General features: G+C 67.0%; 49 protein-coding genes and 2 tRNA genes (2 of these 51 only partly in view). 22 read left to right on the forward strand and 29 right to left on the reverse strand.

Annotated elements, in window-relative coordinates; all coding sequences use genetic code 11:
- The 3 genes in view from OOB33_RS18445 to acnB are tightly spaced (at most 45 nt apart) and all read left to right on the forward strand, a layout consistent with a single transcriptional unit that may run on beyond the window.
- Positions 1–187, forward strand: partial view of an AbrB/MazE/SpoVT family DNA-binding domain-containing protein gene (locus OOB33_RS18445; protein ID WP_102767035.1) — the 3' portion only. Its footprint begins 59 nt before the window's first position; 187 of the gene's 246 nt are visible here — the last part of the coding sequence; its start codon lies beyond the left edge, outside the window; its stop codon occupies positions 185–187.
- A 42-nt stretch (positions 188–229) separates the two neighbouring features.
- Complete coding sequence (locus OOB33_RS18450) at positions 230–634, forward strand: type II toxin-antitoxin system VapC family toxin (protein ID WP_102767036.1); 405 nt, start codon at positions 230–232, stop codon at positions 632–634.
- A 45-nt stretch (positions 635–679) separates the two neighbouring features.
- Positions 680–3,283: a bifunctional aconitate hydratase 2/2-methylisocitrate dehydratase gene (gene acnB, locus OOB33_RS18455; RefSeq protein WP_271009721.1), complete on the forward strand. Its 2,604-nt coding sequence runs from the start codon at positions 680–682 to the stop codon at positions 3,281–3,283.
- A gap of 73 nt (positions 3,284–3,356) precedes the next feature.
- Here acnB and pdxR read toward each other — a convergent pair whose 3' ends face one another.
- Positions 3,357–4,940, reverse strand: coding sequence for a MocR-like pyridoxine biosynthesis transcription factor PdxR (gene pdxR / locus OOB33_RS18460; protein ID WP_271009722.1), 1,584 nt, complete (start codon positions 4,938–4,940; stop codon positions 3,357–3,359).
- 144 nt (positions 4,941–5,084) lie between these two features.
- On the opposite strand from pdxR, the gene OOB33_RS18465 reads away from it, so the two are divergent.
- From OOB33_RS18465 to OOB33_RS18490, 6 genes are all read left to right on the forward strand, one after another.
- Complete coding sequence (locus OOB33_RS18465; protein WP_442953051.1) at positions 5,085–5,756, forward strand: pyridoxamine 5'-phosphate oxidase family protein; 672 nt, start codon at positions 5,085–5,087, stop codon at positions 5,754–5,756.
- 76 nt (positions 5,757–5,832) lie between these two features.
- Complete coding sequence (locus OOB33_RS18470) at positions 5,833–6,369, forward strand: GbsR/MarR family transcriptional regulator (protein WP_058719891.1); 537 nt, start codon at positions 5,833–5,835, stop codon at positions 6,367–6,369.
- Between the two features lie 83 nt (positions 6,370–6,452).
- Positions 6,453–6,917, forward strand: coding sequence for a thiol-disulfide oxidoreductase DCC family protein (locus OOB33_RS18475; RefSeq protein WP_271009724.1), 465 nt, complete (start codon positions 6,453–6,455; stop codon positions 6,915–6,917).
- A gap of 31 nt (positions 6,918–6,948) precedes the next feature.
- Complete coding sequence (locus OOB33_RS18480) at positions 6,949–7,845, forward strand: NAD-dependent epimerase/dehydratase family protein (RefSeq protein ID WP_271009725.1); 897 nt, start codon at positions 6,949–6,951, stop codon at positions 7,843–7,845.
- The gene (locus OOB33_RS18485; protein WP_271009726.1) at positions 7,842–8,234 is read left to right on the forward strand and encodes a DoxX-like family protein; all 393 of its coding nucleotides are present in this window, start codon (positions 7,842–7,844) and stop codon (positions 8,232–8,234) included. Before OOB33_RS18480 ends, OOB33_RS18485 begins: the two co-directional genes overlap by 4 nt.
- Positions 8,231–8,743: a DUF2269 family protein gene (locus tag OOB33_RS18490; protein ID WP_271009727.1), complete on the forward strand. Its 513-nt coding sequence runs from the start codon at positions 8,231–8,233 to the stop codon at positions 8,741–8,743. The genes OOB33_RS18485 and OOB33_RS18490 overlap by 4 nt, the downstream gene beginning before the upstream one ends.
- On the opposite strand, the gene OOB33_RS18495 is transcribed toward OOB33_RS18490, so the two are convergent.
- Genes OOB33_RS18495 through OOB33_RS18505 form a run of 3 tightly spaced genes read right to left on the reverse strand, consistent with a single transcriptional unit; the run spans position 8,733 to position 12,492 of the window.
- Entirely contained in the window at positions 8,733–10,082 is a 1,350-nt protein-coding gene (locus OOB33_RS18495; RefSeq protein WP_271009728.1) for a dihydrolipoamide acetyltransferase family protein, read from the reverse strand. The two genes, OOB33_RS18490 and OOB33_RS18495, sit on opposite strands and share 11 nt — an antisense overlap.
- Positions 10,083–10,084: 2 nt before the next feature.
- Positions 10,085–11,149, reverse strand: a complete 1,065-nt coding sequence (locus OOB33_RS18500) for an alpha-ketoacid dehydrogenase subunit beta (protein ID WP_271010082.1) — start codon at positions 11,147–11,149, stop codon at positions 10,085–10,087.
- A 20-nt stretch (positions 11,150–11,169) separates the two neighbouring features.
- Positions 11,170–12,492, reverse strand: a complete 1,323-nt coding sequence (locus tag OOB33_RS18505) for a 3-methyl-2-oxobutanoate dehydrogenase (2-methylpropanoyl-transferring) subunit alpha (protein WP_271009729.1) — start codon at positions 12,490–12,492, stop codon at positions 11,170–11,172.
- A gap of 243 nt (positions 12,493–12,735) precedes the next feature.
- Between OOB33_RS18505 and OOB33_RS18510 the strand changes: the two genes are divergently transcribed.
- Both OOB33_RS18510 and OOB33_RS18515 read left to right on the forward strand, forming a co-directional pair.
- Positions 12,736–14,736: a bifunctional 2',3'-cyclic-nucleotide 2'-phosphodiesterase/3'-nucleotidase gene (locus OOB33_RS18510; protein ID WP_271009730.1), complete on the forward strand. Its 2,001-nt coding sequence runs from the start codon at positions 12,736–12,738 to the stop codon at positions 14,734–14,736.
- A gap of 282 nt (positions 14,737–15,018) precedes the next feature.
- Positions 15,019–17,010 (forward strand): sensor histidine kinase, encoded by a 1,992-nt coding sequence (locus OOB33_RS18515; RefSeq protein ID WP_102767044.1) that lies wholly within the window; start codon positions 15,019–15,021, stop codon positions 17,008–17,010.
- Positions 17,011–17,061: 51 nt separating this feature from the next.
- Here OOB33_RS18515 and OOB33_RS18520 read toward each other — a convergent pair whose 3' ends face one another.
- From OOB33_RS18520 to coaBC, 4 genes are all read right to left on the reverse strand, one after another.
- Positions 17,062–17,370, reverse strand: a complete 309-nt coding sequence (locus OOB33_RS18520; protein ID WP_102767045.1) for a flagellar basal body rod protein — start codon at positions 17,368–17,370, stop codon at positions 17,062–17,064.
- Between the two features lie 194 nt (positions 17,371–17,564).
- Entirely contained in the window at positions 17,565–18,506 is a 942-nt protein-coding gene (locus OOB33_RS18525) for a sensor domain-containing diguanylate cyclase (RefSeq protein ID WP_171828017.1), read from the reverse strand.
- Positions 18,507–18,695: 189 nt separating this feature from the next.
- The gene (dut, locus tag OOB33_RS18530; protein ID WP_102767047.1) at positions 18,696–19,154 is read right to left on the reverse strand and encodes a dUTP diphosphatase; all 459 of its coding nucleotides are present in this window, start codon (positions 19,152–19,154) and stop codon (positions 18,696–18,698) included.
- A gap of 30 nt (positions 19,155–19,184) precedes the next feature.
- Positions 19,185–20,405 (reverse strand): bifunctional phosphopantothenoylcysteine decarboxylase/phosphopantothenate--cysteine ligase CoaBC, encoded by a 1,221-nt coding sequence (gene coaBC, locus OOB33_RS18535; protein ID WP_271009731.1) that lies wholly within the window; start codon positions 20,403–20,405, stop codon positions 19,185–19,187.
- A gap of 61 nt (positions 20,406–20,466) precedes the next feature.
- On the opposite strand from coaBC, the gene OOB33_RS18540 reads away from it, so the two are divergent.
- A complete protein-coding gene (locus tag OOB33_RS18540) occupies positions 20,467–21,243 on the forward strand; it encodes a YoaK family protein (RefSeq protein ID WP_271009732.1) in 777 nt (258 codons plus the stop codon).
- Here the strand turns inward: OOB33_RS18540 and trmB are convergent.
- Genes trmB through OOB33_RS18585 form a run of 9 tightly spaced genes read right to left on the reverse strand, consistent with a single transcriptional unit; the run spans position 21,188 to position 30,182 of the window.
- Positions 21,188–21,928, reverse strand: a complete 741-nt coding sequence (gene trmB / locus OOB33_RS18545; RefSeq protein WP_442953024.1) for a tRNA (guanosine(46)-N7)-methyltransferase TrmB — start codon at positions 21,926–21,928, stop codon at positions 21,188–21,190. The two genes, OOB33_RS18540 and trmB, sit on opposite strands and share 56 nt — an antisense overlap.
- A gap of 55 nt (positions 21,929–21,983) precedes the next feature.
- Positions 21,984–23,300, reverse strand: a complete 1,317-nt coding sequence (gene deoA / locus OOB33_RS18550; RefSeq protein WP_271009733.1) for a thymidine phosphorylase — start codon at positions 23,298–23,300, stop codon at positions 21,984–21,986.
- 11 nt (positions 23,301–23,311) lie between these two features.
- Positions 23,312–24,079, reverse strand: coding sequence for a deoxyribose-phosphate aldolase (gene deoC, locus OOB33_RS18555; RefSeq protein WP_271009734.1), 768 nt, complete (start codon positions 24,077–24,079; stop codon positions 23,312–23,314).
- A gap of 10 nt (positions 24,080–24,089) precedes the next feature.
- The gene (locus OOB33_RS18560; RefSeq protein WP_271009735.1) at positions 24,090–24,941 is read right to left on the reverse strand and encodes a purine-nucleoside phosphorylase; all 852 of its coding nucleotides are present in this window, start codon (positions 24,939–24,941) and stop codon (positions 24,090–24,092) included.
- A 33-nt stretch (positions 24,942–24,974) separates the two neighbouring features.
- Positions 24,975–25,403 carry a cytidine deaminase gene (gene cdd / locus OOB33_RS18565; RefSeq protein WP_171828024.1) on the reverse strand — a complete coding sequence of 143 codons (429 nt, stop codon included), beginning with the start codon at positions 25,401–25,403 and terminating at the stop codon, positions 24,975–24,977.
- Positions 25,404–25,411: 8 nt separating this feature from the next.
- Positions 25,412–26,392: an ABC transporter permease gene (locus tag OOB33_RS18570; protein ID WP_271009736.1), complete on the reverse strand. Its 981-nt coding sequence runs from the start codon at positions 26,390–26,392 to the stop codon at positions 25,412–25,414.
- Complete coding sequence (locus tag OOB33_RS18575; RefSeq protein WP_102767055.1) at positions 26,385–27,533, reverse strand: ABC transporter permease; 1,149 nt, start codon at positions 27,531–27,533, stop codon at positions 26,385–26,387. Before OOB33_RS18575 ends, OOB33_RS18570 begins: the two co-directional genes overlap by 8 nt.
- The gene (locus OOB33_RS18580) at positions 27,530–29,143 is read right to left on the reverse strand and encodes an ABC transporter ATP-binding protein (protein ID WP_271009737.1); all 1,614 of its coding nucleotides are present in this window, start codon (positions 29,141–29,143) and stop codon (positions 27,530–27,532) included. The genes OOB33_RS18575 and OOB33_RS18580 overlap by 4 nt, the downstream gene beginning before the upstream one ends.
- Positions 29,144–29,189: 46 nt before the next feature.
- Positions 29,190–30,182 (reverse strand): BMP family lipoprotein, encoded by a 993-nt coding sequence (locus tag OOB33_RS18585; protein ID WP_271009738.1) that lies wholly within the window; start codon positions 30,180–30,182, stop codon positions 29,190–29,192.
- Positions 30,183–30,768: 586 nt separating this feature from the next.
- Between OOB33_RS18585 and OOB33_RS18590 the strand changes: the two genes are divergently transcribed.
- The 6 genes from OOB33_RS18590 to OOB33_RS18615 all read left to right on the forward strand — a co-directional run bounded on the left by OOB33_RS18590 (position 30,769) and on the right by OOB33_RS18615 (position 40,522).
- Positions 30,769–31,131 carry a FeoA family protein gene (locus OOB33_RS18590; protein WP_271009739.1) on the forward strand — a complete coding sequence of 121 codons (363 nt, stop codon included), beginning with the start codon at positions 30,769–30,771 and terminating at the stop codon, positions 31,129–31,131.
- On the forward strand, positions 31,124–32,992 hold the full coding sequence (gene feoB, locus OOB33_RS18595; RefSeq protein ID WP_271009740.1) for a ferrous iron transporter B: 1,869 nt from the start codon (positions 31,124–31,126) through the stop codon (positions 32,990–32,992). The genes OOB33_RS18590 and feoB overlap by 8 nt, the downstream gene beginning before the upstream one ends.
- Positions 32,993–33,152: 160 nt before the next feature.
- Positions 33,153–33,578 (forward strand): hypothetical protein, encoded by a 426-nt coding sequence (locus OOB33_RS18600; protein ID WP_171828030.1) that lies wholly within the window; start codon positions 33,153–33,155, stop codon positions 33,576–33,578.
- 142 nt (positions 33,579–33,720) lie between these two features.
- Positions 33,721–35,634, forward strand: coding sequence for a patatin-like phospholipase family protein (locus OOB33_RS18605; RefSeq protein WP_271009741.1), 1,914 nt, complete (start codon positions 33,721–33,723; stop codon positions 35,632–35,634).
- A complete protein-coding gene (locus OOB33_RS18610; protein WP_271009742.1) occupies positions 35,592–39,779 on the forward strand; it encodes a non-ribosomal peptide synthetase in 4,188 nt (1,395 codons plus the stop codon). Before OOB33_RS18605 ends, OOB33_RS18610 begins: the two co-directional genes overlap by 43 nt.
- Entirely contained in the window at positions 39,776–40,522 is a 747-nt protein-coding gene (locus OOB33_RS18615) for a TVP38/TMEM64 family protein (protein ID WP_102767060.1), read from the forward strand. The genes OOB33_RS18610 and OOB33_RS18615 overlap by 4 nt, the downstream gene beginning before the upstream one ends.
- A 117-nt stretch (positions 40,523–40,639) precedes the next feature.
- Here OOB33_RS18615 and OOB33_RS18620 read toward each other — a convergent pair.
- The 7 genes from OOB33_RS18620 to uvrC form a co-directional block, all read right to left on the reverse strand.
- Positions 40,640–40,715, reverse strand: a tRNA-His gene (locus OOB33_RS18620).
- A 186-nt stretch (positions 40,716–40,901) separates the two neighbouring features.
- Positions 40,902–42,815 carry a peptidylprolyl isomerase gene (locus OOB33_RS18625; RefSeq protein WP_271009743.1) on the reverse strand — a complete coding sequence of 638 codons (1,914 nt, stop codon included), beginning with the start codon at positions 42,813–42,815 and terminating at the stop codon, positions 40,902–40,904.
- Between the two features lie 114 nt (positions 42,816–42,929).
- Positions 42,930–43,005 (reverse strand) — tRNA-Val (locus OOB33_RS18630).
- A gap of 65 nt (positions 43,006–43,070) precedes the next feature.
- Entirely contained in the window at positions 43,071–43,343 is a 273-nt protein-coding gene (locus OOB33_RS18635; protein WP_102767062.1) for an HU family DNA-binding protein, read from the reverse strand.
- 254 nt (positions 43,344–43,597) lie between these two features.
- Complete coding sequence (gene pgsA, locus OOB33_RS18640) at positions 43,598–44,164, reverse strand: CDP-diacylglycerol--glycerol-3-phosphate 3-phosphatidyltransferase (protein ID WP_102767063.1); 567 nt, start codon at positions 44,162–44,164, stop codon at positions 43,598–43,600.
- Positions 44,165–44,320: 156 nt separating this feature from the next.
- A complete protein-coding gene (locus OOB33_RS18645) occupies positions 44,321–44,911 on the reverse strand; it encodes a hypothetical protein (protein ID WP_243392719.1) in 591 nt (196 codons plus the stop codon).
- Positions 44,898–46,958 (reverse strand): excinuclease ABC subunit UvrC, encoded by a 2,061-nt coding sequence (uvrC, locus tag OOB33_RS18650; protein ID WP_271009744.1) that lies wholly within the window; start codon positions 46,956–46,958, stop codon positions 44,898–44,900. Before uvrC ends, OOB33_RS18645 begins: the two co-directional genes overlap by 14 nt.
- 34 nt (positions 46,959–46,992) lie before the next feature.
- Between uvrC and earP the strand changes: the two genes are divergently transcribed.
- From earP to OOB33_RS18665, 3 genes are all read left to right on the forward strand, one after another.
- Positions 46,993–48,069 (forward strand): elongation factor P maturation arginine rhamnosyltransferase EarP, encoded by a 1,077-nt coding sequence (gene earP, locus OOB33_RS18655; RefSeq protein WP_271009745.1) that lies wholly within the window; start codon positions 46,993–46,995, stop codon positions 48,067–48,069.
- Between the two features lie 219 nt (positions 48,070–48,288).
- Positions 48,289–48,843, forward strand: coding sequence for an elongation factor P (efp, locus tag OOB33_RS18660; protein WP_102767065.1), 555 nt, complete (start codon positions 48,289–48,291; stop codon positions 48,841–48,843).
- A 406-nt stretch (positions 48,844–49,249) separates the two neighbouring features.
- On the forward strand, positions 49,250–51,487 hold the full coding sequence (locus OOB33_RS18665) for a CocE/NonD family hydrolase (RefSeq protein ID WP_271009746.1): 2,238 nt from the start codon (positions 49,250–49,252) through the stop codon (positions 51,485–51,487).
- Here OOB33_RS18665 and ilvB read toward each other — a convergent pair.
- Entirely contained in the window at positions 51,448–53,268 is a 1,821-nt protein-coding gene (gene ilvB, locus OOB33_RS18670) for a biosynthetic-type acetolactate synthase large subunit (RefSeq protein ID WP_271009747.1), read from the reverse strand. The genes OOB33_RS18665 and ilvB overlap by 40 nt on opposite strands.
- A 100-nt stretch (positions 53,269–53,368) precedes the next feature.
- Between ilvB and OOB33_RS18675 the strand changes: the two genes are divergently transcribed.
- Positions 53,369–53,830, forward strand: a complete 462-nt coding sequence (locus tag OOB33_RS18675) for an Lrp/AsnC family transcriptional regulator (RefSeq protein WP_102767068.1) — start codon at positions 53,369–53,371, stop codon at positions 53,828–53,830.
- Between the two features lie 69 nt (positions 53,831–53,899).
- On the opposite strand, the gene OOB33_RS18680 is transcribed toward OOB33_RS18675, so the two are convergent.
- From OOB33_RS18680 to OOB33_RS18695, 4 genes are all read right to left on the reverse strand, one after another.
- Positions 53,900–54,328, reverse strand: a complete 429-nt coding sequence (locus OOB33_RS18680) for a hypothetical protein (protein WP_271009748.1) — start codon at positions 54,326–54,328, stop codon at positions 53,900–53,902.
- A 40-nt stretch (positions 54,329–54,368) separates the two neighbouring features.
- On the reverse strand, positions 54,369–55,247 hold the full coding sequence (locus tag OOB33_RS18685) for a 2OG-Fe(II) oxygenase (protein WP_271009749.1): 879 nt from the start codon (positions 55,245–55,247) through the stop codon (positions 54,369–54,371).
- A gap of 39 nt (positions 55,248–55,286) precedes the next feature.
- Positions 55,287–56,072: a peroxide stress protein YaaA gene (gene yaaA / locus OOB33_RS18690; RefSeq protein ID WP_271009750.1), complete on the reverse strand. Its 786-nt coding sequence runs from the start codon at positions 56,070–56,072 to the stop codon at positions 55,287–55,289.
- A gap of 117 nt (positions 56,073–56,189) precedes the next feature.
- Positions 56,190–56,697: the final stretch of a TolC family outer membrane protein gene (locus OOB33_RS18695; protein WP_243392720.1), read on the reverse strand. Its footprint extends 848 nt past the window's final position; the window shows 508 of its 1,356 coding nt (coding positions 849–1,356); its start codon lies beyond the right edge, outside the window; the stop codon is at positions 56,190–56,192.

Raw genomic sequence — 56,697 nt, forward strand, 5'->3', positions numbered from 1 at the left:
ACTGGGCCTGACCAAGGGCACCATCCTCAAGGTCGAGCTCGAAGGCGGCCGCATCATCCTGCGCAAAAACGTGGACGACGCCATTTCACGCGCCCGCGGCAAGTTCAAGCTCGACGGTTTTGCTTCGGTCGATGAAGCCATGCGCGCCGTGCGCGGCCGCGCCCCCGGCGACCCGCTCGATCAATAAGCCCCGCGATCTTCCCGCCGCCCAGCCAAGCGCCAGCACCCCATGATCGCCATCGACTCCTCCGTCCTCGTCGACCTGCTCAGCGACAGCGAGCGCGCCGACTTGGCCGAGGCTGCGCTGCGCGACGCCCTGTCCCTGGGCCCGGTGGTGGTCTGCGATGTGGTGGTGTCGGAAATCTGCTCTTCGCTGCAAGACGGCGACCAGGCCATGCAGGCCCTGGAAGACATGGGCATCAGCTTTCACGCCGTCGAGCAAAAAGCCGCCATCCGCGCCGGCGAGATGCAGCGCCGCTACCGCAGCCGCGGCGGCCTGCGCCAACGCACCGTTCCCGATTTCATCGTGGGCGCTCATGCCTTGCTGCAATGCAATGCCTTGATCACCCACGACGAGACCTTCTTCCGTGACTACTTCAAGGGCCTCAAGGTCATCACGCCCAAGGCCACCTGACGCGGTCGCACCCTCACACCCCTCGCAACACCTGGAGAGCTCATCATGCTGCAAGCCTATCGCCAACACACCGCCGAGCGCGCCGCGCTGGGCATCCCGCCCCTGCCCCTGGATGCCAAGCAGACGGCCGAGCTGATCGAGCTGATCAAGAACCCACCCGCCGGCGAAGGCGAGTTCCTGCTGGACCTGCTGACCCACCGCGTGCCCCCGGGCGTGGACGATGCCGCCAAGGTCAAGGCCAGCTTCCTGGCCGCCGTGGCCCACGGTGACCTGGCAGTCGACCTGATCTCCAAGACCAAGGCCACCGAACTGCTCGGCACCATGGTCGGCGGCTACAACGTCAAGCCCCTGATCGACCTGCTGGACGACGCCAGCGTGGCCGCCACCGCCGCCGCCGCGCTGAAGAAGACGCTGCTGATGTTCGACTTCTTCCACGACGTGGCCGAAAAGGCCAAGTCCGGCAATGCGCATGCCAAGGACGTGATCCAGAGCTGGGCCGAGGGCGAGTGGTTCACCAGCCGCCCCGAGGTCGAGAAGAAGATCACCGTCACCGTCTTCAAGGTGCCCGGCGAGACCAACACCGACGACCTGTCTCCCGCCCCCGACGCCTGGAGCCGCCCGGACATCCCGCTGCACTACCTGGCCATGCTGAAGAACACCCGCCCCGACGCGGCCTTCAAGCCCGAGGAAGACGGCAAGCGCGGCCCGATGCAGTTCATCGAGGACCTGAAGAAGAAGGGCCATCTGGTCGCCTACGTCGGCGATGTGGTCGGCACCGGTTCCAGCCGCAAGTCCGCCACCAACAGCGTGATCTGGGCCACCGGCCAGGACATCCCCTTTGTGCCGAACAAGCGCTTCGGCGGCGTGACCCTGGGCGGCAAGATCGCCCCCATCTTCTTCAACACCCAGGAAGACTCGGGCTCCCTGCCAATCGAAGTGGACGTGTCCAAGCTGGAGATGGGCGATGTTATCGACATCCTCCCGTACGAAGGCAAGATCGTGAAGGACGGCGCCACCGTGGTGGAGTTCAAGCTCAAGAGCGATGTGCTGTTCGACGAAGTGCGCGCCGGCGGCCGCATCAACCTGATCATCGGCCGCTCGCTGACCGCCAAGGCGCGTGAGTTCCTGGGCCTGCCCGCCGCCACCCTGTTCCGCCTGCCGGCCGCACCGGCTGCCACGAACGCCGGCTTCACCCTGGCGCAGAAGATGGTCGGCCGCGCTGTCGGCCTGCCGGAAGGCCAGGGCGTGCGCCCCGGTACCTACTGCGAACCCAAGATGACCACGGTCGGCTCGCAAGACACCACCGGCCCGATGACTCGCGACGAGCTGAAGGACCTGGCCTGCCTGGGCTTCAGCGCCGATCTGGTGATGCAATCGTTCTGCCACACCGCGGCCTATCCGAAGCCGGTGGACGTGAAGACCCACCGCGAGCTGCCCGCCTTCATCTCCAACCGCGGCGGCGTGGCCCTGCGTCCCGGCGACGGCGTGATCCACAGCTGGCTGAACCGCCTGCTGCTGCCCGACACCGTCGGCACCGGCGGCGACTCGCACACCCGCTTCCCCATCGGCATCTCCTTCCCGGCCGGCTCGGGCCTGGTGGCCTTCGGCGCCGCCACCGGCGTGATGCCGCTGGACATGCCCGAATCGGTGCTGGTGCGCTTCAAGGGCCAGATGCAGCCCGGCATCACCCTGCGCGATCTGGTGCATGCGATCCCGCTGTACGCCATCAAGGCTGGTCTGCTGACCGTGGCCAAGGCCGGCAAGAAGAACGTGTTCTCGGGCCGCATCCTGGAAATCGAAGGCCTGCCCGATCTGAAGGTCGAACAAGCCTTTGAGCTGAGCGACGCCTCGGCCGAGCGCAGCGCCGCCGGTTGCACGGTCAAGCTGAACCCCGAGCCGATCAAGGAATACCTCACCAGCAATATCGTGCTGATGAAGAACATGATCAACGATGGCTATGCCGACGCCCGCACCCTTCAGCGCCGCATCGAGAAGGTCGAAGCCTGGTTGGCCAATCCGAATCTGCTGGAAGCCGACAAGGACGCCGAATATGCGGCCGTCATCGAGATCGACCTGGCCGACATCAAGGAACCTATCCTCTGCTGCCCCAACGATCCGGACGATGCCAAGACCCTGTCCGACGTGGCCGGCACCAAGATCGATGAAGCCTTTATCGGTTCCTGCATGACCAATATCGGCCACTTCCGTGCCGCGGCCAAGCTGCTGGGCGGCCAGCGCGACATCCCGGTCAAGCTGTGGGTCGCCCCGCCGACCAAGATGGACCAGAGCGAGCTGATCAAGGAAGGCCATTACGCGGCCTTCGGCTCCGCCGGTGCGCGCACCGAAATGCCGGGCTGCTCGCTGTGCATGGGCAACCAGGCGCAGGTGCGTGAAGGCGCGACCGTGGTCTCGACCTCGACCCGCAACTTCCCCAACCGCCTGGGCAAGAACACCAATGTGTTCCTGGCCTCGGCCGAGCTGGCAGCGATTGCCTCCAAGCTGGGCAAGATCCCGACCGTGGCCGAATATCACGAGGCCATGGGCGTGGTGAACAAGGACGGTGCTTCGATCTACAAGTACATGAACTTCGACCAGATCGAAGAGTATGCAGAGAACGCCAAAGCTGTGAACGCCGCCAGCTGCTCCTGAGACGCACCGCATTGATACGCGGGCTGGATCACTCCAGCCCGCTGCATCAAACCCAGGCCTGCCGCCCCCAGCGTCAGGCCTTTTTTTTCATGCCCTGACTTTCACCTTCGGTACCGCCAAGGCGTGCACGGATCAGCGCTGCCAAACGCCCCACTCGTTCGCTCATCTGTTCGGCAGGCACCTGGGCATAACCGAGCATCAAACCGGACCAGGCGCTGGCGCGGCGGCCGACGCGGTGCTGGCTCAAGGCCGGGGCGACGATGCCGGCCTGCAGGGCGGCGGCGCTGAGAGCCAAGTCATCCAGGCCCAGCTCGGGCTCAAAGCACAGCGCCAGGTGCATGCCGGCCGAGGCGCCACGCACCTGGGCGATGTCGCCGAGCTGCTGTTCCAAGGCCGCGACCAAAGCATCGCGCCGCTGATGGTAGAGCCGGCGCATGCGCCGAAGATGCAGGCCGAAATGCCCCTCGCGCATGAACTCGGCCAGAGCCAGTTGCTCGGCCGCACGCCCGCGCGGCGCCGAGCGGGCCAGCAGATGCTGCAATGCTTGCACCCGCTCGGGCGGCACGACCATGAAGCCGATGCGCAGGCCCGGGAACAAGGTCTTGCTGAAGGTTCCCAGGTAGAGCACGGGGGCGTCGCTGGCCGGCTGTGCTGCATCCAGGGTGTCGATGTCGGCGCCCAAGCCCTGCAGTGCTGCCAGCGGCGGGCCGTCGTAGCGGAACTCGCTGTCGTAGTCGTCCTCGATGATCAGCGACCCATGCTGCCGGGCCTGGGCGATCAGGGCCAGGCGGCGTTCCAGGCTCATCACGGCGCCGCTGGGGTACTGGTGGGAGGGCGTCACGTAAATCAGCTGCGGCCGGTGCTGCAGCCAGTCCTGCGGACGCGGTGCCATGCCTTGCGCGTCCACCGTGATGCCGATCGGTCGCAGCTGGGCGGCGCGGAAGGCGGTCAAGGCGCCGCCATAACCGGGGCTTTCCATCCAGACCTTGTCGCCGGCGTCGGCAAAGGCGCGCGCGCACAGGTCCAGGCTGGCCTGCGTGCCATCGGTGATGAAGACCTGTTCGGCGCTGCAACGCACCGCCCGCGAGGCACGCAGATGCGCGGCAATCGCTTCGCGCAAGGCCAGTTCGCCGGCCGGCGGTCCGTAGTTGAGCTGGCTGCCGGCCAGCGAACGCCAGGCCCGCATCATCAGGCGCCGCCACAGATCAAGCGGAAACGCATCCAGCGCGGGCACACCAGGTGCAAAGGCCGCGGCCAGGTCCGCAGCGACAGGCAAGCAAGCCAGGCCCGCGCTGCGCCGGGACAAAGCAGCGCGCTCAGGCACCGACGGTGAAATTTCTCGCGCGGCCATCGCCCCAGTCCCCGCGGCCCTGCTCACCCCCGCCAGCACCGAACCCGGCCGCGCATTCACCACCGTGCCGCGCCGGCCGGCGCTGATCCAACCCTCGCTGGCCAGTTGCTCGTAGGCATAGATCACCGTGTTGCGCGCCCAGCCCAGCTCGGCCGCCAGGGCGCGGCTGGCCAGCAAGCGGCTGCCGGGCGGCAGGCTGCCGCTGCGAATTGTGTGGCGCAAGGCCTCGTGCAGCAGGCGCTGGCGCGACCAGCCGGGCTGGCCTTGCTCGGCCGCAAAGCGGTTGATCAGGAGCGCGTGATCCATGGCAGTTTTGTGGTTCCAAAGAATTGATAACTTGTGGATCTTCTCCTAGAACCACTGCCTCACTACATTGCGCACTGAAATTTCTGCGCGCGCCGGCTTTCCCTCATCCTTAGAACCGCATTTCTCGAAACCTCCATGAACCCCATCCCTGCCAGCCCCGCCACCGCCCCCAGCGAGCGCACGCGCGTGCGCCGCGTGGCCGAGAACGCCCGCTACGAGCGCGAGACTGTGCACGCCATCGTCGACGCCGCCTATCTGTGTCACATCGCCTTTGCCGACGAACGCGGCAGCCATTGCATCCCCATGGCCTGCTGGCGCGAGGGCGAACACCTCTACATCCACGGCTCCAACGGCGGCCGCATGGTCAAGACCCTGCTGCGCCCCGAGACGCAAGCCTGCGTCACCCTCACCCTGCTGGACGGCCTGGTGCTGGCCCGCTCGGCCTTCAACCATTCGATGAACTACCGCGCCTGCATGATCTACGGTCAGTTCGAAGCGGTCCGCGACGAAGCCCAAAAGCGCGCGAGCCTGGACCACTTCATGCACAAGATCGCCCCCGGCCGCGAGCACGAGGCCCGGCGCGGCAGTGACAAGGAATTCGCCGCCACCACCGTGTTGCGCATCCCACTGGATGAAGCCGCTTGCAAGGTCCGCAGCGGCCCGCCGCAGGACGACGAGGAGGACTTGCATCTGCCCGTGTGGACCGGCGTGTTGCCGCTGCGCCTGGTGCAAGCAGCGCCACAGGCAGCGGCCGACAACCGGGAGCCGGCGCCCGCCTATGTGAGGCAGTGGGGAGAGAAGTCTGTGGCGTCCTGACCGCCGAGCTGCAGGGCGTTCATTCTGCGCAAATTTCTGTATTGACAGAAATTACAGACGGACTATGCTCCGCTCCATGGAACTCAGCGAAGTCGCACGCAAATTTGTCGTCCACTGGGGCGAGATGGGCAATGCCTGGGGCGTGAACCGCACCGTGGCCCAGATCCACGCCCTGCTCTTCTTTCACGGCCGGCCGCTGCATGCGGAAGAGATTGCCGACACCCTGACGGTGGCGCGCTCCAATGTCAGCACCAGCTTGAAAGAGTTGCAGAACTGGAACCTGATCCGGGTGGCCCATGTGCTGGGCGACCGACGCGACTACTTCGAGACCTCGGTCGACGTCTGGGAGTTGTTCCGCACCATCGTGCGCGAGCGCAAGGAGCGGGAATTCGATCCGACCGTTCGCGTGCTGAGCTCCTTGGTCGCCGACCCCGGCTTTGCCGGTGAAAGCGCCGACACCCAGGACCGTGTGCGCGAAGCCCTGCGCTTCATGGACACCCTGGGTGCCTGGTCCGAAGAAATGCTCAGGCTCTCGCCCACCACCCTGGAAAAGGTCTTGAAACTTGGCGCCAGTGTGCAGAAGTTTGTGCGCGGCTCGGACGGCAAGGACTGAAGCGCAAGGCAGCGCCTGTCGTCAAAGTCAGGCGCCCTTTTTTGACTCCAAATTTCTGTCATTACTGAAATATCGGATGAATCATGAATATCACCCTCATGCACCCCGGCGCCTTCCCTTTGACCCTGTTCTACGAATCGGCCTGCCCCTTGTGCGACAGCGAGATGCGCAATCTGATGCTGCGCAGTCGCGAGGGCCTGCTGCGCTTTGTGGACGTCTCGGCCCCCGATTTCGCCGGCCCGCCGCCGGGCTGCAGCCATGAAGATCTGCTGAGCCTGATGCATGGCCTGCGGGCCGATGGCCAGGTGATCCGCAGCGTCGAGGTTTTCCGGCTGGCTTACGCAGCCGTGGGCCTGCCCGGTGTCAGCCGCGCCCTGTCCCTGCCCGTGCTGCGGCCCTTGGCCGAGACCCTCTACCCCTGGATTGCCCGCCACCGTCACCATGTGCCGGCCTGGATCAGCGGTCTGGTCTTCGGCCGCGCCCTGCGGCGCGCCGCCGAACACGCCGCCCGCCAACCGCGCTGCACAGCCGAGCGCTGCACGCGCTGAATACGCCTCCACTACGGCACAGCGCATCACCATGAACATCCTGCTCTGCGGCGCTCAAGGCTTCATCGGCCGCCATGTGCTGGGCCGATTGCTCAGCCAGGGTCACTCGGTTCGGGCTACAAGCCGGACAGCACGCCCCAGCTCTGAAAAGCCGGGCCTGGAATGGATCCAGGCCGATTTCAGCCGCGACCTTTCGGCCAAGGACTGGCTGCCGCGCCTGCAAGGCATAGCCGCCGTGATCAACGCCGTGGGCGTCCTTCGCAACCGGCCGGGGCAGCCCATGGACGCCATCCATCACCGGGGCCCGGTGGCTTTGTTCGAAGCTTGCGCCGAAGCCGGTGTGCGACGCGTGCTGCAGATCTCTGCCCTGGGCATTGCCGAGAGCGACACGCAGTACGCGCGCAGCAAGCGGGCTGCGGAAACGAAGTTGCTGGCGCTGCAGCAAGCTGGGCGCCTGGACGCCACAGTCTTGCAACCCAGCATCGTCTTCGGCCCGGGCGGCGCCAGCAGCGAGTTGTTCCTGAATCTGGCTCGGCTGCCCTTGCTGATCCTGCCCGGCGCGGCCCTGAACACCCGTGTCCAACCTGTAGCCGTGCAAGACCTGGCTGAGGCTTGCCTGCGCCTGCTGCCAAGAACTGGACCGCCGCAGCTCGCCGTGGTCGGGCCCCAAGCCTTGTGTCTCAGCGATTTCATCGCCGGCCTGCGCCGGCAACAAGGCCGGCCGCCGGCTCGAGTGCTACGCCTGCCCGATGCGCTGAGCCGGCTCAGTGCCCGCATCGGCGACCAGCTGCCCTTCCAACCCTGGGGTCGAGAAACGCTGGCCCTGCTGCGGCAAGACAACACGGCCGACCCGGCGCCGTTGCGCCAACTGCTGGATCGAGACGCACGCTCACCGAACGAGTTCTTGAGCACCTGGGAGCACGCATGAGCCACACACTCCATCCCGCCGGACGCCGCGCCGCGCGCCTCAGTCTGATCGGCCTCTGGCTCTGGACCGGCGTGGTCAGCCTATGGGAGCTGCATGGCCAATCGGCGGCCCTGCTGCACGCAGCCGGCCTGGATGCAGCGCTGGCCCAAACCCTGATCCTCAGCGGCGCCGGCCTGGACCTGCTGATCGGTACGGCGCTGTGGCGCTGGCATGCGCCGCGACTCTATTTGGCGGCAGGCCTGGCCATGCTGGTGATGACCCTGGTGGGCAGCCTGCTGCTGCCCACGCTCTGGCTGCACCCCTTGGGCCCGCTGAGCAAGAACCTGCCCATCGCCGCCCTGCTCTATCTGCTCTTTCTCGACGCCCGCGAGGGCGGCAGCTCATCATGAACACCTATCTGCTCATCAAGACCGTGCATGTGGTCTCCAGCGTGCTGCTGGCCGGCACCGGCTTCGGCTCGGCCTTCTATCTCTTCTTTGCCAATCGCAGTGGATCGCTGGCCGCGCAAGTCGTGGTCTGCCGCCTGGTCAAGCGGGCCGACCTCTGGTTCACCACGCCGGCGGTGATCGTCCAGCCGCTCAGCGGCCTATGGCTGGCCCAGCAGGCCGGCTGGCCGGTGCTGGGCACGCCCTGGCTGACCCTGGGGCTGGCGCTCTACCTGTTTGCCGGGGCCTGCTGGCTGCCGGTGGTCTGGCTGCAGCTGCGCATGTCCGACATGGCCGAGGCAGCGCTGAAGAGCGAACAAGCCCTGCCCGCACGCTACTGGCGTTATGCCCGCTGGTGGGAAGGGCTGGGCTACGCCGCCTTCGTGGCCATGCCCCTCATCTTCTACCTGATGGTGGCCAAGCCCGACTTGCCTGCGGGCCTGGCCAACCTGCTCCTGCCGCTCAGTCAATGAAGAGCAAGGCCGGCGATTCCATCAGGCCGCGCAGGGCCTGGATGAACTCGGCCGCATCCTGACCATCAACCACGCGGTGGTCGAAGGAGGAGGACAGGTTCATCATCTGCCGCGCCACCACCTGGCCGTTGCGGATCATGGGCCGCTCGACGATGCGGTTGACGCCGACGATGGCGACCTCGGGGCTGTTGATCACCGGGGTGGTGACGATGCCGCCGAGTGCGCCCAGGCTGGAGATGGTGATGGTGGAGCCGCTGAGCTCGTCGCGGGTGGCACGGCCGCTGCGGGCGGCTTCGGCCAAACGCCGAATCTCGGCGGCACAGCTCCACAAATCATGGCTCTCGGCATGGCGCAGCACCGGCACCATCAGCCCAGCCTGCGTTTGCGCGGCCACGCCCAGATGGACCGCGTCGAAGCGGTTGATCACGCCCGCCTCGTCGTCCAGGCGCGCATTGATCTGCGGGAAATCCGGCAGCGTGCGCACAATCGCCCGGGCCAGCAGGGGCAACAAGGTCAGCTTGCCGCGGCTGGCGCCGTACTGGGTATTGAGCTTGAGGCGCAGCGCTTCCAGCTCGGTGACATCGACCTCTTCGACATAGCTGAAATGCGGGATGCGGCGTTTCGCGTCCTGCATCTTCTCGGCGATCTTGCGGCGCAGGCCGACGATGCGGATGGCTTCGACGCCATCGCCGCGCGAGCCCGAGCGGGGCAGGCGCGGAGCACTGGCCGGTGCAGCTGCAATTGCAGCCGCAACCGAAGCAGGCGCGGCAGCAGGCGCAGGCGGACGCAGCTGGCTGCCATGGCTGGCAACAAACGCATCCAGGTCGGCCTGCATGATGCGGCCACCGAGACCGGTGCCGCGCACCTGGGCCAGATCCACGCCCAGCTCCCAGGCGCGGCGGCGCAGCGAGGGCGAGGCGATGGGCTTGTCGGCCAGGCTCAGGCCCAGGTCCTGCGGGGCATGGGCAGCCACAGCAGGCGGCGCGACGGGAGTTGGCGAAGGTGCCGGGGCTGGCACGGGAGCCGGCGCCACCGCGACAGAAACGGGTGCCGGTGCAGCAACAGGAGCCGCAGGTGCGGAAACACCAGCCTCGCCCTCCACCTCGATGCGGATCAGGGCCGAGCCCACCCGCATCAACTCGCCCACCTCGCCGCCCAGCGCCAGCACACGGCCTTTCACCGGCGAGGGGATTTCCACCGTGGCCTTGTCGGTCATCACATCGGCCAGGATCTGGTCTTCGCTGACCTGGTCACCGGCCTGCACGCGCCAGGCCACCACTTCCACTTCGACGATGCCTTCGCCGATATCGGGCATCTTGATCACATGTTCGCTACTCATCTTCATTTCTCCATGGCGCGCTGCAGGGCCGCAGCGACGCGGGCCGGGCCCGGAAAGTAATCCCATTCCTGGGCATGCGGATACGGCGTGTCCCAGCCGCTGACGCGCTCCACCGGCACCTCGAGGTGGTAGAAGCAATGCTCTTGCACCAGGGCCACCAGCTCGGCGCCAAAGCCGCTGGTGCGTGTGGCCTCATGCAGGACCACGCAGCGGCCGGTCTTCTTGACCGAGGCAATGATGGTGTCCAGATCCAGCGGCCAGATGCAGCGCAGGTCGATGATCTCGGCATCGATGCCGGTCTCGCGCGCCGCCGCTTCGGCCACCCAGACCATGGTGCCGTAGGTCAGCACCGTGATGTCGGCCCCGGGGCGGAACACCGCGGCCTGGTCCAGCGGCAGGCTGTAGTGGCCTTGCGGCACCAGGCCCAGCGGGTGGGCCGACCAGGGGGTCGAGGGCCGGTCGTGGTGGCCGTCGAAGGGGCCGTTGTAGAGGCGCTTGGGCTCCAGAAAGATAACGGGGTCGTCGCACTCGATGGCCGCGATCAGCAAGCCCTTGGCGTCATAAGGGTTGGACGGCATGACCGTGCGCAGGCCGCAGACATGGGTGAACAACGCCTCGGGGCTCTGGCTGTGCGTCTGGCCGCCGTAGATGCCGCCGCCGCAGGGCATGCGGATGGTCAGCGGCGCGGTGAAGTCACCGGCCGAGCGGTAGCGCAGGCGCGCCGCTTCCGAGACGATCTGGTCCGAGGCCGGGTAGAAGTAGTCGGCGAACTGGATCTCGGCCACGGGGCGCAAGCCATACGCCCCCATGCCCACGGCCACGCCGACGATGCCGCCTTCGGAGATGGGCGCATCGAAGACGCGCTGCTTGCCGTACTTGGCCTGCAGGCCGTCGGTGCAACGGAACACGCCGCCAAAATAGCCCACGTCCTGGCCGAAGATGACCACATCGGGGTCGCGCTCCAGCATCACGTCCATGGCCGAGCGCAGGGCCTGGATCATGGTCATGGGCAGGCGTGCTGGGCTGGCCTCGCTCGCTTCGCCTGCCAGCGCCAGCTGCGCTTCCATCTGTGCTTCCGGTTTGCCGCTCATGGCCGACCTCCGTAGTGGCGCGCCTGCGCCAGTTGATCTTTCAAATGCGCGGGCATGTCTTTGTAGACATCAGTGAACATGGACTCGATGCTGGGGATGTGGCCATCGGCCAGGGTGCCGAAACGCTCAGCCTCTTTCTGCGCGGCGATGACCTCGGCTTCCAGCTCTTTCTGCAATGCTTCGTGCTGGGCCTCGCTCCAGAGGCCGCGGTCGACCAGATGGCGCTTCAGGCGCGCGATCGGGTCACCCAGAGGGAAGCGCTGCCATTCGTCGGCCGGGCGGTATTTGCTCGGGTCGTCCGAGGTCGAGTGCGGGCCGGCGCGGTAGGTGACCCATTCGATCAGGGTCGGGCCCAGATTGCGCCGCGCGCGCTCGGCCGCCCACTGCGAAACCGCGTAGACCGCCAGGAAGTCATTGCCGTCCACCCGCAGCGAGGCGATGCCGCAGCCGCTGCCGCGCGCGGCAAAGGTCGTGCCCTCGCCGCCGGCAATCGCCTGGAAGGTCGAAATCGCCCACTGGTTGTTGACCACGTTCAGGATCACCGGCGCGCGGTAGACGTGGGCGAAGGTCAGCGCGGTGTGGAAATCGGACTCGGCGGTGGCGCCATCACCAATCCAGCCCGAGGCGATCTTGGTGTCGCCCTTGATGGCCGAGGCCATGCCCCAGCCCACGGCCTGGATGAACTGCGTGGCCAGATTGCCGCTGATGGTGAAGAAGCCGGCCTTCTTGATCGAATACATCACCGGCAGTTGCCGGCCCTTGAGCGGGTCGCGCTCGTTGGACAGGAGCTGGCAGATCAGCTCCACCATGGGCACATCGTCGCGCCCCAGCAGCAGGCTTTGCTGGCGGTAGGTGGGGAAGCACATATCCCCATCGCGCAGCGCCATGGCGTGCGCGCTGCCGATGGCCTCTTCGCCCAGGCTCTGCATGTAGAAGCTGAGTTTTTTCTGGCGCTGGGCGATCAGCATGCGGCTGTCGAACACCCGGGTCTTGAGCATGGTGCGCAGGCCATGCAGCAGTTGCTCGGGGCCCAGCTCGGGCGCCCAGGGGCCACGGGCCACGCCGTCTTCGTCGAGAACGCGGATCAGGCTGTAGGCCAGGTCTGCCGTGTCCACCGCCGCCACATCAAGCTCGGGCTTGCGCACGGCGCCGGCCGGCGAGAGGTGGAGGTAGGAGAAATCGGTGTGGCAACCGGGGCGACCGGTGGGCTCGGGCACATGCAGGCGCAGGCCCTCGTAGGCGGGGGTTGGCGCAGCAGCTGCTGCGTCAGACGCGGGCGGCAGCGGATCCAGCTGGCCCGGCGGGGGGATAGGACTCATACGGCACTCCTGCGCGGATCACGCGCCAAGGCTTTGTTGTCGACAGGGTCAGGCGCTCTGGCCCTGCCAAGGGTGGCGGCAGGTCTCAAGCTCCTCTCAAGAGCCACACCGTTCAGGCAGCAGCTCCGGGCTCCAGCGTAGCGGATTGCCGGGTCGGCCCCGGGCAGTTAACCCTAGAACTAACCCTGGATCGCGGTCCGGAGGGGCTAGCATGCGCCCTGCCCTCTCGCCCTCCTTCAGCCCATGCGCCGCATCGCCTCCCTCGCCCTGTCCTCATTCTTTGCCCTCGGCCTGGCCTGGAGTGGCCCTCTGCAAGCCGCGCCAGCCACGCCATCCAAGCCAGCCACGCTCAAGCTGCGCCTGCTGCAGACCAGCGATCTGCACATGAATCTGCTGAACTACGACTACTACCAGGACCGCGAGACCGATGACTACGGCCTGGCCAAGACCATCACCCTGATTCAGCGCGCCCGGTCTGAAGCGCCCAACCACCTGCTGTTTGACAACGGCGATCTGCTGCAGGGCAACCCGCTCGGCGATCTGGTGGCCCGCATCCAGCCCCTGCGCGAGGGCGACACCCACCCGGCCTACAAGGTGCTGAACCTGCTGGGCGTGGATGCCGCCAATGTCGGCAACCACGAGTTCAACTACGGCCTGCCCTTCTTGCGCCAGGCCCTGGCCGGCGCCAGCTTCCCCTACGTCAGCGCCAACGTCATGGAGCGCGGCGTGCAAGGCCGTTTGCAACATGCCTTCACGCCCTATGTGCTTCTGCAGCGCCAGTTCAAGGATGAGGCCGGCCGGACGCAGACGCTGAAGATCGGCGTGATCGGCTTTGTGCCGCCGCAAATCATGCAATGGGATCGCCGACATCTGCAGGGCCGGGTCGAGGCGCGCGACATCGTCGAAACCGCCCGCGCCCTGGTGCCGCGCATGCGCGCGCAAGGCGCCGATCTGGTGGTGGCCCTGGCCCACTCGGGCTTTGAGAAAACCGAGCAAGGGCATCTGGCCGAGAACACCGTGGCCGAGCTGGCCCGCGTGCCCGGCATCGACGCCCTGCTCTTCGGCCATGCCCATGCCGAGTTCCCCAGCGCCCAATTCGCCGGCTACCCCGGCGTGGACCTGGTGCAAGGCCGCATCCACGGCGTGCCGGCCGCCATGCCCGGCCGCTGGGGCGACCACCTGGCCGTGGTGGACCTGGAACTGCAACGCCAGGGCCGCCGCTGGACGGTGCAGCACAGCCGGGCCGAGCTGCGGCCCATCCTCGACCGCGCCAGCCGCCGCGCCCTGGTGAAGGCCGATCCCATGGTGGCCCATGTGATCGCCCGCGAACATGCCGACACGCTGCAGGCCCTGCGCGCGCCCGTGGCCCACAGCGAGGTCGCCATCCACAGCTACTTCTCGCAGGTGCAGCCCAGCCTGGCCGTGGACCTTGTGGCCCGCGCCCAGCTGTCCTATCTGGAGCGTGCGGTGCAGGGCACGGCACTGGAAGGCCTGCCCCTGCTCTCGGCGGCAGCGCCCTTCAAAGCTGGCGGCCGCCAGGGCTGGAACTTTTACACCGACATCCCGCCCGGCCCGCTCGCCGCCAAGCATGTGGCCGACCTCTACCTCTATCCCAACCAGATCAAGGTGCTCAAGCTCACCGGCGCCGAGCTGCGCGAATGGCTGGAAATGTCGGCCGGCCAGTTCCGCCGGATCGACCCGGCTGGCCCGGCCGAGCAGGAGTTGCTGGACGACGACTTCCGCGCCTACAACTTCGACAGCCTCTACGCCGCGCCCCTGGCCGATGGCCGCCCCGGCCTGAGCTACACCATCGATGTGCGCCAGCCGGCTCGCTACAGCGCCGAGGGCAAGCTGCTCCAGCCCCAGGCGCGGCGCATCGGCGATCTGCGCTACCAGGGCCGGCCGATCGAGGACCAGGCGGACTTCCTGGTGATCACCAACCACTACCGCGCCAGCGGCGGCGGCGGCTTCCCGGGCCTGAACGCCAGCAAGGTCGTCATCGACGCCCCCGATGAGAACCGCGAGGCCGTGGCCGCCTACCTCAGCGGCTTGGGTCGGCTGCCAGCGGATACGGCGGGCGCCCAAGCGCTGCCAGCCTGGCGCCTGCTGCCCGTGCCCGGCGTGCAACTGAAGTTCCGCAGCGGCGCCGCCGGGGCCGAGCATCTGAAGCGCGCGGACACGGCCGGCATCGTGCTGATCGAGCGTCTGCCCGATGGCTCGGCCTGGTATCGCCTGCAACCCTGAGCCCACACAACCCAGATGCGGGGCTGACAAAGCCGGTCCGGCGGCCCCACAATCCACTCCAACCTGTCTCCGCCTGACGGACGAGAGGCCTCCAGCCTGGCACAGACCAGCGGATTCAGCTGACCCCGGTCGGGAGGCCGGTCCCCGCCGGAGTTCGCCCTCGTGCAGTCAAAGTCGCCGTCGCCGTCAAGACCTGACCCTGAAGCCCCTGAATCCTCCGCGGCGCCGAAGGGTTCGCTACCAGGCCCGGTCCGGGAGCAGCTGCTGCAAGCCCAGACCTGGATGAGCGAGATGGATCTGGACCGGGCCGCCCCGCTGCTGGAGTCCTTGTTGCCCCAGATCAGCGAGCCAGGCGACCAGCTGCTGGCCCGCGCCCTGCATCTGAGCCTGCATCTGCAATCCGAAGCCAGCCGCGGTGACGCACTCTTGCTGCAGGAGGCCTACGAGCTGTGCCAGCAGGCCGCCGCGCTCGTGGACGATCCACTGGTCGAGGTGCTGACCCTCTTTCCCCTGGCCGAACTGCAAACCCGGCTGCGCCTGCACCATGCGGCACTGTCGAGCCTGGAACGCGCCCTGCAGCTGAGTCAACGCGCACAGTCGCAGAACCTCAGCGATCAGCTACAGGCGGTGCGAGGCCGCATCATGGCCCAGGCGGGCATGTATGAGGAGCTGATCAAGAACAGCGACGCCCTGCTGGCCCGCCGCGCGCAGATGCGGCCTGGCACGGTGCATCGCATCCTCAACTACTGCGCCACCGCCTGCTTTGTGCTGGCCGATGAGCAGCTCGCGCCGCCAGGGCACCCGCTCTGGCTGCGCTGCCGCGCCCATCACCTGGATGCACTGCAACTGGCCCAGCAGCATGGCCTGCAGGAAGATGTTCATCTGTCCTCGCTCAATCTGGCCTACATCGAGCTGCTGGCGGGCGACACCGCCGATGCGCGGCCCCATATCGAGCGCCTGCTGCGCACAGGCGCCGGCAGCGTCTGGCGCCAGATCGCCGGGGCGCGCCAGGCCCTGCAGCTGAGCCAGACCCTGCTGGCCTGGCGCGAGCATCCAGATGCGCCCCGCTGGCAGGCCTTGCTGGACCTCGAGGCCGAGCTGGCCGAGGCCGGCGATGGGCTGCGCTTTGTTCACGAATACCTGCTGCGCACCATCGTTCGCTTCGGCGAAGCAGCCGGTGACAGCAGCTCCGCCCTGCGCTGCAGCCAGCGCCTGCTGAGCTTTCAGCGCCTGCGTCTGCAAGCCGTGGCCGGCACCCTGTCGCGTGCGGTCGACGATGTGTTCCAGCTGCAGCGCGTGCGCCTGGAAAACGAGCAGCTGGCGCGCCACGGCGGCCAGCTGGAACAGTCGCTGGCCGCTCGCAATGCCGAGCTCCAGCAGACCCTCAGCCGGCTGCAAGCCGAGGCCAGCATTCGCCGTGCGGCCGAAGCCGCCCTGCAGCAGGCCAATGAGGAGCTGGAGGCGCGTGTGCTGGCCCGCACCGCCTCGCTGGAGGAGGCCTTGCGCACCGTCATGCAGCAGGAAAAACAGCTGGCTCTAGGCCGCATGGTGGTGGGCATGGCGCATGAGCTGAACACGCCGCTGGGCAATGCGCGCATGGGCGCCTCGGTGATCCGCGACCGTGCGCAGGAGCTGGAGCAATGGCTGCAGGCGGGCCAGCTGCGCCGTCAGGCGCTCAGCGAGACCGCCAGCTCGCTGCAGCAATGCTCCTCCCTGGTGGACCGCTCGCTGGAAAGCGCCAGTCAGCTGATCCAGCGCCTGAAAGCCCTGTCGCTGGACAGCGAGCAGGAGATGGCACAGGACTTCGACGCCAGCGCCCTGATGCATCGCCTGATCGAGCTGAACCAGGCACGTTGCCAGGCGGCGGGCATTGATCTGGCGGCCGATCTGCCCGCGGCCATGCCCATGTTCGGGCCCATGCAGTCTTTGCACAATGTGGTGCAGGAGCTGCTGGACAACGCCGTCGACCATGGGCTGAAGGACCGCAGTGTTGCGGCGGCTCCCGCTCGGATTCAGCTGCGGCTGCGTCGGGACGACAGCGCCGATGGGGAGGCGCTGAGCCTCAGCCTGGAAGACAACGGCTGCGGCATCCCGGCCGAAGCCTTGCCGCGCATCTTTGACCCGTTCTTCAGCGGCCGCCTGGGCAGCGAGGGCGCAGGGCTCGGCTTGAGCGTGGTGCGCACCGTGGTCGAAGAGTTGATGCAAGGCCAGATCCGCATCGACAGCGAGCTCGGCCGCGGCACCTGGGTGCGCCTGAGGCTGCCGCTGCGCTGAGTGCAGCCGTGTGGCACGGGCGCCTGGAATCAGGCCTGAACCTGGTGTGAATCAGGCATGGATGTCCAGCATCGTGCCGCTGGCACGCAGCTGGGTCTGCAGCACGCGCAGATTGGCGACAAAGGCGTAGGTCGCCGATTTCTGCGTGATCAGGTCGGCCTCGGCCGAAGGGCCGGTCGCCGGCACCTGGCGCAACGCCTGATTGCCCTGCTGGGCCTGTTGCGCATCCGCCTGCTGTGCCTGCAGCTGCTGTCGGCGGAAATCGGCCGACGCATTGCTGACCGTGCTCTGGGCCGACGCGCGCAAGCGCTCGTTGGCGGCCGAGATGCCGGACAAGGCGGTGGACAGACCGATGGACATGGCAGCAACGCTCCGAAACTACTGGTGCAGGCCAGGATTGTCCCGACGAGATCGGCAGCCGCGCGCTGAACTTTAGAAAAGAATGCGTTTTTCTGGCTATTTCCTCACGCCAGCCCTGAGGCTCTCAGCGAATGGGCACAAAAAAGCCCGTCGGCCGGGCCGGCGGGCTGTCGGAACGGGGTCCCAGGTCGGGCTCAGCCGGCCAGTTCCTCAAACGCCCCAGCAGAGATGAAGACCCGCACGCTGTCACCGCCGGCGGCCTTGGCTTCGGTGCAGGCCAGGGCGGCGGCGCCGAGGACGGCGTCCACGGATTCGAGCGAGGCTTGCAGCTGCACCACGCCCAGGCAGGCCTTGACGCGGGTGCGGTGCAGGCCCCAGCGCAGGCGGTAGGCGGCGATGCCGGCGCGCATCTTCTCGGCCACGATCTCGGCATAGTGCTGATCACAATTGGGCAGCAGCACGGCAAAGTGGTCATCTTCCAGACGAGCCACCAGGTCGGACGCACGCACCTTGGTGATCAGGAGCTGGCCCAGGCCGTAGAGGAAATGGTCGCCCACCTCGGCGCCCATGCCGGCCACGACCTCGCCGAACTTGTCGATGTCGATCCACAGCACCGAGACCGGCTCATGGCGGCGGCTGCCCACATGCTCGGTCAGGCGGCGCTCAAACTCGCGGCGATTGGCCAGCTCGGTCAGCACATCGTGCTTGGCCGTCCAGGTCGGCTGCATGCGCTGCTGACGCGCGACGGTGACGTCATCCACGATCCAGAGCGACTCGCCGCCCGGCTGGTCCCAATGCACCGGCGTCGCCTGCAGGCGGCCCCAGAAACGGCTGCCGTCGCGGCGCACGAACTCGATCTCGTCGTCCAGGGGCTTGCCACTGACGAAGGCGGCATGCGTGCGTTCCTGCAGCGACTGATGGGAGGCATCGGACACCTGCACGCTGCGCGTGCCCTGACCGGCGAGATCGGTTTCGTCGCCATGTCCGAAGAGGTGGTTGAACTGCTCACTGACCACCTCGAACTGACCGTTCTTGACGAAGCCCGCGGCCACGGGGGCACGCACCATCAGGGCGCGCATGCGGGCCGCGATCACATCGCTGGCGCCCTCGGCTGCGGCTTGCGGCTGTGTTGCCATCTGCATCTCCTTTGTGTCGGCTGTCCCACCGATGTTTCGACTATCGCAGGTGTAAGGCTTTTCAGCCATCCGCAATGCGCCGAACAGGGCAGAGAAGCCGCTCCATTTGATGCAAGCCCAAGATTCACACCGGATGAGATGCCGCGCTGCAGCGTGGTGCAGCGTCGACAGTGCGGCTCTCAGCGCCGCTCAGTGCTTGCCGGTGGAGCCGAAACCGCCCTCGCCCCGGCTGCTGGCGTCGCCAAACTCCTCGACGCGGCGGAAGGCCGCCTGCACCACGGGCACCAAGACCAGCTGGGCGATGCGCTCGAAAGGCTGGATGACAAACTCACTCTGACCCCGGTTCCAGCAGCTGACCATGAGCTGGCCCTGGTAGTCGGAATCGATCAGGCCGACCAGATTGCCGAGCACGATGCCGTGTTTGTGTCCCAGGCCCGAACGCGGCAGGATGATGGCGGCGAGACCCGGGTCGCCGATGTGGATGGCCAGGCCGGTGGGGATCAGGGTGGTCTGGCCCGGCGCCAGCGTGATGGGCGCATCGAGGCAGGCGCGCAGGTCCAGGCCGGCACTGCCAGGCGTGGCATAGCTGGGCACCTGCTCGGCCATGCGAGGGTCCAGGACTTTGAGATCGACGGTGGTGGTGGTCATGAGAATCAGAAAAGAAAACGAAGAAGGCGGTCAGACGCGGCGGGCGATCTCGCCCACCAGCTGACGGGCCAGGCTGAGCTTGTCGGCCCGGGGCAGCTCGCGCTCGCCTTCGGCATCGATCAAGAGCAAGGCGTTGTCATCGCGGCCGAAGGTGGCCGGGCCGATATTGCCGACGATGAGCTCGACCTTTTTGCGCAGCAGCTTGTCGCGGCCATGCCGGGCCAGATCCTGGCTCTCGGCCGCAAAGCCCACACACAGGCGCGGGCGCTGCCCGGCCGGCAGGGCCGCGACCGACGCCAGGATGTCGGGGTTCTCGGTCATCTCGAAGGCCGGCGGGCGATTGCCCTGGCTCGGGTCTTTCTTGATCTTGTGCGCGCTCGCCGCCAGCGGCCGCCAATCGGCCACGGCTGCAGTGGCGACAAAGAGCTCATGCTGCGCCGCCAAGGGCAGCACAGCATCGAACATCTGCTGCGCGCTTTGCACATCGATGCGGCGCACATGGCGCGGCGTAGGCAGGTGCACCGGGCCGGCCACCAGGGTCACCTCGGCGCCCGCCTCGGCGGCAGCGCGTGCGATCGCAAAACCCATCTTGCCGCTGGAGAGATTGGTGATGCCGCGCACCGGGTCCAGGGCTTCGAAAGTCGGGCCGGCGGTGATCAGGAGCTTGCGGCCCGACAACAGCTTGGGCTGGAAAAAAGCAATCAGCTCGTCCAGCAACTCTGCCGCTTCCAGCATGCGGCCATCGCCGGTTTCGCCGCAGGCCTGCTCGCCGTTGCCAGGGCCGAGCACGATGCCGCCGTCGGCGCGCAGTTGGGCGATATTGCGCTGCGTGGCCGGGTGGGCCCACATCTCGCGGTTCATGGCCGGCGCCACCAGCAGCGGGCAGCGATCGCTGGGCCGCGCCAGGGCGGTGAGGCTCAGCAAATCATCGGCCCGGCCTTGCACCAGCTTGGCGATGCAGTCGGCGCTGGCTGGGGCGACCAGCATCAGATCGGCCTCGCGGCTCAGATTGATGTGGGCCATATTGTTGGGCTCGCGCGCGTCCCATTGGCTGGTGGCCACCGTGCGGCCCGACAGGGCCTGCATGGTGACGGCGGTGATGAAGTGCTCGGCCGCTTCGCTCATCAGCACCTGCACCGTGGCACCGGCCTTGGTCAGGAGCCGGGTCAGCTCGGCGCTCTTGTAACAGGCGATGCCGCCGGACAGGGCCAGCAAGATGTGGCGGCCGGCCAGAGATGTGGATTCAGACATGAGCGGCACTCTAGCAGCTGTGCCGCAGGCTTCGGCGTGCCAGCCCTTATGCTCAGGGCCTATGCCCGTGGACTACCTCGCTCAGCTGACCGCGCCGGAACGCAGCGCGCGCAGCAATCTGCACTTGGGCGCCGGCCTGGCCTTTGTGGCCGGTGCGCTCAATGCCGGCGGTTTTCTGGCCGTGGGCCAGTACACCTCGCACATGACCGGCCTGGTCTCGGCCAGCACCGACCACATCGCCCTGGGCCAGTTCGGCCTGGCCTTCAGTGCCTTGCTGGCGGTGGCGGCCTTTGTGATGGGCGCGGCCAGTACGGCGCTGCTGGTCAACTACGGCCTGCGCCACCGGCCGCGCTGGGCCTATGTGCCGACGCTCTTGCTGGAGGCGGCATTGCTGCTGGTCTTCGGCCTGATCGGCAGCCAGCTGCTGCCGCACCAGATCCTGCGGGTCTCGCTGACCGCCGTGCTGCTGTGCTTTGTGATGGGCTTGCAGAACGCCCTGATCACCAAGATCTCGCATGCCGAGATCCGCACCACCCATGTCACCGGCCTGCTGACCGATCTGGGCCTGGAGCTTGGGCGTTTGCTCTACTGGAACCGGGCGCCGGCCGGGCTCATTCAAGCACGCGTGATGGCCAACCGGCAGCGCCTGCGCATCCACCTGAGCCTGGTGCTGGCCTTCTTTGTCGGTGGCTTGATCGGCGCCTTGGGCTTCAAGCATGCCGGCTTCATCGCCACCCTGCCCTTGGCCCTGGGCCTGGTGCTGCTGGCCGGGGCCAGCCTGCTCAGGCCAGCGGGCGGCGGCGGAACACCAGATCCCACACCCCGTGGCCCAGCTTGAGGCCGCGGTTCTCGAACTTGGTCAGCGGGCGATAACTGGGCTTTTCCGCGTAGCCGGCGGCCGTGTTTTCCAGGAGCGGCTCGGCGCCCAGCACCTCCAGCATCTGCTGGGCATAGGGCTCCCAGTCGGTGGCGCAGTGCAGATATCCGCCAGGGCGGATGTGCTGGACGAGCTTGGCCACGAACTCAGGCTGGATCAGGCGGCGCTTGTTGTGGCGCTTCTTGTGCCAGGGGTCGGGGAAGTAGATGTGCACGCCAGCCAGCGAGGCCGGGGCAATCATCTGTTCCAGCACTTCGACGGCGTCGTGCTGAAAGATGCGGATATTGCCGAGCTGCCTTTCCTCGATGTGCTTGAGCAGCGCACCGACGCCGGGCTCGTGCACCTCGCAGCCGATGAAGTCATGGTCGGCCAGGGTCTGGGCGATCTTGGCGGTGGCATCACCCATGCCGAAACCGATCTCGAACACCACCGGTGCTTCGCGGCCGAACACAGCCGCGGTGTCCAGGCGCTGGCCCGCCTGGAAGGGCAGGACGAACTTGGGGCCCAGCTCGGCCAGGGCCTTGACCTGGCCCGAGCCCATGCGGCCAGCGCGCACCACAAAGCTCTTGATGCCGCGGCGGGGCGAGCCGCCATCCGGGCTGTCGGGCGTGGCGGGAGCGGGCGTGGCGTCGTCGATATCAGGCATGGCAGAGGTACAGCAGTGGTCAGGTGGATGCAGGCGGATCCACGGGGCGTGAAGTCTAGCCGACACGGGCCTGAATCAGGTCTGCGGGGCCCCAAGGCGCCTCAGGCTCGCTGAAATCGCAGGCCGCCAGCACGGCAGCCGCGGCGCGCTCGGCTGCAGGATCGTCAGCCGCATGGACCATCGCGAAAGGCTGGCCGACCTCGAACACGGTGCCCAAGGGCAAGACATCCGAGAGGCCCACGCGCACATCGATTCGGTCGCCCGCCTGGCGCCGCCCTCCCCCCAGTTCAACCACGGCCAGGCCGATCTCGCGCGTCTGCATCGCGCTCAAACGGCCCGCGCGCGGCGCACAGACCGGGCGCTGCACCGGCGCGGCAGCCAGGTAGCGATCGGGCCGCTCCAGCAGATCGGCCGGCCCACCCTGGGCCGCCACCATCTGTACAAACTTTTCGGCCGCGGCGCCGCTGTCCAGGGCGGCTTGCAGCTTGGCTTCCGCCTCCACCGCATGGGCCGCCAAGCCGCCCAGCTGCAGCATCTCGCCGGCCAGGGCCAGGGTCAGGGCATGCAGGCGCGGTTCGCGCGCCTCGCCACGCAGGTACTTCATGGCCTCCAGCAACTCGAGGCTGTTGCCCACGGTCTGGCCCAGCACCTCGTTCATGTCGGTGATCAGTGCACGGGTCGGCAGACCGGCACCGGCGGCCACGCCAACGATGCTGTGGGCCAGCTCCTGGGCCATCCCGGGCGAGTCGGCAAAGGCGCCGTTTCCACATTTCACGTCCATGACCAGGCCCTGCAGACCGGCGGCCAGCTTCTTGGACAGGATGCTGGCGGTGATCAGGGGCACGCTCTCCACCGTGGCGCTGATGTCGCGCACGGCATAGAAGCGACCATCGGCCGGGGCCAGGTCGGCCGTCTGGCCGATGATGGCGCAGCCGACCTCGCGCACGATGCACTCGAAGCGCGCGGCCTCGGGCGTGGCGCAAAAACCGGGGATGGCCTCCAGCTTGTCCAGCGTGCCTCCCGTGTGGCCGAGGCCACGGCCCGAGATCATGGGCACAAAGCCGCCACAGGCGGCCACCAGAGGCGCCAGCATCAGGCTGATCTTGTCGCCCACGCCGCCACTGGAATGCTTGTCCAACACCGGGCCAGGCAGATCGCGCCAGTGCATCTGGCGGCCCGAGTCCCGCATGGCCCGAGTCAGGGCCACGCACTCAGCCCGGCTCATGCCGCGCCAGAGGACGGCCATGGCCAGGGCCGCGATCTGGCCCTCGCTCCAGCTGCCATCGACCAGGCCGCGCACCATGCTCTGGATCTGCGCTTCGGACAACGCAGCACCATCGCGCTTGGCGCGAATGATCTCCTGGGCCCGCACGGCCGCTGCGCTCAGTAGCTGGCGGTGCTGGCGGGCGCGGCCGTGCCGGACAGCACGGCTTCGATATCGCCCAGCAGGCCGCTGGCACCAAAGCGCAGGCGGCGCGGGTTCAGCGCTGCGGCGCCGAGCTTGTCGGCCGCCAACTCCAGATAAACCTGGGCGTCAGTCACGGTGCGGATGCCACCCGAGGCCTTGAAACCGGCCGAGACCAGGCCGCTGCCGGCGATCTCGCTGAGGATGTGGCGGGCGGCCAGCGGCGTGGCCGAGACCGCGGTCTTGCCGGTGCTGGTCTTGACGAAGTCGGCGCCGGCCATCAAGGCCAGGCGGGCCGCATCCGCGATCAGCTCGGGGGTCTTGAGCTCACCGCTCTCGATGATGACTTTGAGCGTCAGCGGCCGGCTGGCATGGCGCACCTCGGCCAGGAACTCGGCGCACTCGCTGCGTTGACCGGCCATCAGGGCGCGATACGGCAGGACCACATCGACTTCATCGCCGCCGGCCGTGGCAATCGCCTGCACATCGGCCAGGGCGCGTGACAGATCGAGGGCGCCGTCCGGGAAGTTGGCCACGGCCGCCACCTTGATCTCGGCCGGCAAGGCCGCGCGCGCTTGCGCCACGAAACGCGGCCAGACGCAGACGGCCGCCACCGGGCCGTAGGGCGTCTGAGCGCGCCGGCACAGGGCCGCGATGTCCTCGGCCGTGTCGGCGTCGTTGAGGCTGGTCAGGTCCAGGCATTGCAGCGCGAGGCGCGCTGCATCTTTCAGATCCAAAGAGGCCATGGGAGAGCGCTCAGTCTTTCAGCGAGGCCAGATCGGCCATGCCGGCCACCACGGCGCCCAGGAACTGCGCCGCGCGCTCGCCGGACTGCTGGGCCTGCTGGAGGGTCAGGGCATGGGTCAGGGCTTCATCGGACAAGCCGGCCGCCATATTGGTCATCAGGGCCAGGCCCATGACGCGCAGGCCGGCGTGGCGGGCCAGGATGGTTTCCGGCACGGTGCTCATGCCCACGGCGTCGGCACCCCAGGCGGCAAACATGCGGATCTCGGCCGGGGTCTCGAACTGCGGGCCCAGTGCCCAGCAATAGACGCCCTCGCCCAGTGCCAGGTTCTGGGCCGCGGCCACACCCTTGGCATGCTGACGCAGTTCCAGGTCGTAAGCGGTGCTCATGTCGACAAAGCGCTCGCTGCCGGGCTCGCCGACCAGGGGCGAGCGCTGCGGTGCGTTGATGTGATCGCTGATCAGCATCAGGCTGCCGGCCGGCATGTGGCTGCGGATGGACCCCGAGGCATTGGTCTGCAGCAGCACCTTGACACCCCAGGCCTTGAGGCTGCGCAGGGCACCGGCCATGCCGGTGCAATCGCCGCTCTCGTAGGTGTGGGCGCGGCCACGCAGCATCACCACGGTCTGCGCGCCGATGGTGCCGACCACGATCTCGTTGACATGGCCTTCCACCTTGGGCTGCGGGAAAGCCGGCAGCTCGGTATAGGGCAGATGCTTGGCGTTCTGCACCAGGCTGACCGCGCCGGCCCAGCCCGAGCCCAGCACCACGGCCACGGCCGGGGCCGGGGCCGCGCCGAACAAGGTCTTGAGCTTTTCGGCGGTCTGGGCGATGGCGGGATTGAGGGTCTTGTGGTCGATCATGATGAGGTTCCTCCTGGAAATTGTTGCGAAGGCTCAGAGCTTCAGATGCTCGGGGCCGAAACTGAAAGGCAGCAGCTGTTCCAGCGTCCACTGCTGGCGGATGCCGCCCGGATCGGCGGCGATGATGATCAGCTCCGGGTCGGCGAACTCGCGCAGCTTCTGACGGCAGCCGCCGCAGGGCGTGATGATGTCCGGACCGGGGCCGGTGACCAGCACCGCGCTGACACGGCGACCGCCGGCCATGATCATGGCGGTCAAGGCCGAGGCCTCGGCGCACCAGCCTTGCGGGTAGGCGGCGTTTTCGATATTGCAGCCGGCATGGATGCGGCCCTGCTCATCGAGCACGGCGGCACCCACGGCATAGCCGGAGTACGGCGAATGCGAATGCTGGCGCGCGCCCAGCGAGGCGGCCAGCAGGCGCTGCACGAGATCCGGTGTGAGAGCGTTCTTCAGAGCGTTCACGCGTGTGCTCAACGTTCTTTGAGGTAAGGCCGGCCCAGCGCCTTGGGTGCCAGGGCCTGACCGATGAAGCCAGCCAGCAGGATCACGGTCAGCAAATAGGGCAAGGCCTGGATCAGCTGCACCGGCACTTCGCCGACACCGGGGATCACCGCGCCCTGCATGCGGATGGCCAGGGCGTCGAGGAAGCCGAAGAGCAGGCAGGCGGCCAGCGTGGGCAGGGGCTTCCACTTGCCGAAGATCATGGCGGCCAGGGCGATGTAGCCGCGGCCGGCCGTCATGTTCGGCGAGAAGGAGGCGTTCTGCGCCAGGGTCAGGTAGGCACCGGCCAGGCCGCAGAGCAGGCCGTTGAGCATCAGCGCGGCATAACGCAGCCGCGGCACGGACACGCCGGCCGCATCCACCATGGCCGGGTTCTCGCCGACCGCGCGCAGGCGCAGGCCCGGCTTGGTGCGCTCGAGGAAGAACCAGACCCCGGCCACCAGGAAGAAAGCAAGGTAGACCAGCAGGTTGTGGCTGAGCAGGCCGTGGCCGACGATGGCGCCCAGCCAGGGGCCTAGGGCCGCCACGGCCGCCTCGGGCTCGCTCCAGCCGGGGATCAGGCCGGTCAGGCGCACATCGGCCGTGATCGGCGGGGTCTGGCCACCCTGGGCGAACCAGGCGATGCCCAGCACCACGGTCAGGCCCGCCGCCATCATATTGAGCGCCACACCCGACACCACCTGATCACCGCGGTGGGTGACGCAGGCAAAGCCGTGGATCAGCGACATGGCGCAGGCCACGGCGATGGCCGCCGCCAGGCCCATGCCGGCGGAATGGCTGGCACTGGCGGCCGCCGCAGCAGCAAAGGCCGCGAACAACATCTTGCCTTCCAGGCCGATGTCGATCACGCCCGAGCGCTCGCTGATCAAGCCCGCCAGGGCGCAGAGCAGCAGCGGCGTGGTGACCCGCAGGGTCGAGGCCAGCATCGAGCCGATCAGGATCTCATCCATGAGCCAGCTCCTTCGCAACGCCCTTGTTTTTTCCAGACAGCCAGCCGTGCAGCTTGACGAACAGCGGCAGGCTCACGGTCGCCATGGCGCCAGCGAACAGCACGATCAGGCCCTGGGCCGTGACCACCATCTCGCGGCTGAAGCCCGGCAGCTCGAAAGACACTTCCACGCCGCCCTGATACAGCACGCCAAACAGCAGCGAGGCCAGCACGATGCCGACCGGATGGTTGCGGCCCATCAGCGACACGGCGATGCCGGTGAAGCCGGCACCGGCGACGAAGTCCAGGGTCAGCTTGCCCTGCACGCCGGAGATCTCATTGACGGCCACCAGGCCGGCCAGCGCGCCGGCCAGGCCCATGGCCACCAGCACCTGGTACTTGGGGCGGATGCCGGCGTAATGCGCGGCGCGCGGCGCGCTGCCGACGGCGCGCAAGGCATAGCCGGCCGCGCTCTTCCACAAAAACCACCAGACGAAGACGCAAGCCAGCAAGGCCAGCAGCAGGCTCAGGTTCAGCGGCGAGGATGGCATCTCGACACCGAACAGCGCCGCCAGCTGATGCAGGGCCGGCATGCGTGCCGACTCGGCAAAGTCCGCACTCTCCACCGCCATGCTGCCGGCCGGACGCAGCCAGTTGACCAGCAGATACACGTTCAGGCTGGCGGCCAGGAAGTTGAACATGATGGTGGTGATGACGATGTGGCTGCCGCGCCAGGCCTGCAGCCAGCCGGGGATCAAGGCCCAGACCATGCCGAACACCGCCGCGGCGATCACCAGCAGCGGCAGCAGCACCGCGGCCGGCAGATGCGCGCCCAGGGCCAGGGCCAGCAGGCCCACGCCCAGGCCGCCAAACGTGGCCTGCCCTTCCCCGCCGATATTGAACAAGCCGCCGTGGATGGCCACGGCCACGGCCAGGCCGGTGAATATGAAGGTGGTCGTGTAGTACAGGGTGTAGCCCAGGCCGCGCAGGCTGCCGAGCGAGCCCTGCAGCAGCACGCTCAGCGCATGCATGGGGCTCTGGCCAATCGCCAGCACCACCAGGCCGGCCACGCCCAGGGCCACGGCCAGGTTCCACAAGGGCAAGAGGCCCAGGTCGATCCAGCGCGGCAAGGCGCTGCTCGATGAAGATGAAGATGCACTCATGCTTGTTGCAACGCCGCAGCGTTTGTTTCTTCTTTCGCGGTGGCGGCCATCAGCAGGCCCAGGCGGGTTTCGGTGCACTCGGCAATGTCCAGCTCGCCGGTGATGCGGCCGCCGTTCATGACGATGACGCGGTCGGACAGGGCCAGGATCTCGTCCAGCTCGCTGCTGACGACCAGCACCGCACAGCCGGCATCGCGCAAGGCGCGCAGCTGCTGGTGGATGAACTCGATGGCGCCGATGTCGACGCCGCGCGTCGGCTGGCCGACCAGCAGCACCGTGGGCGCCTGGCCGATTTCGCGCGCCAGCACCAGCTTTTGCTGGTTGCCGCCCGAGAACTTGCTGGAGCCGATGTTCATGTCACGCGGTCGCACATCAAAGCGCTCGGCCATGGCCGCTGCCTCGGACTTCATGCGCTCGTGATTCATGGCCGCACCCAGCGGGCCGCTGCGATACAGGGGCAGGTCTTGATAGCCCAGCACCGCGGTTTCCCAGGCGGGGAAGCTCATCACCATGCCGCAGGCATGGCGGTCTTCCGGCACATGGGCCAGGCGGCACTCGCGCGCACTGCGCGGCTCCATCCATGAGCCAGCCGCGGCGTCGAAGCGGCGCCCGCCCAGCTCCAGCTGGCCGGTTTCCGGCGCGCGCATGCCGCTGAGCACTTCCAGCAGCTCGGTCTGGCCATTGCCCGACACGCCGGCCACGCCGACGATCTCGCCGGCGCGCAGCTGCAGGCCGATGTCTTGCAGCAATGGCACGGCCTGGCCGGCGGTCAGGCTCAGGCCCTGCACCCGCAGGCGCAGCGGCGCCGCGGCGTCGTGGGCGGCGGCCTGCTCGGGTCGGCCCAGATGCACCTTGCGGCCCACCATGGCCTGAGCCAGGTCTTCCGGGCTGGTTTCTGAAATAGTCTTGGTCTGCACGACCTGACCCGCACGCATCACGGTGACGGCATCGCACAGCGCCATCACTTCCTTGAGCTTGTGGGTGATCAAGAGGATGGTGGTGCCACGTTCGCGCAGGCGGCGCAGGGTCTCGAAGAGCTGCAGGGTTTCCTGCGGGGTCAGCACCGCAGTGGGCTCATCCAGGATCAGGATCTTGGCGCCGCGGTACAGGGCCTTGAGGATCTCCAGGCGCTGCAGCTCACCCACCGGCAGCTCGCCCACCAGGGCGTCCAGATGCACATGCAGGCCGGTTTCGCTCATCAAGGCCTGCAACTGGCTGCGCACCTTGCGCTTGGCAGCATTGAGGAAGAAGGCCGGCTCGGCGCCCAGCATCACGTTGTCGAGGCAGCTCAGGGTGTCGACCAGCATGAAGTGCTGGTGGACCATGCCGATGCCCAGCTCAATCGCCTGCTGCGAGTCCTTGATCTGCGCCGGGCGGCCGGCGATGGCGATGCTGCCGCTGTCGGCCTGGTAGTAGCCGTAGAGGATGGCCATCAGCGTGCTCTTGCCGGCGCCGTTCTCGCCGACCAGGCCGTGCACGGTGCCGGAGCGCACGCTCAGGCTGACCTCACGGTTGGCCTGCACGGCGCCGAAGCGCTTGGAGATGTCTCGCAGCTCGACGGCCGGCGGGGCACCGTCCGCGGGCACGGTGCCCTTGCTCTGGGTCGTCATGGATGGATGTCGCTGAATTTCGCGGAAAGTGACGCCGGGCAGGCGCTCAGTACTTGCAGGCGTTGTCCGCCATGTAGTCCGCCACCTTGATCTTGCCGACGACGATGTCGGCCTTGATAGCCTCCACCTTGGTCTTGAGCGCGGGGCTGATCAGCTTGCTGTTGTGCTGATCCAGCGCGTACTCGACGCCGCCTTCCTTCAGGCCCAGCACCGAGACGCCGGCCTTCCAGCCCTTGAGCACGTTGTACACGGCCACGTCCACGTTCTTGACCATGGAGGTCAGCATGGTGCCGGGCTGCAGATGGTTCTGATTGCTGTCCACACCGATGGCCAGCTTGCCGGCGTCCTTGGCCGCCTGGTAGACGCCCGAGCCGGTACCGCCTGCCGCAGCGAAGACGATGTCCGAGCCCTTGGCAAATTGCGACTTGGCCAGCTCACCGCCGCGCGTCGGGTCGTTCCAGGCGCTGGAGGTGGTGCCGGTCATATTGGAGAAGACCTCAGCCTTGGGGTTGGTCGCCTTCACGCCTTGCTCGAAGCCGCACTGGAACTTGCGGATCAAGGGGATGTCCATGCCGCCGACAAAGCTGACCTTGCCGGTCTTGCTGGTCAGCGCGGCCATGGCGCCGACCAGGTAGCTGCCCTCGTGTTCCTTGAACACCACCGACTGCACATTGGGCGCGTTGACCACCGAGTCGATGATGGCGAACTGAGTCTTGGGGAAGTCCTTGGCCACCTGCTGCAGGGCCGAGGCCTGGGCAAAGCCGATGCTGATGATGGGGCTGGCGCCACGCTCAGCCATGCGGCGGATGGCCTGCACGCGCTGGGTGTCGTTGCTGATCTCGAATTCGAGATAAGGCTTGCCAGTTTCCTTCTTCCAGCGCTCGACGCCGCGGTAGGCCGATTCATTGAAGCTCTTGTCGAACTTGCCACCCATGTCAAAAATGACAGCGGGTTGCCCGGCCTGGGCCAGCGCCGACAGGGACAGGGCAGACAGCGCAAGAGTCACGGCGGCACGAACAAACAAAGGTGTGGCGATCATGGCAGCAGGAATGGGCAGGCACATCGGTGAAAGAACGCCGTCGGGGCCATCTGGGCCGGCCGGCAGCGCGGGGTAGGGCTTCGGGCAGATTGCCCCCGTCTTTTTACGAACGCCAGACGGTAGTCGACATCGGGCGCTGATTGTAAGAAAACTCAGTGTATCGGCTGATAAAGGAAAACGCTAAACGTTTGCGCGCCCCATTTTATGCATTTGCGCAACTGCGGCGCTAGGCAGGGACACCCACTCGGGTGGGCGCTTTTCCAGCCCGGAAATGGCCACGGGCTTGCTGGCAACTGGCGCGCCCCTGCACAAGTCCGCAGCACCTCACGGCCCACAGCGCGCTCGGGGCTCGAAACACCCCGCGATCCACCCGGCCGGCGCCGGCCCTGGCTGCAAGCCCAGTTCACCCAAGACTGAGGCAGCGCAAACCCACGCGGCATCTGACCCGCCCATCGAAGCCTACAATGAGAATAATTCTCGATTGCAAATCGCCGGCATGATCTGAAGGGCACCGGGCCCGCCAGAACAGCAGCCGACGAAGCAACCAAGCTCCGCCACCCGTGCCCGACAACGCACCACGCCTCGCATGACCGATCTCAGTGCCTCCAGCGCCCTGCCCGCCGCGGCGAGTGCACCCCTGACTCACAACACCGCTATCGACGACGCCAAGCCCAGGGCCGGCAACACCGCCACCTTGGCGCAGCTCGACCTGGGTCAGGCCATGCAGGTGCTCGCCGTTCGGGCGCCTGCCCACGCGCCGGAATGGGCCGACTGGTTGGCCGAAATCGGTTTCCTGCCCGGCGAAGCGGTCAAGATCCTCGACCGCGGCCTGCCCGGCGGCGATCCGCTGGTCGTGCGCATCGGCCAGTCCACCTTTGCCCTGCGTCGCGCCGAGGCGGCATGCATCCAGGTGCAAGCCCCGCATGACCCGGAGCCAGCACATGGCTGAGGCGGTCATCCATGTGCACCGGGGCGGGCCGCTGCTGGCCCTGGTCGGCAACCCGAACTGCGGCAAGACCGCCCTCTTCAACCGCCTGACCGGCAGCCAGCAAAAAGTGGCCAACTACGCTGGCGTCACCGTCGAGCGCAAAGAGGGCCGCCTGCTCAGCGCCGCCGGCCGAGCCCTGCGCCTGCTCGACCTGCCCGGCACCTACAGCCTGAACCCGCGCTCGCCCGATGAGCGCGTCACCTGTGATGTGCTGGCCGGCCGTGCGCGCGGCGAGAAGCGCCCCGATCTGGTGGTCTGCGTGCTCGACGCCACCAATCTGCGCCGCACCCTGCGCCTGGTGCTGGCGGTGCAGCGACTGGGCCTGCCCTGCGTGGTGGCGCTGAATATGGCCGACCTGGCCGCCCGGCGCGGCCTGACCATCGACGCCGAGGCGCTGTCGCGTGAGTTGGGTGTACCCGTGCTGCGCACCGTGGCCACGGCGGGCGAAGGCGTGACCGAGCTGAAAGCCCTGCTCGATGACAAAGCGGTCTGGGCGCCGGGCGCCCTGCCCCACAGCGAGGCGGACGGCGACCACGAACGCATCAAACAGATCCTGCAGCGACTGCAACTGGATCAAGAGCTGCCTGAGCTGCCCAGCGATCGCCTCGACCGCGTGTTGCTGCATCCGGTGGCCGGCCCGCTGATCCTGGCGGCCGTGCTCTTCCTGCTCTTCCAGGCCGTGTTTGCCTGGGCTACCGGGCCCATGGATCTGATCAAGGACGGCATGGCCGCGCTGGGCGAGTGGGTCGGCGGCGCCCTGCCCGAAGGCTGGCTGCGCAGCCTGCTGGTGGACGGACTGATCGCCGGTGTCGGCGGCGTGCTGGTCTTCCTGCCGCAGATCCTGATCCTGTTCTTCTTCATCCTGATCCTGGAAGAAAGCGGCTATCTGCCGCGCGCGGCGTTTTTGCTGGACCGTTTGATGGGCAGCGTCGGCCTCTCGGGCCGCAGCTTCATCCCCTTGCTGTCCAGCTTTGCCTGCGCCATCCCCGGCATCATGGCCACGCGCAGCATCGCCAACCCGCGCGACCGCTGGGTCACCATCCTGATCGCGCCGCTGATGACCTGCTCGGCCCGGCTGCCGGTCTACGCCCTCTTGATCGGCGCCTTCATCCCGGCGCGGCAGTTGGCCTGGGGTTTGCAGTTGCAGGGCCTGGTGCTGTTCGGGCTCTACCTGGCCGGCATCCTCGGCGCCCTGTGCGTGGCCTGGCTGCTCAAGCGCTTCACCCAAAGCGGTGGGCAGGTGCGGCCGCTGATGATGGAGCTGCCGGCCTACCACTGGCCGCATCCGCGCAATATCGCCCTGGGTCTGTGGCAGCGCGCGGTGATCTTTGTGCGCCGGGTCGGCGGCATCATCATGGTGCTGACGCTGCTGCTCTGGCTGCTGGCCAGCTTTCCTGACGCGCCCGAAGGCGCCAGCGAGCCCGCCATCGTCTACAGCCTGGCCGGCATGCTGGGCCGCGGCCTCGCGCCGCTGTTCGAGCCTCTGGGCTTCAACTGGCAGATCTGCCTGGCCCTGGTGCCGGGCATGGCCGCGCGCGAGGTGGTGATCAGCGCCCTGGGCACGGTCTACGCCCTGTCCAGCGGCGGCACCGATGCGGCCGAGGCCTTGAGTCCGCTGATCGCACAGAGCTGGAGCCTGCCCATGGCGCTGGCCCTGCTGGCCTGGTTTGTCTTTGCGCCGCAGTGCATCGCCACCCTGGCCGCCGCCCGGCGCGAGACCGGTGGCTACAAGACACCTGCGCTGATGCTGGCCTACCTCTTCGGCCTGGCTTACCTGGCGGCCTGGCTGACCTTCAAGATCAGCAGCGCCTTGCTTGCCTGAGGCCGAAGGCGATGTTCACGAATCTCTGGCCACGATCCCGTGTAAACCCTGAGGCTCAAAGCCCAATGCAGCCCCCACACTGCCGGGCCTGCGCACGCATGGCGTGAGGTCGCCACTGCGCGCTGCCAAAGCAACAACAAGCATGTCTCGAAGGAAACCCATGAAACTGAACCAGCTGATCGCCGCCCTGATCCTGCCTTGCGCCGCTGCCGCCGCATTTGCCGCCCCGGCCAAGTACGTGATCGACGACCAATCGACCGCCAATCTGATGGATCAAGCCTCGGCCGAAGCCATCTGGTTGAAGAGCATCACCCCGGCCACGGTCAAGCTGTTCCCGGCCAAGGCCTGGGGCTTCCTGAGCCAGGTGGAGGGCGGCATCGATGTGGCGCAAAAAACCTGCGTGATCACCGCCCGCGCCGTCGTCGTGCCGCGCAAGGGCAAGGAGTTGCTGTTCAAGCCCGCCAAGAGCGCCACCACCTTCGGCGCCGCTCCCAATGCCACACCTGAACAGTGCAAGGCCCTGGGCAAGGCCAAGCTGGAAGAGGCTGTGCAAGCCCTGGCCGGCGCCATGGGCACCAGCAACTGATCCTTCCCCGGACATTCCCCGGACATTCCCCGGCGCAGCGCCTTGAACGCTGCCAAACTCAGCCCGCCGTCTCCCGACGCGCGGGCTTTTTCTTTGGCTTTTCTACCCACACGGTCGGCGGGTCGGCCGCTAGACTGGGCCGATGGAGTTCCTGCCCGAACACATCCACAGCGAGGCCAGCCTGGCCAAGGTGGTGGCCATGTTGCGGGCCAGCCCGGTGTTCGGTGCGCTCTCGCACGCCATCATCGACGAGCTGGCCGAGGCCATGCAGGAATGCCTGGTGCGCGGCGGCGAGACCCTGCTGCGCGAAGGCGAGGACTCCGACTCCATCATCTTCGTCATCAGCGGCGGCCTGCGCGTGACCCGGCGCGGCCCGAACGGGCAGCTGCTGCTCTACAACCAGATTCAGCCCGGCCAGAGCATTGGCGAGCTGGGCCTGATCCTGCAGCAGCCGCGCGCCCAGGACGTGACCGCCGTGCGCGACTCGCGCCTGGCCGTGCTCAGCCGCAGCGCCTACGAGGCTTTGTTGCTGCGCCACCCCGGCGAGCTGTGCCAGGTCTTTGTGCAGGCCGTCTACGAACGCCTGCGCCCGCAGCATGACGCCCCCAGCCACCAGCGCATGGCCCAGACCTTTGCCCTGCTGCCCCTGCAGCCGGCGCTGGAATCGGACGGCTGCGCCACCGCCCTGGCCGAGGACCTGTGCCGCTGCCTGAGCCTGCAAGGCCGCGCCGCCCATGTGCGCCAGCAGGCGGCACGCCCCGACGAGCCCGCCCAGCTGCTGCTCAACGGCCAGCCGATGGCGCGCGAAGCCCTCGCGCATCTCGAAGACGAACACGACTTCATCGTCTACCAGGCGGCCTGCGTCCCGGGCGAGCTCACACAGGATGCCGGCGCCGCCAGCGCCCTGCCCTGGACCCGCTTTGCCCTGCGCCAGGCCGATCAGCTGATCCTGCTCAGTGGCGCCCATGCCCCAGCCGCCCCCAGCGCTGCCGAACGACAACTGTTGGCCGAGGACGGCAGCGCCGCCTTGAAACGCCAGCATCTGGTGCTGCTGCACGACGCCCACGAGGCCCAGCCCGTGCTGCCCGCACCCTGGCTACAAGGCCGCGAGCTGGAGCGCATCTACCCCCTGCGCCGCGCCCGACTGGGCGACACGCAACGCCTGGCCCGCTTTCTCACCGGCAGTGCCCTGGGGCTGGTGCTGGGCGGCGGCGGCGCGCGCGGTTTTGCCCATCTGGGCGTGCTGCGCGCCCTGCAGGAGCATGCCCTGCCGGTGGACCTGATCGCCGGCAACAGCATGGGCGCCCTGATCGCCGCGCAGTACGCTTGCGGTCACAGCCTGGATCAGATCCTGGCGCAGACGCGGCGCTTCGCCGCCGGCGGCGAGCGCCTGACACTGCCGTTGGTGTCCCTGGTGGCCGGCCGAAGGGTCGAGCGCGACCTGCGCCGCCTGTTCGGCGAGCGCCTGATCGAGCAGCTCTGGCTGCCCTTCTTCGCTGCCGCCTGCAACCTCAGCGAAGGCAACACCAGCACCCTGGACCAAGGCCCGATTTGGCGCGCCGTGCTGGCCAGCAATTCGCCCGCCGGCCTGTTCCCGCCGGTGCTGCAGGGCGGCGCCCTGCTGGTGGACGGCGCCATCCTCGACAACGTGCCGGTGCAGGCCATGCGCATGCGCCTGGGCACGCCGCTCGAGCGGCGCCGCGGCAACGGCAGCATCATTGCCGTCGATGTCGATGTGCGCGAGAACCTGCGTGCCGACCAGGGCCTGCAGCGGCTGAACAACTGGCAGGTGCTGAAGCGCTGGCTGCGCCCCGGGGCTCCAGCCGCCCCCGGAATTGCCGACATCCTCTACAGCGCCGGCCACATCGGCAGCCTGGGCCAGCGTCAGCGCGCCCGGGCTCAGGCCGACCATTACCTCGAGCCACCGGTGGCGAAGTACCCGCTCATGGCCTACAGCCAGGGCGCCGAGATCGCCGAGCTGGGCTACCGCCACGCGATGGAACACATCGAACAATGGGATCGCACACAGCTGCTCAATTTGAAGCCCAGGGACTGAGCGCCGGCAACCTGGCGCCCGATGCGGCAACGCACGCCAGCGGCCGCCTGCCCCCCCCCGCAGACCTGAGCCAATCACCGCGCCTGAGCCGCCTGCTGCCACTCTCGCTGAGCCAGCGCGAAGTCTGGCTCGATCAGCGGGCCTGGCCGGGCAGCAGCCATCTCAATATCGGCGGCGGCGCCGTGCTGCGCGGCCCTCTGAACATCGCCCGCCTGCATGCCTCGCTGCAGCACCTGGTCGACCGGCACGAAGCCTTGCGCCTGGTGCCTCGCAGCGACGGCCAACAGCTGCTGCTGGCCACGCACCCGGCCCGGCTGGAGGTGATCGAGCTCCAGGAATCCAGTGACACCGAAGCCGAAGCCGCCATGGCCCGGCACTGGAATGCCCGCATGGCCGAGCCGTTTGAGCTCGGTGAACAGCCGCCCTGGCGCTTCATCCTGCTGCGCGCCCATGCCACCCTGCACGGCCTGAGCATCCAATTCCACCACCTGGTGATGGATGGCTGGGGCACCACCCAGCTCATGCAGGCCTGGAGCACGATCTACCAAGACCTGGGCTCGAGGGATGACGAGAGCACCGACTGCACGGGCAGCAATGACGATTGCAGCGTCGGCGCCAGCTACATCGCCTTCATCGAGGACTCGAAGCGCTATCGGCAATCGGCCTTGTTCGAGCGCGATGCTGGCTATTGGCAACGCGAACTGGCACCGCTGGCTGCGCCCGGCCGCAAGCCCCTGGTAGAACGACGGCGCATCGCTCACGCGCCACCAGGACCCGCCCAGTTGCCGGCTGCTCATCTGATCCAGCTGAGCCTGGACAAGGCGCCCTATGCCGCGCTGGAGCAGCGCGCTCGCGCCGAGGGCTTGAGCAGCTTCAATGTCTTGCTGGCGGCCCTGGCGCTGTACTTCGGCCGGCTCAGCGGCCAAAGCCAGGTGTTGGTCGGTGTACCCAGCTTGAACCGCAGCGGCCAGCGCTTCCGCCACACGCCCGGCATGTTCACCGGCCTGCAATGCCTGCGCCTGGACCTCGAACGCGCCGGCACTGCCGGCGGCCTGATGCAGCAAGCGAGCGCCCAGATGCAAGCCGCATTGCGCCATGCGCGCTACCCGCTGAGCGAACTCGCCCATGCCTTGCCAGGATTGCACCTGCCGGGCCAGGGCGAGATGCTGGAGTTGCTGCTGTCTTTCGAACGTCAAGACTACCGACTGCCCTTTGGCGAAGCGCGGCTGGAGGACTCGCGCCAACTCTTCAGTGGCCGCGCGCGCTTTCCCCTGGCGCTGACCCTGTGCGAGTTCGATGGAGGCGCCGCACCCGCCCTGGTGTTGGAGGCCAGCGGCGACTGCTTCGAGGCTGCAGAAGCCGCTCTGCTGGCGCCCCGAATCTGGCATGTGGCGCGGCACCTGAGCGAACATCCCGAGTGCCCGCTGGATGCTGTGAGCCTGCTGCCCGAAGAAGAGCACTGGGCCCTGATTCACGGCCTGCACAAAGACCTGGCGTCGCAGGAGGCCCCGCAGCCCTGGCTGCACCAGTTCTGCCATCAGGCCGGCTTGCAGCCCCAGGCCTGCGCCTTGGTCTGGGATGGCGCGGCTGGCACGGAGACCATGAGTTATGGCGAGCTGCTGCTGCGCGGCGAAGCGCTGGCGCGACAGCTCCGCGCCCTGGGCGTCGCGCGTGAGCAGGTGGTGGCATTGGCCATGGAGCGTTCACCCGAGCTGGTGGTGGCATTGCTGGGCATCGGCCTGGCAGGCGCCGCCTTTCTACCCCTGGACCCGCAAGCCCCGGTCGCCCGCCTGAGCGGCGTGCTGATGGACAGCGGCGCACAGGCCCTGCTGCTGGACGCCGTCAACCCATCAGGCGTCGAAGCCCTGGCCGAACTGCCGGGGCTGGGCTCGCGCTGCCTTCGTCTGCCCCTGCCTTTGCCCGAGGCGAGGGACAACGAAGCCGACGAGCTCGCTGGCGACGCCCCGAGCCACGATGTGGCCCGCCCCGAGGACCTGGCCTATGTGCTCTTCACCTCGGGCTCCACCGGGCGGCCCAAGGGCGTGATGGTTGAACACGCGGCCTTGAGCCGGCGCCTGGCCTGGCTGGCTCGTCGCTGGCAGATCACGCCGCAGGATCGTTCGATCCAGGGCACGCACCACGGCTTTGACCCGGCCCTGATCGAGCTGCTGCTGCCGCTGAGCCTGGGGGCCAGCATCGCCCTCCCCCCACCTGGGCGTTTGCATCCACGCCGACTGGCCGAGCAAATGGCCCGACATGGCGCCACCTTCGGCGCTTTTGTGCCCAGCACGCTCGCGGGCCTGGTCGAGGCCTGGGCACAGGCCCAGCGTCAAGGCCTGCCCGCACCCAGCCTGCGTGTGGCCTGCTGCGGCGGTGAGTTGCTTTCCCCCGAATTGCTGCGGCGATTCCAGTCGCTCTGCAGTGCCCAGCTCTACAACCTCTACGGCCCCACCGAGGCCTGCATCTTCAGCACTGCCTGGCCCTGCGAACCCTCGGCCCAGCCGCCCGATGGGGATGAAGCATCCTCAGGTATTCAAGCGACTGACGTGCCCCTGGGTCGCCCAGTCGATGACACGCGCATCCATGTGCTGGACACCCTACTCCAGCCCATGCCCTTCGGCGTCAGCGGTGAAATCTACATCGGCGGGTCCGCGCTGGCTCGCGGTTATCTGGGGCGCCCCGAGCTGGACGCCCAACACTTCGTGCCCGACCCCTTCCTACCCGAACAGACCGGCGCCCGCCTGTATCGAAGCGGCGACCGAGGCTGGCTCGACCCCCAGGGTCTGCTCCACTTTGGCGGCCGACTGGACCGCCAGGTCAAGCTGCGCGGGCAGCGCATCGAGCTCGGAGACGTGGAAGCCGCCTGCCTGCACTTGCCCCTGGTACAGCAAGCCGTGGTGCAACTGCTGCAAGAGCCCGGCCCTGCCCATCTGCACGCCTGGCTGGCCGGGCCCGAGCTCCGAGATGAGCACCTGCCCGCACTGTGGGCCGGCCTGCGCCTGAGGCTGCCCGAGGCCATGCGGCCCAGTGGCATCACGCTGCTGCCGGAATTGCCGGTCAATGCCCAGGGCAAGTTGCTCACCAGCGCCTTGCCTCAGCCGCAGGCCAGTGATCGAAGCCCCGCATGCCCAAGCACGGGCCAACTCCGGCCGCCGCAACCCGGCATGGAGCAGCGTCTGCTGAGCCTCTGGAGCGAAGCCCTGCCGGCCGCCGCCCAGGCAGCTGCCGCCCTAGGCCAGCATCTCGATCTGGACGCGGACTTCTTCGCGCTGGGTGGGGACTCACTGGCCGCACTCGGCATTCTGGCCAGCCTGGAGGACGAGCTGGGCCGCCGCCTTCCGCTGCAGCTGATGCAGGAGCATCCCAGCATTGCCAGCTTGGCCCGCGCCCTTCGCCGACCGCCGCGCCAACCAGGCTTGCTGCGTGCGCTGCCGGCCCGCGGACCAGGCCGCTCGGCGAGCGAACCGGTGCGGGCCCAGCTCTTTGTGGCCGCATCCGGCCACGGCGATGTGCTGCGCCTGCAGCAGCTGGCCGATGCGCTGCCAGTCGGGCTGCAACTCTTCATGCTGCAACCGCCCCTGGACCACCGCAAGCGCAGCCTCGAAGAACTGGCCCAGCTCTATGCCGAAGCGATGGCAGCAGTGCGTGAGACGCCCCTGCCTTGCTGGCTGGCTGGCTTTTCCGTGGGCGGCGTCACGGCCCTGGCCACGGCCGCGCTGCTTCAGAAGCAAGAGCTGCCGCCGGACGGACTGATCCTGCTGGACAGCATCCACCCCGAGGCCGTGCTGGGCGGCACCGCCTCCTGGCGCACCCTGGGCTGGCTGGTGCGCAAGCTGCACGTGCAAGACCTCAGCCTCAACGGCCGGCGCCTGGGCGCGATGTTCAGCGACCCCGGTCTGGTCAGCCAGGTACAGGCGCTGCGTGGCCATCGCTGTCAGGCGTTCGACGGGCCCGTGCTGCTGCTGCAGTCAGCCGGATTGGCGCGCTGGCAGCGCATGCTGTTCCAGGGCTGGCAGCGGCTGATGCCGCATCAGCTGCAACGCCGCCAGATCGCAGGCACCCACGGCTCGATCTTCGAGCCCGCCCATGTCGATGATCTGGCCCGCGCCTTGTCACAGTTCATGGGGCACACTGAGGACGCATGACGCCTCATTCCCCTGCACCGCCGGGCCACGACACGACGCCGGGTGGTTCCAACCACCGCACGGACCGATCTCGCCTGCGCCGGCGCCTGCGCATGCTCTGGCTCCTGCTGGCGCTGTTGCTCAGCCTGAGCCTGATCTGGGCCCATGGCGATGGGCGAGAAGCCTTGCAAGCGCAAACCCTGCTGCCGCGCCTGCAAGCCCTGGGCCAGGCCCTGGGGCCGTTGGGGGTGATCGGCGTGATGACAATGGCTCTGGTGTTGGCCGTGCCCCTGATGCTGATGACCGTGCTGGCACTGGCGGCCCTGGGCCCGGCCCTGGGCATGACCTGTACCTTGACAGCGGGCGTGCTGGCGTCGGGGCTGAGCCACAGCATCGGCCATGGCCTGGGGCACGCCGCCTTGCGAGAACTGGCCGGCCCGCGGCTGCAGGCGATCAGCCAGGCACTGGCCGCGCGCGGCCTGATGGCCGTGATCCTGATTCGGTGGCTGCCGATTGCCCCTTTCGCCTTGGTCAATATGGTGGCCGGAGCCAGCCACATCCGACTTCGCGACATGCTGCTCGGCACCCTGCTCGGCATGCTGCCGGCCACGCTGGTCCTGGCCTTTTTCATGGATGCACTGATTCAAGCCTGGCACGAGGCCAATGCCGCCGACGGGGCACGGCTGCTGGGCGCCTTGCTACTGCTCGCCGTGGCTGCGGGCCTGCTCAGACGCTGGATGCGCCGGCGCAGACCTGAACGCTGAAACGGCCGCGCATGCTCGGGTTGAGGCCCCGGGTTGAGGCAAGAGATGGATCAACCCGTGTCGGCAAGCCCAGAAACGAAAAAACCCTCAAGCTTTCGCCTGAGGGTTTTCATGTTTTGGGGTGGCTGATGGGACTCGAACCCACGACAACAGGAATCACAATCCTGGACTCTACCAACTGAGCTACAACCACCGTCGAGACAAAGATTATAGACCGGATTTTGTGATCAGCGCAAGTCTTGATGAAAAATCTGCTGAGCCACGAAAGAACCCAATGTCCATATCAACCTGAAGCGCTGCGACGGCAAGCGCCTCATTGAAACGGGTGTCCAATCCAGCCGCCCGCGATCGTGGGGTGGGAGGACTGGATCGGATTGCCTTACTGGGCTGCCGAGGCCGCGGCTGCAGGGGCCTTGACCACGGCTTTGTAGCGGGTCTTCAGTGCATTGGAATAGGCTTGCGCTTCCACAGCCGACCAGGCTTGGGCGTACTGCGTGGCGGCGCGCTTGGCATCCACCACCGCCGGATCCCGAGCGACGACTTTGTTGATGCGAGCCAGCACATAGCTGCCATCACCGCCGTCGATGCCAACCACGGCGGGCAACTTGCTGGCATCGGCCGACAGAATGCCTTCCAGCACCTTGCGCGGCAGATCACGCGGCAGCGCACGCGACACGAGCACGGGAGCTTCCAGCCCGGCAGCATCCGCGGCACCGGCCTTCTGCAGCTCGGCGACGCGGGCCGTGCCCGCCTTGACGGCTTGTGCCGTGGCCAGCTGGCGAATCAGTTGGGTCTTGACCGTGTCCTTCACCTGCGCCAGCGGCAGCAGGTGCGCCGGGTTGTGCTGCACCACGCGGGCAGCGACCAGCTGATTCGGGGCGGCCTCAACAGCTTCGGTGTTGCGCTTGTTGCGCAGCGAGTCGTCGCTGAACACGGCTTCCAGCAGCTTCACCGAAGCCAAAGGCCCGGTCGCGCCAGGCGCGGGCTTGCGCTGCACGGTGGCGTTCAGCACATTGAGCTTGAGCTTGTCGGCCACGGGCTGCAGGCTGTCGGCCTGCTCGTAGACGCTGTTGCTGAACTGCTCAGCCACTTCAGTGAAGCGCTTTTGCGCCAGCTGCTTGCGTACCTCGGCCTCGATCTCTGCGCGCAGCGACTCGAAGCTCTTCTTTTCACCGCCTCGCACGCCGGTCAGCTGAATGATGTGGTAGCCAAACTCGGACTCGACCAGAGGGCTGATCTCTCCCTGCTTGAGTGCGTATGCGGCGTCTTCGAACGGCTTGACCATGGCGCCGCGGCCGAAGAAATCGAGATCGCCGCCATTGGCAGCCGAGCCCTCGTCCTGCGAATTCTTGCGCGCCAAATCGGCGAACTGAGCCGGGTTCTTGCGCGCTTGCGCCAGCAGGTCTTCCGCCTTGGCCTTGGCCTTGGCGCGCTCGTCCGGCTTGCCGTCCTTGTCGGTCTTGATCAGGATGTGGCTGGCGCGACGTTCCTCGGCCACGGTGTAACGCGAGGCGTTCTCGCTGTAGTACTTGCGCAGGTCTTCTTCAGTGAAGCTGACATCGGACTTGAGTGCCTCCAGATCCAGCACCAGGTACTGGATCTGAGCGTTCTCCGCCACCTGGAACTGCTGGGCGTTCTTCGGATCCTTGTAGAAGGCTTCCAACTCGGCGTCGCTGGGCGAGATGGCCGCAGCGTAGTCCTGGGCCTTGAATCGCTGCAACTGCACTTCACGCTGCTGCAGCAAGGCATCAAATGCCACGCCCGCATTGGCGCTGCTGGCCAGGCTCGAGTTGGCCAGGCCTGCAGACACCTGGCGGAGGGTCAGGTCTTGACGCAGACGTTCGACGAACATCTGCGAGCTCATGCCCTGGGCAGCCAGCAGCGACTTGTTGAGGCTGCCGTCCGGGTTGCGCAGGAAAGCGAACTGAGGATCGTTCATGAACATGGCCTGCAGGCGCTCGTCACTGACGAAGAGATGCTGGTCCTTGGCAGCCGCTTGCAGCACACGCTCGCGCACCAGGCCATCCAGGGCCTCGCGGCGGGCTTCCGGTGAGTCCAGCAGCTTGGGGTCCAGATTGGGCATCTGGCGGCGCAGGCGATCGGCTTGCTCGCGCTGGGCGGCATCCCATTCGGCCTGGGTGATCTTTTGACCGGCGACTGTGGCCACGCTCTTGTTGGCACCATCCATGAAGCTGGTATAGCCCTCAATCCCGACCAGGGCGAATGACGGGAGGATGAGGATCAGCAAGAGCAGCTGAAACAGGCGGTTGTGCTTACGGACGAAATCAAACATCGAAACCTCAGACATGCAGACACGACAAAGGCGAACCGGAGTTCGCCTTTGCGTGGGATGGCCTTCTTCTAGCCAAGGCCCACGTCCAGACAGAGTGTCGGACTGGGGCAATACTGGTGGGTGCTGACGGGCTCGAACCGCCGACCTGCGCCGTGTAAAGGCGACGCTCTACCAACTGAGCTAAGCACCCGGGAAACCGGATCAACCAACAACTACAACTTACTCAAAACTTCCAAACGGGGCTGACGCCGAACTTCAGTTGACCGCGTCTTTGAGCGCCTTGCCGGGCCGGAACTTCGGCACTTTGGCAGACTTGATCTTGATCGCATCGCCGGTGCGGGGGTTGCGCCCTGCACGCGCAGCGCGCTTGGTCACGCTGAAGGTGCCGAAGCCTACCAGAGAAACGGAACCGTTCTTCTTCAGCGTCGCCTTGACACCACCGATGACCGCTTCCAGCGCACGGCCGGCAGCAGCTTTGGAGATGTCGGCCTGCACGGCGATGTGCTCGATCAGATCAGACTTGTTCAATTGGATCCCCTCAAAAGGAAATGCGTCCGCACAGCGAATCTGGCCCTGGCTTCTGGCGCCTCAGGCCGGCGTTCTGACCGGACCCAAGGGACGCTAAAACTCGCGGGGAAGCGGATTCTAAGCGCATTCAGCGAGCCCGCCCGACCGGGAAAAGCCCCGATACAACTGCATCAGTTGCTGACAGCCTGGGCACCTGGCGTGCACTGCGGCGCGCACCCCAGCGCACAAGACGGGCGCTGGCACTTCCGCCGATTTCAGCGCGCCTTGGCGCGAATCTCGGGCAAGGCTTTTTGCAGGTAGTACACCATCGACCAGATGGTCAGCACCACGGCAGCCAGCAGCAGCCAGGTGCCCCAGGGACGGGTCGGCAGCACGCCGAACAGCACACCATCAAAAAGCAGAAAGGGAATCGCAATCATCTGCGCCATGGTCTTGAGCTTGCCCACCATGTGCACGGCCACGCTGCCGGAAGCGCCGATCTGCGCCATCCATTCACGCAGGGCGGAGATGGCGATCTCGCGGCCGATGATGACCAGGGCCACCAGGGCATTGACGCGACCGAGTTCCAGCAGGATCAGCAGCGCCGCACAGACCAGCATCTTGTCCGCCACCGGGTCGAGAAAGGCGCCGAACGCCGAGGTCTGGTTGAGCTTGCGGGCCAGGTAGCCATCCAGCCAGTCGGTCAAGGCCACCAGGATGAACAAGGCGGTTGCGAAGAAATTTTGACTGTCTTTGCTCAGGTCCAGATAGAAAACACCGACCACCAGCGGAATGGCGACGATGCGGGCCCAAGTGAACAGCGTTGGCAGGGTGAAGAACATGCCGGCATTGTGCCCAAACAAAGGCCAAGGCCGCCGTGCAATTCAGAGCTTTTGCACCAAGAGCGGGCAAAGCAGCCTACATCGGGCTCAGATGGCCGCTCGGCGCCCGCCGACTGTGGCTTTATTGCCTCGGCGGACTGAGCTCAACCAGGGCCTTCAGTCCAAGGTGCGGGGCTTGAAATGGCGGTCGTCGTTGAACAGAAAGGTCTCGCTGAACTTCCAGGGTTCGGGCATGCGCGAGACATTGCCAAAGGGTGCCGCGCGGTGCACTGCATCGATGGCCAATTGCACCGTATCAAGCGCCTGACCTGGGCGGCGCAGCACATTGATGCGCTTGATGTGGCCGTCATGCTTGAGCTCGACCTCCAGCACGGGGATGGCCAGCAGCACTGCTGGCACCTGACCCATATAGGTCATGTGCGGATTGGCGGCGACCAGGCGCTGCGCGGCCTGTTTGCGCAGCTCGTCGTGGCTGCGCACCGGTGCGGGCGGCGGCAGGCCGTGCTTGGCGCTCTCGGTCGGCTTGGCGGGCTCAGCGGGCTTGCTCGGCGAGGCCGGCTGAGCCGGCGTTGCCGCGGAGGTGCTGGGCTGGCTGCTGGAAGGCGCCGGCGCACGCGGGCCACTGCTGCAGCCCGCCATCAGGCCCGCCAGCACGGCGATCGCACCCAGGCCGCTGCGGCCGGTCCAGACGCTGGCGGCCGGCGGCAACGACGGCGCGGCGCCTCGGTTCTGTTCAATGCAAGACACGATAAATCTCCTCTGCCAGATCCTTGGAAATGCCTTTGACACTGGCAATCTCATCCACACTCGCCGCCGCCACGCCGCGAACTCCACCAAAGCGTTGCAGCAGCTGGGCGCGCTTTTTCGGGCCGATGCCGGCCACATCTTCCAATTTGGAGCCGCCCGTGCGCACCGCCGCGCGCTTGGCGCGCATGCCGGTGATGGCAAAGCGGTGGGCCTCGTCGCGGATCTGCGCCACCAGCATCAGGGCGGCCGAATCTCGGCCCAGGTAGACCTTAGGCCGGCCATCGGCAAACACCAGTTCTTCCAGGCCGACCTTGCGGCCCTCGCCCTTTTCAACGCCGACGATCAGGCTCAGGTCCAGGCCCAGCTCTTCAAACACCTCGCGCGCCATGGACACCTGGCCGCGGCCACCGTCCACCAGGACCAGGTCCGGCAGCCGGCCGGTGCCAAGCTGCGCCGCCTCGGCCAGCTTGCTGTAGCGCCGCGTCAGCACCTGGCGCATGGCGGCGTAATCGTCGCCGCCGGTGATGCCCTCGATGTTGTAGCGGCGGTACTGGCTGCTCTGCATCTGATGCGCATCGAAGACCACGCAGGAGGCCATGGTCGCCTCGCCCGCCGTGTGGCTGATGTCGAAACACTCGATGCGGAAGCTGTCCAGCTCCTGCACCTGCAGATCGAGCGCCTCGACCAGGGCGCGGGTGCGCGCCTGCTGCGAGCCCTCTTCGGCCAGCAAGCGCGCCAGCGCCAGCTCAGCGCCCTTGACGCACATCTCTTGCCAGATGCGGCGCTGACCGCGCGGCTGGGCCTGGGTCGTGACCTTGTAACCAGCCTGCTCGCTCAAGGCCTCGGACAAGGACTCGTCCACCGCCTCGCTGAGTACGATCAGCGAGGGCACATGGGCATCGAGGTAATGCTGGGCCATGAAGGCCTCCAGCACCTGGCGCTCGGGCGAGTAGGCGCTGAGCTGCTCGTCGTCGCCGAGCGACACGGCGGTGGCCTCCTCGACATGGCGCGGGAAGAAAGCGCGGTCCCCCAGATGCCGGCCACCGCGCACCATGGCCAGGTTGACGCACGCGCGGCCGCCTTGCACCTTGGCCGCCAGGATGTCGACATCGCGGTCGCGCCCGGTGGCGCTGTTCTCGTCCACCGACTGCTGCTGCAGCACGCGCGCCAGGGCCTGGATCTGGTTGCGCACTTCGGCCGCCAACTCGAACTGCAAGGCATCCGAGTGGGCCATCATCTGCGCCTGCAGGCCGTCCATCACCTCCTGCGTCTCGCCCAGCAGAAAACGCTCGGCATGGCTGACATTGCGGGCGTAATCGGCGCCCTGCCCTTCCGGCACGCAAGGGCCGGAGCAGCGGCGGATCTGGTACAGCAGGCAAGGCCGCGAGCGGTTGTTGAAGACCGTGTCCTCACAGGTGCGCAGCTTGAAGACCTTCTGGATCAGCTGGATCGATTCCTTGACCGCCCAGCCGCTCGGGAAGGGCCCGAAGTAGCGGTGGCGCCGGTCCACCGCGCCGCGGTAGTAGCTGATGCGAGGGAATTGATGGCCGCTGAGCTTGAGGTAGGGGTAGCTCTTGTCGTCGCGGAACAAGATGTTGAACTTGGGGTTCAAGGCCTTGATCAGATTGTTTTCCAGCAGCAGCGCCTCGGACTCGGTGCGCACCACCGTGGTCTCCAGCCGCGCGATGCGCGCCACCATCAGGCCGATGCGGGTGCCGCCATGGTCCTTCTGGAAATAGCTGGAGACGCGCTTCTTGAGGTGCTTGGCCTTGCCGACGTAGAGCACCTGGTCCTGAGCGTCGAAGTAACGGTAGACCCCGGGCAGGCCGGGCAAAGCCGCCACCTCCTGCAGGATGCGCTCGCGCTGCTCGCGCGCGGCCTGCTCGACCTGATGCACCCGCAAGGCCTCGGCCTCCTCGACGATGCGGCGCTCGGCCGCCCAGTGCGCTTGGGCTTGTTCGCCGAGGGCGCGCGCCTCCTCCGCAGAGGCTGGAGCAGCGGGGTCGACGGGGGTTTCAGCGGGCTTTTGGGCGTCAGGCGTTGGCATGGGGCCGCATTGTGCCCGGCTCGATAATCCCGCCATGAGTCAGTGTTCGAATCGGGTCTGGGATCTGTTCTGCCGTGTGATCGACAACTTCGGCGATGTCGGCGTCAGCTGGCGCTTGGCCCGCGACCTGGCCGCGCGCGGCCAGCAAGTGCGTTTGTGGATCGACGATGCGGCGCCGCTGCGCTGGATGGCGCCGGGCGGCTGGCCGGCTGGCATCTCGGTGCATGACTGGCGCGAAGCCGAGGTCGAGGGCATGGAGCTCGAAGCCGGCGATGTGGTGATCGAAACCTTTGGCTGCGAGCTGCCGCCCGCTTTTGTCACCCGCATGGCCACGCGCCCGACCGCGCCGCTCTGGCTGAACCTGGAATACCTCAGCGCCGAGGCCTATGTCGAGCGAAGCCATGGCCTGAGCTCACCGCAATTCAGCGGCCCGGGCCGCGGCCTGGACAAGCGTTTTTTCTACCCCGGCTTCAGCCTGCGCACCGGCGGCCTGCTGCGCGAACCAAGCTTGCTGGAGGCGCAGGCCCGCTTCGATGCAAACGCCTGGCTGACCGCGCAGGGCCTGCAGCGCCAGCCGGGCGAGCGCATCGTCAGCCTGTTCGCCTACCCCAACCCGCGCCTGGGCGATCTGCTGGACGCCCTGGCCGATCAGCCCACCCTGCTGCTGGCCTGCCCCGGCGCGGTGCAAGCCGAGCTGCTGCAGCGCGAGTGGCCGGCCCGGCTACGCCTGCATGCCCTGCCCTTTGTCAGCCAGCCGGAGTTCGACGCCCTGCTCTGGGCGGCCGACCTGAACCTGGTGCGCGGCGAGGATTCTTTTGTGCGGGCCCAGTGGGCCGGCAAGCCCATGGTCTGGCAAATCTACCGCCAGGACGACGGCGCGCATGGCCCCAAGCTCGACGCCTTTCTCGATCTCTACCTGCAAGGCGCCCCCGCCGAACTGGCCAGCCCGACCCGCCAGCTCTGGCGCCGCTGGAACGAGCTGGAGGCCGGCCCGCTGCAGCTGCCAGCGGCTGCGCCGGCCGCCGCCCAAGCCCTGGAATGGCGTGCGCAATTGCTGCTGCAGCCCGACTTGTGCAGCCAGCTGCTCGGCTTGGCCGCCAAATCGGGCTAAAATTGAGGGCTTTGTCGCGCCGCAAGTGTTGGGCGCAGCACCCTGGTCGGGCATTTGAGGTCGTGTTGGGCCTTGAAAACCCGGCTCTCAAGACAGCAGGCACTTGTTCTTTGACCGAAGTTCGAACAATGGCCTGGGCCCCGAATCGATCGTGCATACCTGCAGCATGCGTGATCCACCGGGCCATCCCGCAGAACTTCTCTCCAAATCGGAACACTCATGAAGATTGCTCAAGAAATCCGCGCCGGCAACGTGATCATGCACGGTAAAGACCCGATGGTCGTGCTGAAGACCGAATACAGCCGCGGCGGCCGCAATGCAGCCACCGTGCGCATGAAGCTCAAGAGCCTGCTGAACAACTCCGGCACCGAAGTCGTGTTCAAGGCCGACGACAAGATGGACCAGGTCATCCTGGAAAAGCGCGAGTGCACCTACACCTACTTCGCTGACCCGATGTATGTGTTCATGGACACCGAGTACAACCAGTTCGAAGTCGAAGCCGAGAACATGGGCGACGCCCTGTCCTACCTGGAAGACTCCATGCCCGTGGAAGTGGTGTTCTACGACGGCAAGGCCATCTCGGTCGAACTGCCCACCTCGCTGGTGCGCGAAGTGACCTGGACCGAGCCGGCCGTCAAGGGCGACACCTCGGGCAAGGTCCTGAAGCCCGCCAAGATCTCCACCGGTTTCGAAATCCCCGTGCCCATCTTCGTGGCCCAAGGCGACAAGATCGAAATCGACACCCGCACGCACGAGTACCGCAAGCGCGTCTGAGGACGTGATGCCTGGGCCCTCACGGCCCAGACGCTTGCCAGACACAAAGCCAGTCCGCTGATGCCGACTGGCTTTTTTTCGCCCGGACGAAACCCGGCGCACGCAGCGGGCAGCTGCCCACCCCGCCGGGTGTCGAGCCGATCTGGCTGACTTTTGTGTTTCCAGCGACCTGCTGGTACAAGGCCCCTGGTGCCAGATCATTCCTGCAGGAGGGAGCATGGGGGACACATCAGCAGCAAGCGCGCGCAGGCGACCTTTCGGGCCCTCCGAGCGATTCATCCTGCTGGGTCTGTGTTGGGCATCCCTGATGAGCGCCACCGCCTGGGCCCAAGCACCTTCGGCGGGCAAGCCCTCCGTGCGCGCTGTGGCCGCAGAAGAAGTGACACAACTTCCCGAGATGGCAGCCATGCGTGCGTGGGCACAAAGGGTGCTGACCGAAAGCCCGAATCCTGAAGCCAGCACCACTCCATCACCCCAAGGGCCGGGCAATGCCGCCCGCGGGGTCGATTGGATGAACCGCATGCGGCTGCAGCTCGTCGCCGAGGACGCGACCGGCGCTCTCGACAGTTTGCGCCGCCTGCGCGAAGACCAGGTGCGCCAAGGTCAGGCGGAGCCCCCGCTCAGCTATCTGAACTACGAGATCTACGCCCGCGCCCTGCGCCTGAGCCAGGCCGAAGGCAGTGCGGGCTTTGCTGCAGCCTTCAACTCGACCTACACGCAGGTCCTGCATGCACTCAGCGACTTGCAAGCCATGCGCGTGGAACGCAGCTTTGCCTACAACCTGGAGCGCGGCGAGCAGGACTGGCGGACTCAACTGAAGGCAGCGCCGCTGGATGCTTCGGTCCACCTCACGCAGGAACAGATCAAGGCACGGGTTCGCGCCTACCAACCCTGGCTGGTGTTCCGCAGCGTGTTGCCGCTGATGCCACCTTTGCTGCAGGCCGAGGAAGAACGCCGCTACCTGCGAGAACAGGCCCAGGTGCGCGGCCCCGACGGCACCACGCTCTCCGCCTTTGTGATGCGGCCCAGGAACGCGCCGGCTCGCCTGCCGGCCACTCTGGTCTTCAGCATCTACGCCGATGAACAGGATCTGTGGCGCCAGGCTCGCAACGCGGCCCAGCGCGGCTATGTGGGCGTGGCGGCGTACTCGCGCGGCAAGGCGGGCAGCCCGGAGGTGATCGCGCCCTACGAGTTTGAACACCGTGACGTCAATGCCGTGATCGATTGGATGGCCCGGCAACCCTGGAGCGATGGCCGGGTGGGCATGTTCGGCGGCAGCTACGACGGCTTTGCCCAATGGGCAGCCCTCAAGCGCCCACACCCGGCCCTGAAAACCATCGTGCCCTATGTCGCAGCCATGCCTGGGCAGGGCCTGCCCATGGAAAACAATGTTGGCTTGAATGCCAACTACGGCTGGGCGTTTTACGTGGGCAACCACGCCTACCTCGACAAGACCAGCTATTTCGATTCGCAGCGCTGGAACCGCCTGGCGGATCGTTGGTATGAGAGCGGCCGCCCCCACCGAGACATCGACCAGATCGACGGACAAGCCAACCCCTGGCTGCAACGCTGGCTGCAACACCCGAGCTACGACGGGTATTGGCAGTCCATGGTGCCGCAAGGCCGCGACTATGCACGCATTGACATCCCTGTGCTCAGCATCACCGGCTACTACGACGACGGGCAGATCTCCGCCCTCGAATACCTACGGCAGCATGAAACCCACCACCCGCGGCCGAACCATGTGCTGCTGATCGGCCCCTACGACCACGGCGGCGCGCAATCGTCCTTCAAGGCACCGGTGCTGCGCGGCTACGCGATCGACCCGGTTGCGCAGTTCGACACCCAGGAGCTGACCTTCCAGTGGCTGGACCACCAGCTGAAAGGTGGTCCACGCCCAGCCCTCCTCAAAGACCGCATCAACTACCAAGTGATGGGCACCAACCGCTGGCTCCATGCGCCGTCATTGAAGGCGCTTCACCGCCAGAACCAGCGCTTGTACCTGAGCCTGTCGGCCGATGGACGGAGCACGGAGCTGACCCCAGACCGCCGCCAGCGAGCTCACGGCTTTGAACAAACGCTGGACCTCGCCGATCGCCAGCACAGCAGCAACACCGACTACTACCCTGCCCCAATCCTGCGCCGCGAGCTGGACACGAGCAGCGGCTACACCTTTGTCAGCGCCCCCTTGAAGCAGGCCATGAATCTGGCCGGCCGCTTCTCCGGCGAGTTGCACCTGGTGATCAACAAACGGGACGTCGATCTGGGCCTTGTGCTCTACGAGCTGACGGCGCAAGGGGACTACCTTCACCTGTCCTACTTCCTCGGCCGCGCTAGCCATGCCCGCGACATGAGCCAGCGCCGGCTGCTGACGCCCGGACGGGTCCAGCGCATCCCCTTCGAGCGCACGCGCATGGTGGCCCGCCACTTGCAAGCGGGCAGTCGCCTGGTGCTGCAGGTCAACGTCAACAAAAACAGTGGCGCCCAGGTCAATCACGGCACCGGCAAGCCGGTCAGCGAGGAGAGCACCGCGGATGCGAGCGATCCGCTGCACATCCGCTGGTTGAGCAGCAGCTTCATCCAGCTGCCCATGTCCAAGGCCGTTCAGCCTGAGGATGAGGGCAGCTCGGCTTCTTCGAGATAAGCCCGCTCCTTGCCCAACCAGATCTCTTGGTGCCCGGCGCCGGCCGGGATCATGGGGAAGCAGTTTTCCTCGGCCCGCACCTGCACATCGAGGAAAAAGGGCCCGGCGCTGGCCAGGCATCGCTGCAGCGCGGCGTCCAGATCCTCACGCCGCTCGACCCGCAAGCCTTGCCAGCCGAAGGCCAGGGCCAAGGCCACGAAATCGGGCAGTGCCTCGGTGTAGCTGTGGCTGTAGCGGCCGCCGTGGATCAGCTCCTGCCACTGCCTCACCATGCCCATGCGGCCGTTGTTGGACAGCACCAGCTTGACAGGCAGGCGGTGCTGCACGGCGGTGGACAGCTCCTGGATGTTCATCAGCACCGAGGCGTCGCCGCTGACGCAGACCACCAGCTCCTGCGGATGCGCAATCTGTGCCCCCAAGGCCGCGGGCAGGCCATAACCCATGGTTCCAGCGCCACCGGAAGTCAGCCAGCGGCCGGGCGCCTGGAACTGCAGATGCTGGGCCGCCCACATCTGATGCTGGCCAACATCGGTCGAGACGATGGCGCCCTGCGCCGGGCGCTGCCGCTCGATGGCCCGCTGCAACTGGCGCATCAAGGCCTGCGGCGCGATCTCCCCGCTGCCGCTGTCCTCGAAGCCAAAGCTGTCGGCCGACCGCCAGCGCGCAATGCGCGACCACCAGGATTGCAAGTCGAGGTGCAGGCCGCGCGTCTGCCAGGTCTGCTCCAGCGCCGCCAGCGAAGCTACACAGTCGCCGCGCAGGCCGACATCGGCACGCACCACCTTGCCGATGGAACGCGCATCAATGTCCAGGTGGATGATCTTGGCACCCGGGCAGAAGCTGTCGAGCCGACCGGTGACCCGGTCGTCAAAGCGCGCACCGACGCAGACGATCACATCGGCATGGTGCATGGCCAGATTGGCCTCCAGGCTGCCGTGCATGCCCAGCATGCCCAGCCACTGCGGGCTGGCAGCCGGAAAAGCACCCAAGCCCATCAAGGTCAAGGTGCACGGCGCACCGGTCGCTTGGACCAGTCGCTGAAAACTGGCGCAGGCCGCTGCGCCTGAATTGATCAGGCCACCACCGCCGTAGAACACCGGGCGCTGCGCAGCCTGCAGCAGATCGAGGGCGGCGTCCACCGCGGAAGCATCGGGCCGGTGGGGCGCGGGCCGGCGGGGCACAGGCGTCTGCCAGCTGTCTTCGGCCAGGGCTTGCAGCTGGATGTCCTTGGGGAAATCAATCAACACCGGCCCCGGTCGGCCCTCGCGCGTGCGTCGGTAGCCCTCCTCCACCGTGGCCGCCACCTGGTCGACGGCGCGGATCTGCACATTCCACTTGGTCACTGGCCGAGAGATGCCAAGCGCATCGCATTCCTGAAACGCATCGGTGCCGATCGCCGTGGTGGCCACCTGGCCGCTGATGCACAGCACCGGGATGCTGTCGCACAAGGCATCCAGCAGACCGGTGGTGGTGTTGCTCATACCCGGGCCCGAGGTCACGAAGACCACCCCCACCTTGCCCGTGCTGCGCGCATAGCCCTCGGCCGCATGTACGGCCGCCTGCTCGTGGCGCACCAGCACATGGCGCAGGAGCGGCTCGGCATGCAAGGCGTCGTAGAGCGGCAGCACGGCACCACCGGGGTAGCCGAACACGGTGTCCACGCCCAGAGCCAGCAGGCTGGCAATCAAGGCCTGCGCGCCGTTGCGCGGGATGGTGGGCAGAAGACACACCGGAGCCAGATCCGGTGCTGCGTCGAACAAGGTTTCGGGCGATGCACTCATGCCAGCACTGTGCCCAAGAACACGCAGCAAAGGCTGCCGAATTTTTCCTCAAAACCAAATCAAAGAAGCAAATTTTGCTGCAAAGCTAAACTCCAGCAGCATGAAGCTCGACAAATTTGATTTCGCCATCCTGGCCTGCCTGCAGCAGGACGCCCGCATCAGCCTGCAAGAGTTGAGCAGCCAGGTCGGCCTGACCAGTTCGCCCTGCTGGGCGCGCATCAAGCGCATGGAAGAAGCCGGCGTGATCGAAGGCTATGCCGTGCGCCTCAATGCCGCCAAGATCGGCCTGGCCGACACCGTGATCGTGCAGGTGACCCTGGACAACCATTCCGACGAGGCCTTGTTCGAGTTCGGCCGCGCGCTGGAGCAGATCCCCGAGGTGCTGGAAGCCTTTCTGGTCTCGGGCGACTACGACTACTACGTGCGCATCGCCGTCTCGGACACGCGCGACTACGAGCGCCTGCTGCGCGAGCGGCTCTACAAGATCCCGGGCATACGCCACAGCAAGTCCAGCTTTGTGCTGCGGCAGCTGAAGCAAAGCCAGCTGCCGCTGCGCGGCTGAACCCTGCAAACGCCGAGGCTGTTGGCGCGCCTCCCGGCGCCGCCACTCATCCCGCGCGCAGGCCTGGGTTCAATGCGCCTTGCGCTTGCCGCTGGCCTGCTGGGCTTTTTTGCCGCTCTTGCTGCTCTTGCCGACGCCCTCGGCGGCAGCCTTCTTGCCTGATTTGCTGGCAGGCTTGGCGGACTTGCTCGCCTTGGCCTTCTTGGCCGGGGCCGCCTTGGCGGCGGCTTTGCTGGTCTTTTTGTTGGCAGCCTTGCTCGCGGCCCTGCCCGATGCTTTGCCAGCTTTGGCCGCAGCTTCCACCGGTGGCGCCTTGGCCGCGTCTTCCAGCTGGTGCAGGCCCACCACGGCCGGCGCCACCGGCTGCGGGGTCTGGATGACGGTGCCTTGGCTGCTGATCTGGCCCCAGGCGGGCGCCATCATGCCCAGCGTGGCCGACAGACCCAAGCACACAGCCACCATTCGAGACACCGTCGCTTGCTTCTTGTTCTTGCTCATGGTTTTCATTTCCTACGCGAATTGCTGAACTGGCAGCGCCTCAGAAAAACACGCCCTCACGCAGCCATTTGGTGGCCACCCATTTCTCCCCTTCCCGCACGGGCGCACCGCCGTGCAGGGTCAGGGTTTGAGGCTGCGGCCGGTCGTAGCTGAAGAAGACCGCATTGCCCTTGACCGGCAGCACGTCGAGGCCGATGTCCGGGAAGATGGTGGCGCCGCCCGCCCCCGGCGTGTTGAGGTACATCACCAGCGTGCCGACGCGCTGACCGCCGCGCTTGAGGATGGCCGGCGTGCTGCTCATGCCGGGGTCGAAATAGTCGTAATGCGGCAAATACTCGGCACCAGGGCGGTAACGCAGCACCTGCAGGCCTTCGCCGTGATCGACCGGCCAGTTGATCAGGGCCGCCAGGCGCGCCTCGATGCGGCGGATCAGCTCGTTCTCACCGCGCTCGAAGAACATGCCCTCGCTGGTGCGGGCCGCGTTGACCTCGCTGCCGCTGTCCTTGGCCGCCACGGTTTCCGAACGCGCCAGGCGCGCCTCGGATTGGGCCACCATGGCATCGCACTCTTCATCCGACAGCAGGCCGCCGAACACCACCACGCGCGGATGCCGCAGGCTCAGCAGCACCTGCACCTCGCGGTCACCAACCCGGATCACCGGGCGCCCAGCACTGAGATCGGGCTCGGGCACCGCGCTGCCAGCGGCCGCATCGCGCACCGCCTGGCTGATGGCGGGACTGGCGGCCATGGGCTGCACCAGGGAAGGGTCCAGCGTCTGCGCCAAGGCCGTGGCCGCCACCGAGGCATCCCAGCCACTGCTTTGCATGGCAGCCAGCAATTGCTCCTGGCTGCAGCCCTGGGCCAGCTGGGCGCCGATCCAATGGCGCAGCTCGGCGGTGATCAGTTGTTGTGCACTCATGGTGAAGCGAGGGACAAGAGGAAGAGGAACGAAAAACGATCAGTCGACCAGGCGACGGCGGAACACCAGACGCTCGGCCGTGGACACCTCGGCATGGTAGCGGTAGCCGTCGAGATTGAAGTCCAGCAGACCGGCCGGCGTATCCACGCCTTCGGTGATGGCAAAGCGCGCCATCAGGCCCCGCGCGCGCTTGGCGAAGAAGCTGATGATCTTGTACTGGCCGTTCTTCCAGTCCTCGAACACGCACTCCAGCACCCGCGGCTGCAAGGCCTTGCGATCGGCCGCCTTGAAATACTCCTGCGAGGCCAGGTTGACGATCACCGGCACCTGGCTGGAGGCCGCGCGCGCGTTGAGGTGCTCGGCCAGTCGGTCGCCCCAGAACTGGTAAAGATTGCTGCCGCGCGGATTGGCCAGGCGCGTGCCCATCTCCAGCCGGTAGGGCTGCATCAAATCCATGGGGCGCAGCACGCCGTACAGGCCCGAGAGGATGGCCACATGGGCTTGCGCCCATTGCAGCTGCTCGGCATTCAAGGTCTTGGCCTGCAGGCCATCGTAGACATCGCCGTCAAAGGCCAGCACAGCCGGCTTGCTGTTCTTCTCGGTGAAGCGGGGGCGCCAGGCCTGATAACGGGCCACATTGAGCTCGGACAAAGCCTCGGACAGGTCCATCAGGCGGGCGATATCGGCCGGCGTCTGGGTCTTGAGCACCTGGATCAATTCACTCGACTGGGCGGTGAACTGGGGCTGGCTGATCAGCGGCTTGAGGGCATCGGGAACCGGGGTTTCGTAGTCCAGCGACTTGGCGGGAGAGAGCAGGTAAAGCATGGCCGGTATTCTCGCCCAGCCATCGTGACAGGCCAGGCAGCCGGGCATGAAAAAGCCCGCCGAGGCCTCTCGCCTGGGCGGGCTGCGCAAGCCTTGCCTTGGCCTGCGACGCTTGGCTTACTTGGCCAGCAGCTGGTTCACCGCCGACACATCCTCCGGCTTGAGCTGGCCCGAGGCCTGTCGCAGCTTGAGGCTGGTCATGACCACGTCGTAGCGCGCCTTGGCCAGGTTTTGCTGGGTGTTGAAGAGCTGGGTCTGGGCATTGAGCACGTCCAGATTGACCCGCACGCCCACCTTGTAGCCCAGCTGCGTGGCTTCCAGCGCCAGTTTGGACGAGGACTCGGCCGCTTCCAGCGCCTTGACCTGGGCGGTCAGCGACTGCACGCCGAAGAAGGCGCGCTTGGTGCCTTCGGACACGGCGCGGCGCGCGTAGTCGAGGTCGTTGCGCGACTTCTGTTCCAAGGCCAGGGTTTCCTTGATGCGGTTTTGCGTGGCGCCGCCGGTGTAGAGCGGCAGGCTCAGGGTCACACCCAGGCTGGCATTGTGGGTCGTGCCCTTGAGCTGAGCACCCGCGCCGCGTGCATTGACGGTGCCCAGGCTGCCGTTGAGATCGAGCGTCACGCCT

Source organism: Paucibacter sp. B51, from assembly GCF_027863535.1.
GTDB lineage: Bacteria > Pseudomonadota > Gammaproteobacteria > Burkholderiales > Burkholderiaceae_C > Paucibacter_A > Paucibacter_A aquatilis.

Excerpts from the sequence above, each read along its gene's own strand:
- OOB33_RS18490 (WP_271009727.1), top strand. The coding sequence starts at position 8,231 with ATGAACACCTATCTGCTCATCAAGACCGTGCATGTGGTCTCCAGCGTG.
- OOB33_RS18450 (WP_102767036.1), top strand. The coding sequence starts at position 230 with ATGATCGCCATCGACTCCTCCGTCCTCGTCGACCTGCTCAGCGACAGC.
- OOB33_RS18525 (WP_171828017.1), bottom strand. The coding sequence starts at position 18,506 with ATGGCAACACAGCCGCAAGCCGCAGCCGAGGGCGCCAGCGATGTGATC.
- OOB33_RS18680 (WP_271009748.1), bottom strand. The coding sequence starts at position 54,328 with ATGAGCAAGAACAAGAAGCAAGCGACGGTGTCTCGAATGGTGGCTGTG.
- OOB33_RS18495 (WP_271009728.1), bottom strand. The coding sequence starts at position 10,082 with ATGAGTAGCGAACATGTGATCAAGATGCCCGATATCGGCGAAGGCATC.
- OOB33_RS18500 (WP_271010082.1), bottom strand. The coding sequence starts at position 11,149 with ATGGAAGCGCAGCTGGCGCTGGCAGGCGAAGCGAGCGAGGCCAGCCCA.
- OOB33_RS18685 (WP_271009749.1), bottom strand. The coding sequence starts at position 55,247 with ATGAGTGCACAACAACTGATCACCGCCGAGCTGCGCCATTGGATCGGC.
- efp (WP_102767065.1), top strand. The coding sequence starts at position 48,289 with ATGAAGATTGCTCAAGAAATCCGCGCCGGCAACGTGATCATGCACGGT.
- OOB33_RS18575 (WP_102767055.1), bottom strand. The coding sequence starts at position 27,533 with ATGAGTGCATCTTCATCTTCATCGAGCAGCGCCTTGCCGCGCTGGATC.
- feoB (WP_271009740.1), top strand. The coding sequence starts at position 31,124 with ATGGCTGAGGCGGTCATCCATGTGCACCGGGGCGGGCCGCTGCTGGCC.
- OOB33_RS18480 (WP_271009725.1), top strand. The coding sequence starts at position 6,949 with ATGAACATCCTGCTCTGCGGCGCTCAAGGCTTCATCGGCCGCCATGTG.
- acnB (WP_271009721.1), top strand. The coding sequence starts at position 680 with ATGCTGCAAGCCTATCGCCAACACACCGCCGAGCGCGCCGCGCTGGGC.
- OOB33_RS18520 (WP_102767045.1), bottom strand. The coding sequence starts at position 17,370 with ATGTCCATCGGTCTGTCCACCGCCTTGTCCGGCATCTCGGCCGCCAAC.
- deoC (WP_271009734.1), bottom strand. The coding sequence starts at position 24,079 with ATGGCCTCTTTGGATCTGAAAGATGCAGCGCGCCTCGCGCTGCAATGC.
- OOB33_RS18675 (WP_102767068.1), top strand. The coding sequence starts at position 53,369 with ATGAAGCTCGACAAATTTGATTTCGCCATCCTGGCCTGCCTGCAGCAG.
- earP (WP_271009745.1), top strand. The coding sequence starts at position 46,993 with ATGAGTCAGTGTTCGAATCGGGTCTGGGATCTGTTCTGCCGTGTGATC.
- OOB33_RS18665 (WP_271009746.1), top strand. The coding sequence starts at position 49,250 with ATGCGTGCGTGGGCACAAAGGGTGCTGACCGAAAGCCCGAATCCTGAA.
- uvrC (WP_271009744.1), bottom strand. The coding sequence starts at position 46,958 with ATGCCAACGCCTGACGCCCAAAAGCCCGCTGAAACCCCCGTCGACCCC.
- OOB33_RS18510 (WP_271009730.1), top strand. The coding sequence starts at position 12,736 with ATGCGCCGCATCGCCTCCCTCGCCCTGTCCTCATTCTTTGCCCTCGGC.
- OOB33_RS18570 (WP_271009736.1), bottom strand. The coding sequence starts at position 26,392 with ATGGATGAGATCCTGATCGGCTCGATGCTGGCCTCGACCCTGCGGGTC.
- OOB33_RS18605 (WP_271009741.1), top strand. The coding sequence starts at position 33,721 with ATGGAGTTCCTGCCCGAACACATCCACAGCGAGGCCAGCCTGGCCAAG.
- ilvB (WP_271009747.1), bottom strand. The coding sequence starts at position 53,268 with ATGAGTGCATCGCCCGAAACCTTGTTCGACGCAGCACCGGATCTGGCT.
- OOB33_RS18625 (WP_271009743.1), bottom strand. The coding sequence starts at position 42,815 with ATGTTTGATTTCGTCCGTAAGCACAACCGCCTGTTTCAGCTGCTCTTG.
- OOB33_RS18515 (WP_102767044.1), top strand. The coding sequence starts at position 15,019 with ATGAGCGAGATGGATCTGGACCGGGCCGCCCCGCTGCTGGAGTCCTTG.
- OOB33_RS18475 (WP_271009724.1), top strand. The coding sequence starts at position 6,453 with ATGAATATCACCCTCATGCACCCCGGCGCCTTCCCTTTGACCCTGTTC.
- OOB33_RS18580 (WP_271009737.1), bottom strand. The coding sequence starts at position 29,143 with ATGACGACCCAGAGCAAGGGCACCGTGCCCGCGGACGGTGCCCCGCCG.
- coaBC (WP_271009731.1), bottom strand. The coding sequence starts at position 20,405 with ATGTCTGAATCCACATCTCTGGCCGGCCGCCACATCTTGCTGGCCCTG.
- OOB33_RS18585 (WP_271009738.1), bottom strand. The coding sequence starts at position 30,182 with ATGATCGCCACACCTTTGTTTGTTCGTGCCGCCGTGACTCTTGCGCTG.
- pgsA (WP_102767063.1), bottom strand. The coding sequence starts at position 44,164 with ATGTTCTTCACCCTGCCAACGCTGTTCACTTGGGCCCGCATCGTCGCC.
- OOB33_RS18485 (WP_271009726.1), top strand. The coding sequence starts at position 7,842 with ATGAGCCACACACTCCATCCCGCCGGACGCCGCGCCGCGCGCCTCAGT.
- OOB33_RS18505 (WP_271009729.1), bottom strand. The coding sequence starts at position 12,492 with ATGAGTCCTATCCCCCCGCCGGGCCAGCTGGATCCGCTGCCGCCCGCG.
- OOB33_RS18540 (WP_271009732.1), top strand. The coding sequence starts at position 20,467 with ATGCCCGTGGACTACCTCGCTCAGCTGACCGCGCCGGAACGCAGCGCG.
- yaaA (WP_271009750.1), bottom strand. The coding sequence starts at position 56,072 with ATGCTTTACCTGCTCTCTCCCGCCAAGTCGCTGGACTACGAAACCCCG.
- OOB33_RS18600 (WP_171828030.1), top strand. The coding sequence starts at position 33,153 with ATGAAACTGAACCAGCTGATCGCCGCCCTGATCCTGCCTTGCGCCGCT.
- dut (WP_102767047.1), bottom strand. The coding sequence starts at position 19,154 with ATGACCACCACCACCGTCGATCTCAAAGTCCTGGACCCTCGCATGGCC.
- trmB (WP_442953024.1), bottom strand. The coding sequence starts at position 21,928 with ATGCCTGATATCGACGACGCCACGCCCGCTCCCGCCACGCCCGACAGC.
- pdxR (WP_271009722.1), bottom strand. The coding sequence starts at position 4,940 with ATGGATCACGCGCTCCTGATCAACCGCTTTGCGGCCGAGCAAGGCCAG.
- OOB33_RS18615 (WP_102767060.1), top strand. The coding sequence starts at position 39,776 with ATGACGCCTCATTCCCCTGCACCGCCGGGCCACGACACGACGCCGGGT.
- OOB33_RS18590 (WP_271009739.1), top strand. The coding sequence starts at position 30,769 with ATGACCGATCTCAGTGCCTCCAGCGCCCTGCCCGCCGCGGCGAGTGCA.
- OOB33_RS18470 (WP_058719891.1), top strand. The coding sequence starts at position 5,833 with ATGGAACTCAGCGAAGTCGCACGCAAATTTGTCGTCCACTGGGGCGAG.
- OOB33_RS18610 (WP_271009742.1), top strand. The coding sequence starts at position 35,592 with ATGGGATCGCACACAGCTGCTCAATTTGAAGCCCAGGGACTGAGCGCC.
- OOB33_RS18560 (WP_271009735.1), bottom strand. The coding sequence starts at position 24,941 with ATGATCGACCACAAGACCCTCAATCCCGCCATCGCCCAGACCGCCGAA.